This window comes from Mycobacterium sp. 852002-50816_SCH5313054-b (assembly GCF_001667185.1).
Taxonomy (GTDB): Bacteria; Actinomycetota; Actinomycetes; order Mycobacteriales; family Mycobacteriaceae; genus Mycobacterium.
On the sequence record NZ_LZIC01000112.1, the window covers coordinates 1 to 57,039 of the forward strand.

Genomic DNA, 57,039 nt, shown 5'->3' on the forward strand with positions numbered 1-57,039 from the left:
CCGCCGTGGCCACCGTCGCCACCGCTACCAGCGGAACTGAAGTGCACGCCTGCCGCGCCGCCCGCACTGCCGCCGTCGCCGCCGGTGCCGCCGGTGCCGCCGGTCCCCGCGGCGCCCGCGCTAGCGCCGGGGCCGCCCGCGCTGCCACCCGCGCCGGCGGCCCCACCGTTGCCACCGTTGCCGCCGTGGCCGCCACCGGAGCCGTTCGTGTCGGCGCCCCCGGTGCCGCCGTGGCCACCCTGGCCGCCCTGGCCGCCCTGGCCGCCGTCGCCGGCATGGCCGAATAGGGCCGAGCCCGCCCCGCCGGCGCCACCGGCCCCGCCATTCCCGGCTAGGCCGCCCTGGGTGCCGTGGGCACCGCCGCCGATGGTGGTCGGGGTGACACCGGCCCCGCCGGTCCCGCCGGTCCCCCCGGCACCGCCGGCACCGCCGTTGCCGTAGAGCAGCCCGCCGTTGCCGCCGGCCCCCCCGTTCCCGCCTGCGCCACCGGGGCCGCCGTTGGTGCCGCCGCCGGACACCGAGCCCGCGGTGCCGGTGATGCCGGCGCCGCCGGCTCCGCCGTGGCCGCCGTTGCCGAAGAACCAGGCGTTGCCGCCCTTGCCGCCCGCCTGGCTGGAGGCGCCGGACCCTCCGTCGCCGCCGGGACCCCACAACAGCCCGCCGGGCCCGCCGTTTTGCCCGGTTCCCGGCGCCCCGTTGCTGCCCTTGCCGATCAGCGGGGTCCCCAGCAACAAGTTGGTGGGCGCATTGATCACCGCGCGCACGTCTTGCCACAGCGGCCAGAGGGCATCCAACGGCGAGGCGTTGGCCGCTTCGGTCAGCGAATACGCGCCGCCCGCGCCGCTTAACGCGTGCACAAACTGGTCGTGAAATGCCGCCGCCTGCGCACTCACCGATTGATAGGCCTGGGCGTGGCCCGAAAACAGCGAGGCGATCGCCACCGAAACCTCATCGTCGGCGGCGGTCACCACCGCGGTGGTCTGGGCCGCCGCTGCCGCGTTCGCGGCCCCCACGGCTGAGCCGATGCCCGCCAGGTCTGAGGCCGCCGAGGCCACGAACTCTGGAACTGCCACTACATACGACATCGCTACCCCTGCCGCGTCGCCGACGTATCGCTGCATCGGATGGATATGAGAGATATGAAATTGGCGGAATCGTACGATTCCGATCCGCTGTCCGTGCGTTCCGGCAAACCTTTCACCGCTTGCGTCAAGTCGTAGGTTATTGCCGTGCGCTTGTGAAATCCTTGCGTCTGATCGGGACGGATCAAGCCGAGCGCTCGGTCACCCGCAATCCGAGCGAGAACACCAGCCGCACCTCGGGATCCGACAGCGACGTCGCCAATAGTTTTTCGATCCGGCGCACCCGGTAGCGAACGGTGTTGGGGTGCACTTGCAGCGCCCGGGCGGCGGTTGCGATGTCGCCGAAGCTGTCCAGGTAGGCCCGCAGCGTCGCAGCCAGCACCGGGTCTTGGGCGCGCAGGTCGCGTATGCGCGGATCGACCAGCCGCTGGTCGGCGCCCATCAGGGTGACGATTTCGTCGAGCAGGACGGTCGTGCGCGCTTCGGCCAGCGTGGTCACCTGTCCGATCGAAACCGGATGTCGCTCAGCGCTATCGAGCACGCGGTCGACCTCCGCGCGCGCAGCGGCGAGCTCGGTCGGACCGGCCACCGACGCGGCGATGGCGGCCCGCAGCTCGATGCCGAGTTCGGCGCGCAGGGAGCCGATCGTGCCGCGCACCCATGAGGTGACCGACCGGGTCTGTGTCCGTGGCAGCAGCACGTAGACCCGCGATTCGTGAGACGCGACCTGGGCGTCTCGCCGAAAAGCGCTGGCGCTCAACGCCAACACGTCCGCGATCCGCGGGTGGGGAGCACGCACGGTGTCCCAGCCGACCAGCGCGGCGGGGCCGTCGGCGGAGAGGCCGAGTTCGTGGGCGACGGCGGCCGCGTCGGCGGGTTCGTCGGTGAGCCCGAGTAGCTGCTGCACCCGTCGCGCATGGGTTGACGGACGGGCCGCCAGCCGCAACATGATTCGCGCGGCGAGGACCGCGGCCCCGCGCAGCATGTCCTCGGCGTCGTCGGCCAGGGGCTGCGAGCCCAGCTGCACCCAGATGGCGCCGGCGAACAGCGGCGGTCGGCGGGGGCCGGTCGGTGGCTGGTGGATGCCGATCGCCAGCCGGGGGCGCAGGCCGAGCTCGGGGCGCTCGGCAACCCGGACCACCTCGCCGCTGGATCGCAGCGCATCGAAGATGCCCCACTGGCCGATCCACTCCAGGTGCTCGGGGGGCCCGGCGCGGCCCAGGATGGACAGGCGGCGCAGTTCGTCGGCCTCGTCGTTGGAGGCCGAATACGCGAGCACGTGCGACTGGGCGTTCTCGATGCTGACCATGCCGTGGATGCGGTCGGCCAGCGACTGCGCCAGGCCGAACAGGTCGGTGCCCGAGTCATCGACGGGGTCGCCGCGATCGCCGTGATGTTCCAAAACGTGATTGACCAACTGGTAGAGCCGCTCCCACCGGGCCCTCGGCTCCACGGCCACCACCGCCGCGCCGGCCACGACCGCCGCCGCGACGAGGTCGTCCGAAGGCTCCTTGGCGAAGATCGCCACCGGGACTCGCTCGCGCGCCTGCTTGTCCACCCACCGCCGAGCCTCGGCGTCGGCGACTCCCAGCAGGAAGAAGACGTCGGCCGAGCCCGCCGCCTCCGCCAGGCCAAGCCGCACATCGTCGGAATCGATCAGCGCCGCCGACCCCACGGGGAGATCCAGGCCCCGGGGGGCGTCCACCAGGCTGACCAGCGTCGCGTCCAGCGCGAGCAACAACTGGCCCAGCCCGACGCCCACCACCTGCATATTGTCGGATCTTACTAGCAATAGCGCTAAGACTTGTCCAATCGGCCAACAAGATCGGGCGCCGCGCCGGGGATCCTGAGCAGCATGGACGCGATCACCCAGGTACCAGTCCCGGCCAACGAGCCGGTCCACGACTATGCGCCGAAATCCCCGGAACGAACCCGCCTGCTCGCCGAATTGAGCGCCCTCGCCGATCGGCCGATCGAGCTCCCGCACGTCATCGGCGGCGACCGCCGGATGGGGGAGGGCGAGCGGATCGATGTCGTCCAGCCGCACCGGCACGCCGCGACGCTGGGCACCCTGACCAACGCCGTGCACGCCGACGCGACGGCGGCCATCGAGGCCGCGATGGCCGCGAAGAAGGCCTGGGCGGCAACTCCTTTCGACGAGCGTGCCGCGGTGTTCCTGCGCGCCGCCGACCTGTTGGCCGGACCGTGGCGCGAAAAGATCGCGGCCGCAACGATGCTCGGCCAATCCAAGTCCGTCTATCAGGCCGAGATCGACTCGCCGTGCGAGCAGGTCGACTTCTGGCGGTTCAACGTGGCGTTCGCCCGCCAGATCCTGGCGCAGCAACCGATCAGCGGGCCCGGCGAGTGGAACCGCAGCGACTACCGCCCCCTGGACGGCTTCGTCTACGCCGTCACGCCGTTCAACTTCACCTCGATCGCCGGCAACCTGCCGACCGCACCCGCGCTGATGGGCAACACCGTGGTGTGGAAGCCGTCGATCACACAAACCCTGTCGGCCTATCTGACCATGCAGCTGCTCGAGGCGGCGGGCCTGCCGCCCGGCGTGATCAACCTGCTCACCGGCGACGGCTTCGCGGTGTCCGACGTGGCGCTGGACGATCCCCGGCTGGCGGGCATCCACTTCACCGGGTCGACGGCCACCTTCCAGCACCTGTGGCAGCGGGCGGGCGCCAATATCGGCCGCTACCAGAGCTATCCGCGGCTGGTCGGCGAGACCGGCGGCAAGGACTTCGTCGTCGCGCACGCGTCGGCGCGTCCGGAAGTGCTGACCACGGCGCTGATTCGCGGGGCGTTCGACTACCAGGGGCAGAAGTGCTCGGCCGCGTCGCGGGCGTTCGTCGCGCACTCGGTGTGGCAGCGCATGGGCGATGACTTCCTGGGCGAGACCGCCGCGCTGCGCTACGGCGACATCACCGACCTGACCAACTACGGCGGCGCGCTGATCGACCGGCGGGCCTTCCTCAAGAACGTCGACGCCATCGAGCGGGCGAAAGGCGCGCCCGGCGTCACGATCGCGGTCGGGGGCGAATACGACGACAGCGTCGGCTATTTCGTGCGGCCCACCGTGCTGCTGTCCGACGACCCCACCGACGAGTCCTTCGCGACGGAATACTTCGGCCCGCTGCTGTCGGTGCACGTCTACCCCGACGACCAGTACGAACGAATCCTCGACGTCGTCGACACCGGTTCCCGCTACGCGCTGACCGGCGCCGTCATCGCCGACGACCGGGCGGCCGTGCTGACCGCCCAGGACCGGCTGCGGTTCGCCGCCGGGAATTTCTACGTCAACGACAAGCCGACCGGTGCGGTGGTCGGTCGCCAGCCGTTCGGGGGTTCGCGCGGGTCCGGCACCAATGACAAGGCCGGTTCGGCGCTGAACCTGCTGCGCTGGACGTCGGCCCGCACGATCAAGGAGACGTTCGTGCCGGCCACCGAGCACACCTATCCACACATGGCGGCCGACTGATGGCCGGCATGTTCGCCCACACGGTGCGCCCGGCGATCACGGCGGTCAGTCGCTGGGAGGCGTTGCGCCGCACGGCCGAACGCATGCCGGTCACGCGCAAGGTGGTGGGCCGGTTCGTGCCCGGCGAAACGATCGACAGCGTGCTGGACAGCGTTGGCGCGCTGCGCGATTCGGGCCGCCTGGTCAGTGTCGACTACCTGGGCGAGGACGTCGCCGACGTCGACGACGCCGACTCGGCGGTGCGGGTGTATCTCGATCTGATCGACAGGCTGGGCCGGTTTGGTGCGGTGGGTGGTGGCGCCCGGCCGCTGGAGGTGTCGCTGAAGCTGTCCGCGTTGGGTGAGGCCCTGGATCGCGACGGCGAGAAGATCGCCCGCGAAAACGCCTGGTCGATCTGCGACGCCGCGCGGCGGGCCGGTGTGTGGGTGACGGTCGACGCCGAGGACCACACCACGACCGATTCGACCCTGTCGATCGTGCGCGACCTGCGGGCCGACTTCCCCTGGCTTGGTGCGGTTCTGCAGGCTTACCTGCGCCGCACGCGCGGGGATTGCGAGGAATTCGCGACGTCCGGTGCACGGATCCGGCTGTGCAAGGGCGCCTACGACGAACCCGCGTCGGTGGCTTACCGAGACGGCTGCGACGTCACCGATTCGTACCTGCGCTGCCTGCGGGTGCTGATGGCGGGCAGCGGATATCCGATGGTGGCGTCGCACGATCCGGCGGTGATCGAAGCGGTTCCCGGCCTGGTGCGTGAATCAGGCCGGGGTGTCAAAGATTTCGAATATCAGATGCTGTACGGCATCCGCGACGGCGAACAGCGGCGGCTCGCCGACACCGGTAAGCAGGTCCGGGTGTATGTGCCGTTCGGCACCCAGTGGTATGGCTACTTCATGCGGCGCCTTGCCGAAAGACCGGCCAACCTGGCCTTCTTCGTGCGTGCGCTGACGCACTGAGTGTCTCTGCGATCGTTGCGGGCGGCGAGCGCTCTAACGAATCGCGTCGCTTAGGTTGGTCAGGCTCGCCCAGCTCAAGCGGTCAAACGAGAACATGTAGCCATCCGAACCCAACGTGACAGCATGGAGTGCGTACCCTAACCTTTGAACGCAGAGACCGATCACCGTATTAACGACAACGTTTCAAGTCGCGTTATTTATAAGGTGGGAACTCGATGAGTTTGCAAGAGCAAATCAGCAGCCGGTCGAAGGAGATCCATACTGACGGGTATGGAATGTCCATCGGCGAAGTTATGTCCATGTACAGAGACGGGGATCTGGATATCCACCCGGAGTTCCAACGGATATTCCGCTGGGACATGGGGCAGAAATCGAGGCTGATCGAGTCGATTCTATTGGGTATTCCCGTTCCTCCGATCTTTGTATCCCAACGGGATGATGGCGTTTGGGATGTTATTGACGGTGTGCAAAGGCTCTCGACCGTCTTACAGTTCGTCGGTGTCTATCGGGATCACACGAATAAACTAGTGCCTGCTGAACCTTTATTGGCAACAGAGTATCTGCCGGACCTCGAGGGTTATCGGTGGCAAAACGAGGCCGAAGGAGACAGGGCGTTCACGGCCGCTATGCAACGCGACTTCAAACGGTCCAAAATTGAGTTCCGAATTATCAGAAAAGAATCTGATAAGAACGCAAAATATGACCTATTTCAACGTCTGAATTCAGGTTCTCAGCTCTCGCCTCAAGAGGCGCGTAATTGCTTACTTGTAATGTTAAACCCTGAGTTATATTCGACGCTCGATGAGTTGTCCAAATATGGCGCCTTCCTGAACACTGTGCCGCTATCGGAGCAAAAAGAAAGCCAAGCGTATCGGCAAGAGCTTGTACTGAGATTCTTCTCGCAGGGGGCGTATGCGGGAGGGGAAGCCGAGCTGCGTTCCGAATACGGAGAGTACCTAACCGATTGGCTCCGCCGGACGGCCTCAGGCGATGGACCCGACGAGATAAAACCCGCCGCCTTCCGTGAGTGCTTTGATGTCATCGATCGAGCTTTGGGTGAAGATGCATTCCGTCGGTATGACAGGGGTAGGCATCTCGGCCCGTTCTCAATTTCAGGATACGAATTCATAACCTCCGGAGTCGCTGCCAATATCGACAGATGGAAAGACCGCCCCGAATCTCTAGCAGATAAGATACGGTCAATATGGGGTGCTCCTGACTTCCGCGAGAACTCCGGGACAGGGGTCAGCCCTCGACGGCGCGTGCCACGGTTAATTGTGCGGGCTCGCTCGTATTTCGCCGAAGACTAGTTGTATGCCAGCGCGTACGGTCGATGAGCTGCAAGATCGCCTTGACGAGGCACTCGCCTGGCGGCGCATCGAGTTGAGCGCCCTGAAAGGGCTCATCGAAAGTAATGAATCGATGCCCAATAACCCACCTGTTAGTCGCAGCCTTCGCCGGGCTGGAGTAGCGATGTTGTATGCGCACTGGGAAGGTTTTGGGAAAGAATGCCTCCAATCGTATGTGGATTTTATTAGTCGGCGGCGCCTTAAGCTGCAGGAATTCAACGACGAATTACTGCGGGTTTGCCTGATGCATACGGTGCGTCGTGCAGATTCTGGAGATCTCTCGGCGAAAGGAGAGCTTGTTGAATTGGTCAGACGGCGGGGTGAGCTTCGTTTGCCGTTTCCGAAATCTCAAATGGTCGATACGCAGGGCAACCTACGCTCGCATGTTCTTACTAATATGCTGAAAGATTTCGGATTGCAATCAATTGACTTTGAACTTCGGGAAAACCTAATCGATAGAAGGTTATGCGATACGCGGAACTCAGTTGCGCATGGTCGAGAAACCTGCCCGGAAGTAGGAGAATTTTCTGAACTCCACGCCGAAGTTCTTGAGATGATGGAATACCTCCGGGACCTTGTTCTCGGGGCGGCGCGAGCTGGTACATATCGAAGCGCGGCCGCCGCGTCTGCTGACGAGCTCACGTCTGTGCATGATCAAAATAGTTCTTGAAGCCATTGGATTGCGCCGTCGCGAGGCAGACCCCAATTCGCATGCTAAGTCAAATACCCGCCCCAGCTTGATTGCACGGTAGCCGGGCGTAGCCTCTGCGCTATGAGCCTGGTCATCGACGAGATGCCCCACCTCGGCATCACCCGGCTGTCGCGGTGGATCTTCAACTGCTACGTGCTGCGAAGCGGCGACGGCGCGGTGGTGGTCGACGCCGGGCTACCGCGGGTCGCGGCCGATCTCGCGGCCGTCCTGAGTCGCGGCGGAACCCTGCACGCCGTGGTGGCGACCCACGGCCACAGCGATCACGTCGCCGGCGCGGCGGAGCTCGCCACGCGCCACCGCGTCCCAATCTGGCTGCCCGAGAACACACTTACCTACCTCGACGGGGTGAAGCCGCGCACCCCGACCCCGGCCCGGGCCGCGAGCATCTGGCCGACCATGATCGACCAGCCGCTGGATCGACGGGGCCTGGCCGGGCTCCTCAGCGGTGCCCGGGTGGCGGGATATGGCACGCCGGCCGGCATGCGTTGGACGGGTCCGCCCCCCGGTGGCGGCCTCGCCGACGGCCAGTCGGTGCCCGGGGCGCCGGATTGGACCGTGGTCGCGGCGAACGGTCACACCGATGACAGCATCGCGCTCTGGAATCCGGCGACCCGCATGCTGCTGTCCGGTGACGCCGTGCTCACCGTCCGCGGCCAGGCCTGGCACACACCGGAAATCGTCGACACCGCGAGTGCGGCCGACACCCGCAGGCGCCTCGAAGAACTACCCGTCGCGCATCTATTGCCGGGCCACGGCCGGCCGGTTCACGCCGCCGAGACCGTCTGGGCCCAGCAGCGCCGCTGATCCCTAACCGCGCCGGGGCCGCGGGCGGTCGCTGGCGAATCCCCGGACCACGTGCGCGCGCACGAACTCGGCCGCCACCTCGGGGTCGTCCATGTCCAGCGTGGACGACGGCGTGCTGAACAGCGAAAAGAGTATGCGCGCGAACCATTCCCCGGCGGCCTCGACGTCGAGGTCTTTGCGGACCTCGCCGGTGAGCCTGGCGGCGGAAAGGTAGGGCGCGAAGAAGTCGACGCATTCGCGCAGCAGCACCGCGGCGTCTTTGGTGAGCAGCAGGCTGATCGCGTCCTCATCAAAGTACTTCTCGGAGGCGATGACCCGCCGCGCCTGGGTCACGAACACCGCCGCACGGCTCAGCTTGTCCTCCAGTGAGCTGCCCTGGTCCATCGCCTTGGACATCTCGCAGTAAAACCGCTCGGAGGCGTGTTCGGCGCACGCTTCGACGATCGCGCCCTTGTCGCTGAAGTACTCGTAAATGGTGCTGCGTGAAACGCCCGCTTGCTTGGCGATGTCGACGATGGTCGCCTTGTCCAATCCCTGTCTGCCGAAACAAACGAACGCGGACTCGACGATGAGTTCGCGCGTATCGGTGGTCTGCGCCGCCTGAGTCATGGCACCAACGCCCCGCGCGGCACCAGTCCGGCATCGGCCGAGGCGAAGGCTTCGTTGACGTCGGCGAGATGGTACGGCTTGGGCATCAGCCGGTCGAACGGAAAGTCGGTGTGCTGCAGGAAGGACAGCCCGGTCGCCAGCGTGACGGGGTCGTAGAGCATCACGCCGCGCACGGCCTTGTTGCCGTAGACCAGCGAGCTCGGGTCGAGCTCGAACGTGCGCCCCATCCCGACGTTGCCGACCTCGAGCAGCGTGCCGCCGTTGTTCAGAAAGCCGACCCCGTCGGGGATGACACCCGGCACCCCGACCACCTCGAGCACCCAGTCGGCGCCGATGCCGTCGGTGTGGGCACGGACCCGCTCCGTCACCTCGAAGATCGAGATTCCGCTCGCGTCGATGCACAAGGTGGCGCCGAAATCGGCCGCGACGTCCAGCCGTTCGGGGATCTTGTCGATGACGATGACGGCGGCCGCGCCGGCGGTGCGGGCCACGGTCGCGGCGTTGATGCCCAGCCCGCCCGCGCCCTGGATGACGACGGTGTCGCCCAGCCGCACCTCGCGCAGCGCGAACAACACCTGGGCCAGGGCGCAATTCAGCGGCGCGACGGCCTCGTCGGCGAGATCCTCCGGCACCTTGTACAGCGGCTGCCGCCGGCTGGTGTAGTAGTACTCACCGTGCGCGGCAACGAAATGCGGCTCCTGGTCGTGGGTGCGGTACTCGCCGGCCATCAGGTTCTGGCACGCGTGAGGCCGGCCCCGTGCGCACGCGTGACACTGCCCGCAGGTCCAAAAGTACGGTGTGACGATCCGATCGCCGACGGCCAGCGGCTTGCCGGTCGCATCGGTGGTCAGCCCCGCACCGAGTTCGGCTATCTCGCCGACCATTTCGTGGCCCAGGGCGAAGGGGCATGGCAAGGGCAGCTCGCCGCGGAAGATGTGCAGGTCGGAGCCGCAGATGCCGGCCATCCGAAGCTTGAGCGCGGCGGTCCCCGGGGCGGGCGCGGTGAGCGGGAATTCGGCCAGCTCGATCGGCCCCCCGGGTGCGGTCAATACCGCGAGCTTGGGCATGAGCTTCCCCCTTAATCGGCAGGCGCGAGGATCAGTCCGCTGGTGGGCACGCCGGTTCCCGACGTGACGAGCACGTGCTCGACGTTGTCGACCTGGTTGTGCGAGGTGCCACGGACCTGGCGCACGCCCTCGGTGATGCCGTTCATGCCGTGGATGTAGGCCTCGCCGAGCAGACCGCCGTTGGTGTTGATCGGAAATTCCCCGCCCAGAGACAGCCGCTCGACGGTGGCGAAGTCCTTGGCCTCGCCGCGCCCGCAGAAGCCGAGCTCCTCGAGCTGCGTGAACACGAACGGCGTGAAATGGTCGTAGATGAAGGCGGTTTGGATGTCCTGGGGCTTGAGGCCCGAATCGCGCCACAGCCGGTCGCCCACCACCCCCATCTCCGGAAGCCCCGTGATGTCCTCGCGGTAGTAACTGGTCATCATCTCGCCGTTGGCGGCCGCGCCCTGGGCGGCCGCGGTGATCACCGCCGGCGGCTGGCGAAGGTCCCGGGCGCGTTCGGCACTGGTCACGACCAGGGCGACCCCGCCGTCGCTCTCCTGGCAGCAATCCAGCAGCCGCAGCACGGGTTCGACGATCCAGCGCGAATTCTGGTGGTCTTCCAGCGTGATCGGGCGCTGGTAGAACCAGGCGTCGGGGTTGCGGGCCGCATGGGCGCGGTCGACGACGGCGATGCGGCCGAAGTCCTCGTTGGTCACCCCGTACGTCGACATGTAGCGCTGGGCGTGCATCGCGACCCAGGCCGCCGGCGTGAGCAATCCGAACGGCGCGTAATGCGCCATGAACAGCGGGGTCTCGGCGCTGGTGCGGCCGCTGCCGCCGAAGCGGAAGCCGGAACGTTCGTTGAACGCGCGCCAGCACACCACCACGTCGGCGACGCCGGTCGCGACGGCCATCGCCGCATGTACCACGGTCCCGGCCGCCGCACCGCCGCCGTGGTGCACGCGGGAGAAGAAGCTCAGGTCGCCGATTCCGACGTTGCGAGCGATGTCGATCTCGTCGCTGGAGTCCATGGTGAAGGTGACCATGCCGTCGACGTCGGCGGGCGTCAGGCCGGCGTCGTCGAGCGCGGCACTGACCGCCTCACAGGCCAATTGGAGCTCGCTGCGCCCGGACTCCTTGGAGAACTCGGTCTGGCCGATCCCGACAATGGCACAGCTGCCCGGCAGCGAGCTGCTCATGCGCCGTCCCCGTCGAGCAGGCTGAGCACCGCGGTGCCCGAGACGTGATCGCCCAGGCTGTTGGAACCCTTGAAGGTCACCTCGACGAAGTTCTCGCCGTCCGAACCCTCAGTCTTGGACGTCACGGTGCCGGTGAAGCGCAGCGGATCGTCGGGAAAACACGGCACGCCGAGGCGGATCGACAGGTTCTTCACCATCGCCTCGGGACCCGCCCAGTCGGTGAGGAAGCGCACGCAGTAACCGTTGGTCGTCAGGATGTTCATGAACAGGTTCGGCGAGCCCTGCTTCTTGGCGAAGTCGCGGTCGTGGTGTACCGGCATGAAATCCCGCGACGCGATCGCGCCGGCGACGATCATCGTTGTGGTGATCGGGATTTCGAGCGCGCTCGCCTCGTCGCCGACGTTGATGTCGGCCCACCTGAGCGTCGAGCGGGGCTTGGCTGCTGTCATGGGGGTCATCGGATTCCTTCCGGATAGGTACTGCCGATGCTGGCGAGCTGGGCAGGCGCGGGACCGAGGGCCAGCTCGTTGTGTTTGGCCCACAGGAAATAACGGTGCAGCGGATAGGTGACGTCGATCCCGATGCCGCCGTGGACCTGCTGGGCGGAGGCGGCGACGCGGGAGCCGGCCTCGGCGGCCCAGAACTTGGCGATGCGGGCCGCCCGGTCGGCCTCGTCCGAGGGTCGTCCCCGCGCGATCAGCCAGGCCGCATGCCAGGTGGTCCAGCGGATCGCTTCGACGTCGATGAAGGCGTCGGCCAGCCGCTGCTGCACCGCCTGAAAGCTGCCGATGGGCCGCCCGAATTGCTCACGCCCGCTGGTGTACTCGGCCGCGATGCGCAGGGCGCGCTCGCAGACACCGAGCTGAATCGCGCACAGGCCGACCAGGGCCCTGGTGTACAGCGACCCAACCGGTCCGTCGAGCCGGTCGTGCGCGGAAACGGTTGCGCCGTCCAGGAATACATCCGCGTGCGGTTCGCGGTTGGTGGTTGCGACCGGGCGGATCTCGACGCCGCGGGCGTCGGTGGGCAGCAGGAACAGGCCCACATCGCCGTCGTCCACGGCGGCCGGAATCAGGATGGTGTCGGCGAGCTGGGCGGCCGGCACCAGCTCCTTGGCGCCGTCCAGTCGCCAGGACTGGCCGTCGCGACGGGCCGCGGTGGACGGGCTGATCGGATCGGATCGGCCGGGCTCCTGCAGCGCCGCGCTCAGGATTCGGGCTCCCGTGACGACGCCGGGCAGGAACCGTCGCTGTTGTTCCGGAGTTCCGTGCCGGGCGATCGGGTCGGCGCCCAGCACCAGCGTCGCGTAGGCGGGCACCGGGGCCACGCTCCAGCCCACCTCGGCGAGCAGCACGCCCAGCTCCAGGAACCCACCGCCGTTCCCCCCGGACTGCTCCGGCAGCGCCGTGCCCAACAGGTCGGCGGCGGCGAGCTCGCTCCACAGCGCGGCGTCATAACGGCTCTCGCCGGCCTCCAGTTCGGTCAGCCGGTCGGGGGCGGCTCGGCGCTCGAAGAGCTCGCGGGCGAGCTTGGCGATGGTCTCTTGCTCTTCGGTGAACGTGAAATCCATTGCGTCACCTACCGGACAGGCCGGAACTGGTGCAGCACCAGGTCGTTGTCGAAATTCTGGTAGCAGACCTCGACCGGCATCCCGACCGTGACGTCGGCGGGGTCGATGCCACACAGGTTCGACACCAGCCGCACCCCCTCGTCGAGCTGCACCAGCACCACGATGTAGGGATACTCGAAGAACGGGAATTTGGGCTCGTGCGGCATCACGTAGCTGTAAACCGTGCCGCGGCCGGAGGATTCGACGGCTTCCCAGTCCAGGGAACGGCAGTGGGGGCACATGGGCCGCGGCGGGTTACGCAGCGTTCCGCATCCCTTGCAGCGCTGGATCAGCAGCTTGTGCTCACGCAACCCGTTCCAGAAGAACTCCGTGTCCGGGCTGATCGCCGGTGCCAATCGCGTGGTCATCAGTTCTCCGGCCTGAAGCGCAGCACCCGGAACCGCTGGCGCCCGAGCACCTCACCGTGCTGATCGGTGTAGGTGATGAGCCAGGTCAGAAAGAACCCGGTGCCCAGCGCCGTCTTCTTCTCGTCGGAAACGTCCTCGAACACCGACGTCGAGCTGATGACGTCGCCCAGCCGGGGATAGCGCTCGATCTCGAACTCGGAGTTGGTCGCCACCGTGCTGCTGTAGCCCGCGTCGTCGAGGAACGCCGTTGGGTTGCTGAGGATCTCGACGGGTGCGCCGCCTCGCTCCCGGATGCCTTCCAGCTTCGGGGACGGCATCGTCCAGGTTTGCAGCATGACCGGCGGCGACACGATGCCGCCGAACCGCGACGACGCCGCGAACTCCGGATCGAGGTAGACGGGGTTCATGTCGTAGAGCGCATGGGCCCAGTGCCGGATCATCGGCTGGTTGACCGGATCCGGCGCCACCGTGGGCAGTCCGGTACCGCCGGTGGGTTGGCCGACGAGTGCCCGCAGCTTCGCGAGCACCTCGGAATCTTGGTCGGTCATGATCCTCCTGTTGTCGGCTGGGCGCGAAGGTCGCGGGGCGCCCTCGGCATCCCCAACCCGGCCATGGCGATGATGTCACGCTGAATCTCGTTGGCGCCACCGCCGAACGTGTTGATAACCGCGAAGCGGTAGGCGGATTCGAGGGCCCCGCGCAGCGGTGCGTCGGCGCCGGAGCGTATCCCGTTGCCGTCGAGCACCTCCAGCAGCTGGCGGGCGACCTGCTGGGTGAGCTCGGTGCCGAAGACCTTGGCGGCCGACGCCTCGCCCATGCTGAGCGCGCCCTGAGACATGGCCGCGTTGACCCGCGCGTTGACGAGTTTGTAGGCGGCGACCTGCGCCTCGACCCGGGCCAGCGCGAGCTGCACCCACGGCTGGTCGATGACGCGGCCACCGTCGAGCTCGGTGGTGGCGGCCCACTCCAGGGTCTTCTCGAACAGGGGCTCGAGCGCGCCCAGGTTGCCCAGCGCGGCGCGTTCGAAGTTCAACTGCGTGGTGATCAGCTGCCAGCCCTGGTTTTCGCCGGCCACGATTGCACTGGCCGGTACGCGCACGTCGTCGTAGAACGTGTAGAAGGTGGAGACACCGGGCATGGTGTGCAGCGGCTGCCAGGAGAACCCCGGCGACGAGGTGGGCACGATGAAGATGGAAATACCCTTGTGCTTCTTGACGTTCGGATCGGTGCGCGCGGCCAGCCAGATGTAATCGGCGTAGGCGGCGCCGCTGGTGAACATCTTCTGGCCGTTGATCACCCAGTCCGCTCCGTCGCGCACCGCGGTGGTGCGCAGCGACGCCAAATCGCTGCCCGCCCCCGGTTCGGAGTAGCCGATCGCGAACTCCACACTGCCGTCCAGGATCGCCGGCAGAAACGTCCGCTTCTGTTCGTCGGTGCCGTACTGCATCAGCGTCGGCCCGACGGTGTTGAGGGTCACCAGCGGGATCGGGGCGCCGACCCGCTGCGCCTCCTCGGAGAAAATGAACTGCTCGATCGCCGAGAAGCCCCGCCCGCCATACTCTTTGGGCCAACCCACGCCGAGCAGGTCGGCGGCACCCAGGGCGCGGACGCATTCGCGGACGACCGGGCCGCCCTCGACGCCCTCGCCCACCGCCGCGCTGCGCTGCGGCGTCATCACCTGTTCCAGCGCGGCGCGGATCTCGGCGCGCAGCCGCTGCTGCTCGGGCGTGTAGTCGAGCTCCATCACTCGCCCGTCCCGAGCCGCACCGGCATCCGCTTCACGCCGGGCACCATCGTGGCGCGCATCCGGTCCACCTCGCCGACCAGCTCCAGCCTGGGGAAGCGCCGCAGCAGCTCCTCGAACATCACCGCGGCCTCCAACCGGGCCAATTGCGCACCGACGCAAGAGTGTTCACCGCAGCCGAACGCGATGTGCGGATTCGGGTGACGGGTCACCTTGAACTCTTCGGAGTCGGGACCGAAGACGTCCTCGTCACGGTTGGCCGACCCGTACAGCATCACCACAATGTCGCCCTCGGCGATGCGCTGCCCGCGGATCTCGACGTCGGCCGTCGCGGTGCGCGCCATGTGCACCACCGGGCTGTTCCAGCGCAGCATCTCTTCGACGGCACCCGGGATCAGCGATCGATCCTCGACCAGCAGGCGACGCTGGTCGGGATGGGCGATCAACGCCAACGTTCCCAGAGCGATCAGATTGCGGGTGGTTTCGTTGCCGGCGACCAACAGCAGGAACGCGAAGTTGAGCAGGTCTTCGTCGGTGAGCCGGACCCCGTCGATCTCCGCGCCGGCCAACACCGACAGCAGGTCCTCGCGCGGGCTGCTGCGCCGGGCGGCGATCAGCTTCTGGAAGTACTCGTAGAGCTGGCCCAATGCCACCACGGAGTCGAGTTCGATCTCCGGGTCGGCCGTTCCGGTGGCCGCGTCAGACCACTCCCGGAACTGCTCCCAGTCGTCGGGCGGGGCGCCGATGAGCTCGGCGATCATCCGGGTGGGCAGCGGCGCGGCGATCTCCTCGGCGAACTCGAGGACCGAATCCGGTTCGATGCCGTCGAGGATGCCCCGGACGATCTCACGGATCTTCGGCTCGAGCACGGCCACCCGCCGGCGGGTGAACCCCGAGTTGATCAGCTTGCGCAGCTGCCGGTGCCGCGGCGGATCGGTGAAGATCAGGTTGCCCTCCTGCACCGGGTTGGGCTGCTGGGGGTCGGGGATGCTGATGCCCTTGGTCGACGTGAAGAGGGACGGGTTGCTCGACACGAAGCGGATGTCCTCGTATTTCAGCAGCGCCCAGAAGTTGGTCACGTCGTTCCAGCACACCGGCATGGTGGCCCGCAGCTCCCGGTACGCCGGGTAGGGATCGCCCGCGTAGAAGTCGGGGGAGTGCAGCGGATAAGTGGTCTGCACGGCAGGCCTCCTTCGCCAGGCGCATCCGACACATCATGACAATGTGTCTTGCGACGTTCTGTCTACTCTGTGCCGATCGTCCCTGTCAATACGTCCGCAATGGGCTGAAATAGTGGAAAATTCGCGAAATTGGTGATTGACGCCGGGGTGCCGGCGGTGAACACTGGCTGTCTAGATGACCGACGTTCGGGTGAGGAAGCGCGCATGACCGAGCTACAAACTCCGCGATCTCTTGTCGACACCTACCGGCTCTACATCGACGGCCGCTGGGTCGAGGCGGAGGACGGTCGCTACGACGACATCAATCCGGCCACCGAACGATCGATCGGCACCGCGCCCGACGCCAGCGTCGCCCAGGTCGGTGCGGCGATCGACGCCGCGCGCCGGGCCTTCGACAGCGGGCCGTGGGGCCGCACGGGTCCGGAGGAACGGGCCGGCTGCCTCAATCAGCTCGCCACGGCGCTGCTGAAGCACGCCGACGACTTCTTCGCGCTGTCGCAGTCGGAGTGGGGCTGCGTTTCGAACGAGCGGATGATGCAGATCGACGGGGCCGGATACATGTCGATGCACGCGGCCCAGCTCGCCGCCCAGCTGGGCGAGGAAGCGGTGACCGGAATGAGCGCCGGCACCACGTTGCTGAGTCACCAACCGCTGGGCATCGTATCTGTCCTGACTCCTTGGAACTTCCCGCATTGCCTCAACGTGATGAAGCTCAACCACGCGCTGGCCGCGGGCAATACCGTCGTGCTCAAGCCCTCGCCGCTGACCCCGCTCGCGGGGCTCGCTCTCGCGCGGATCATCGACGAGGAGACCGACATCCCGCCCGGCGTGGTCAACGTCGTCACGCCCTCCGGCGTCGAGGCCGCCCGGCTGCTCACCACCGACCCGCGCATCGACATGGTGAGCTTCACCGGCAGTTCGGTGGTCGGGCGCCAAGTCATGTCCGCCGCCGGCGACACCATGAAGCGGATCCTGCTGGAACTGGGCGGCAAGTCGGCCAGCATCGTCCTGGACGACACCGAGGTCACCGACGAGATGTTGCGGCAGATGCTGTTCGACTCGTGCTCGCTGCACGCCGGGCAGGCCTGCATCCTGCACAGCCGGATGCTGCTTCCCGATTCGCTGCACGACGACGTGGTCGACCGGCTCGTGGCGCTGGCCCGCGACGTCAAGGTCGGCGATCCCACCGATCCCGACGTGCAGATGGGGCCGCTGATCAGCGCGGCGCAGCGGGACCGGGTCCAGGCGCACGTCGACGCAGCGGTCAACGACGGAGCTCGGCTGGCGACCGGTGGCGGCCGCCCCGCCGGCCTGGACATCGGATTCTATTTCGAGCCGACGATTCTCACCGGTGTCGATCCGGATTCGACCATCGCCCAGGAGGAAGTGTTCGGGCCGGTGTTGACGGTGCTGCGCTACCGCGACGACGACGACGCGGTCGCCATCGCGAACAACTCTCAGTACGGACTTTCCGGAGCGGTGTGGGGCGGGGATGTGGACCGTGCCGTCGGCGTCGCGCGACGCATCCGCACCGGGCAGGTCGCGGTCAACGGGTGCGGTCCCGGCGGCGCGCCGTTCGGCGGGTTCAAGCTGAGCGGATTGGGGCGGGAGGGCGGCGGCATCGCCGGGCTGCACCAGTACATGGAGTCAATGGCGATCGGGGTTCCCGCGTGAGCGGACCCCTCACGGGGTTGTCCGTCGTCGAAGTCACCAAGGAGATCTCCGGCCCTTATGCGGCAAAGCTTTTCGTCGACCTCGGTGCGGAGGTCACCAAGATTGAGCCGCCGGGCGGAGATCCGCTGCGCGACTGGGGTCCGTTTCCCGGTGGGGTTCCGGATCCCGATCGTAGCGGATTATTTCAATACCTGAACGCCGGCAAGCGGATTGGGGCGTTTCAAGATGCTCGCGAGCTGATCGCGGGTGCGCACCTGCTCATCGAGAACTTCCCGCCCGGAACGCTGGAAGGCTGGGGATTCGACCGCGACAGCTTGCGCGGGCTCAACCCAAACCTGGTGCTGCTCCGCATGTCTGCATTCGGCCAGTCCGGGCCGTGGCGGGACCGGCCGGCCACGTCGCTGACACTGCAGGCGGCGTCGGGCTGGGTCAGCGCCCGCGATCCGGACCGTCCGCCGGTGCAGGTCGGCGCGCGGATCGCCGAGTACGTCGCGGGTGCCTACGGCGCGCTGGGCGCGTTGACCGCACTGCGGTGCGCATCCGATGAGGTTGTCCAGGTTGATGTTTCGGAATTCGAATCGTTGCTATCGACGCTGCCGTATCCCATGCTGATGGCGCAGAAGATGCTCAGCCTTGGCTTGCCCGCCGACGCTCGGGGGGCTCCCATGTTGGGGGTGGTCCGCGCCGCCGACGGCTGGGTGGGAATCAACTGTCTGACGGGCCAGCATTGGCTGGATGTGTGCGCGATGCTGGGCCTGCCCGAGTTCGGCGAACAGCAGATTCCGATTATGTTGGGCGGCCCCGAACGCGCCGAATTCTATGCTCGCGCAGAGCCATTGCTCGCTGAGCAAACCGTCGCCGAGATCGTCGACCTGAGCCAGGCGTTGCGGATTCCGGCCGCCCCCGTCAACGACGGCGCCACCGTGCTGGAATGTCCGCAATACGCCAAGCGCGAGTTCTTCATCGATGGTCAGGGATTCCAGCGCGCCGGCGCGCCGTTCCGGCTGACTAAAGGCCCTGTGGTGCAGCATCATCCGGCGTCGGTTCGGGCGTCGGGGGCCCTCCCGTTCGCGGAGCTGAAGGTGCTCGACCTGAGCACCTTCTGGGCGGGCGCGTATCTGACCTGCTACCTGGGCGCGTTCGGCGCCGACATCGTCAAGGTCGAGTCGATCCAGCGCCCCGACGGTTTCCGCTACTCCGGCGCGTTTCCCTTCGAGGGTGACGACTGGTACGAGCGTAGCGGCCTCTGGCAGGCCACCAACCTCAACAAGAAAGACCTCACGCTGGACCTGACCTCGCGGCGCGGCCGGGAAATTGTCCGGCGACTGGCCGCGCAGGCCGACGTTGTCGTGGAGAACTTCTCGCCGCGAGTGGTGGAGCAGTTCGGTCTGGACTACGAGTCGCTGGCAGCGCTGAAGCCCGACGTGATCATGATCCGGATGCCCGGTTTCGGGCTGCAGGGCCCCTGGCGCGATTACGTCGGGTGGGCGCTGAACTTCGAGCAGACCGGGGGGATGTCGGCGGTCACCGGGTATGCGGACGGGCCGCCGTGCAACCCGCAGGGGCCCGCCGATCCCGTCGTCGGCGTGCATGCCGGGGTGGCGCTGCTGGCCGCGCTCGAGCACCGGAGCCGCACCGGCGAGGGACAGCTGATCGAAGTCGCCCAGATCGAGGTCGCCGCCGCCGTGACCGCCGAACCGGTGATCGAGTACTCGATGAACGGCGTGGTCCAAGCGCGGGAAGGCAACCGTCGGCGCGGCTACCTGCAGGGCGTATACCCGACGAACGGGGACGGCGCGTGGGTGGCGCTGTCGCTACCCGGGGATCCGGAAGTCGACCATGACGCGTTCGACGAAATGGTCGCCGCGTGGACCCGCACGCAGGCTCCCGAGGCGGTCGTCGGAACCCTCGCGGCGCAGGGGATTCCGGCCGAACGCGTGATCACCGGCGACCGGATGTATGACATCGCCCAGCTCGACGCGCGCGGGTTCTACGAGGAGTTCGTGCATCCCGTCACCGGATCGCACCGCTATCCCGGCTGGCCGTTTCGGATCGCCCCCGGGCCGGCACGCCACCACCGCAGCGCCCCGCCGACGTTGGGTCAGCACAACGACGAGATCCTGCGCGGGCTCGGCCTTTCCGCGGACGAGCTGGCCGCGTTACGGGCCGAACGGGTCATCGGGGAGCGGCCGCTCAACGCGTAGGTCGTGAGCCTTTGGTAAACGGCTCGTCACATGCAAAGCTGCTGGACATGGTCATGGAGATCGCACGCCCCAAGCTCGAGGGCAACATCGCGGTGGGGCGGGACCGCCAAATCGGCTTCGCCGAGTTCGGCGCCCCCTGGGGTCGCGCGGTCTTCTGGCTGCACGGCACTCCCGGCGCCCGCCGCCAGATCCCGATCGAGGCAAGGGTCTACGCCGAACAGCACAACATCCGCCTGATCGGCATCGACCGGCCGGGCATCGGATCGTCGACGCCGCACCGGTACGAGAACATCCGTGCGTTCGGTGACGACCTGCGGACGATCGCGGACACGCTGGGCATCGACAAGATGGCGGTCATCGGGCTGTCCGGCGGCGGCCCGTACGCGCTGGCGTCCGCCGCGGTGCTGCCCGATCGCGTGGTGGCGGCCGGCGTGCTGGGCGGCGTCGCGCCGTTCCTCGGCGAGGAGGGGATCACCAGCGGTCTGATGAACCTGGGCAAGCGGTTGGCGCCGCTGCTGCGGCTGGGTGGTGACCCGCTGCGGATCGGCGCGAGCCTGGTGGTCCGGATGATCCGTCCGGTCGCGAATCCCGCGCTCTATCTGTATGCCGCCATATCGCCGGAAGCCGATCGGCGCCTGCTGACGCGGCCCGAGTTCGGAGCCATGTTCCTCGACGACCTGCTCAACGGCAGCCGCAAGCAACTGGCGGCCCCCTTCAACGACATCATCCTGTTCACCCGGGACTGGGGCTTCCGGCTCGACGAGGTCAAAGTCCCCGTCCGCTGGTGGCACGGCGACAGCGACCACATCGTCCCGTTCGCCCACGGCGAACACGTCGTGTCCTTGCTGCCCGACGCCGAGCTGTTGGTGTTGCCCGGCGAAAGCCACCTCGCCGGGCTGGGTCGCGGCGAAGAGATCCTGTCCACCCTGATCAAGATCTGGGACGAGCAGGCCTGACGCTGCCGGGTAACCTGCAGGCGTGCTGCTCGCGTCGCTGAATCCCTCGACCGTTACCACCACGACCGACCTCGCCGACGCGGTGCGGATCGACGGCGCCACGCTCAGCCGCAGCGATTTGATCGGTGCCGCAACGTCGGTGGCCGAGCGGGTCGCGGGCGCGAACCGGGTCGCGGTCCTGGCCACGCCGAGCGCGTCCACCGTGCTCGCGGTCACCGGCTGCCTGCTCGCCGGCGTGCCCTTCGTGCCGGTGCCCTCCGACGTCGGCGTGGCCGAACGCCGGCACATGATCACCGACTCCGGGGCGGAGGCCTGGCTGGGCCCCGAGCCGGAAGACCGCGACGGGCTGCCGCACATCCCGGTGCGAGCGCACGCCCGGTCCTGGCACCGCTACCCCGAGCCGTCGCCGGACGCGACCGCGATGATCATCTACACGTCGGGCACCACCGGGCTGCCCAAGGGCGTGCAGCTGAGCCGCCGAGCGGTCGCCGCCGACCTCGACGCCCTCGCCGAGGCGTGGCAGTGGACGGCCGACGACGTCCTGGTGCACGGCCTGCCGCTGTTCCACGTGCACGGGCTGGTGCTGGGCCTGCTCGGGTCGCTGCGGATCGGAAACCGCTTCGTGCACACGGGAAAACCGACGCCGGCCGGGTACGCGCAGGCGTGCTCGGAATGGGGCGGATCGCTGTTCTTCGCGGTTCCCACCGTGTGGTCGCGGGTGGTGGCCGACGGCTCGGCGGCCGAGGCGCTGCGCCCGGCACGGCTGCTGGTGTCCGGCAGCGCGCCGCTGCCGGTGCCGGTGTTCGACCGGCTTGCCGAGCTCACCGGGCACCGCCCCGTCGAGCGGTACGGCGCCTCGGAATCGCTGATCACCATCTCGACGCGGGTCGACGGCGAGCGCCGCCCGGGCTGGGTCGGCCTGCCCCTCGCCGGCGTGGAAACCAGGCTGCTCGACGACAACGACCACCCGGTGCCGCACGACGGGGAAACCGTTGGGCGGCTGCAGGTTCGCGGGCCGATGATGTTCGACGGCTACCTGAACCGGCCCGAGGCCACCGCGGAGGCGTTCGCCCCCGACGGCTTCTACCGCACCGGCGACGTCGCGGTGATCGACGGCGGCGGCATGCACCGCATCGTCGGGCGCGAGTCCGTCGACCTGATCAAGTCCGGCGGATACCGGGTCGGCGCGGGCGAGATCGAGACGTCGCTGCTGGGGCACCCCGGCGTGCAGGAGGCGGCCGTCGTCGGGCTGCCCGACGAGGACCTGGGCCAGCGCATCGTCGCCTACGTCGTCGGCACGTCCGACCTGCGGGCCGACGACCTGATCAACCACGTCGCCCAGGAGCTCTCGATACACAAGCGGCCGCGGGAGGTCCGCCTGGTGGCGGCGCTGCCGCGCAACGCGATGGGCAAGGTCCTCAAGAAGCAGCTGCTCGCCGAGGGCTGAACGCCCGACTTGGGCCGCGAGCGCGCGCAGATGTACACGCTTTACGGCGTGTCGCCGTACAAACACGCGCGCTCGCGGTCCTGCGAGACGGCGAACCTTCACCTACCGTCGTAGGCGTGACGGAACTGCCGACGGTTGCGGCCGGACCCGCGTCGACGCCGATGAGGCGGGTGGCGGCGGCGTGTCTGGTCGGCTCGGCGATCGAGTACTACGACTTCCTCATCTACGGCACCGCGGCGGCGTTGGTGTTCCCGACGGTGTTCTTCCCGCGACTCGGTTCGACGCTGGGCATCGTCGCCTCGATGGCGACGTTCGCGACGGCGTTCCTGTCCCGGCCGCTGGGCGCGGCCGTCTTCGGGTACTTCGGCGACCGGCTGGGCCGCAAGAAGACGCTGATCGCCACGCTGCTGATCATGGCCGTGTCGACCGTCAGCGTCGGGCTGGTGCCCAGCACGGCCGCCATCGGTGCGGCCGCCCCCCTGATCCTGGTCGTGTTGCGGCTCATGCAGGGGTTCGCCGTCGGCGGCGAATGGGCGGGGTCGGCGCTGCTGAGCGCCGAGTACGCGCCCCCCGGCAAGCGGGGCCGCTACGGCATGTTCACCCTGCTCGGCGCCGGCACCGCGGCCGTGCTGGCCAGCGTGACCTTTTTGGGCGTCAACTTCAGCATCGGTGAAAAGAGCGCCGCGTTCATGCAGTGGGGATGGCGGCTGCCCTTCCTGTTCAGCGCGGGGCTGATCGGCATTGCGCTCTACGTGCGGCTCAACATCGACGAGACCCCGGTGTTCGCCGAGGAGAGGGCCCGCGACCTGGTCCCGAAGGCCCCGCTCAAAGAGCTGTGGCACCTGCAGCGCCGCGAGATCCTGCTGGCCGGCGGCAGCCTGCTGGGCGGATTCGGTTTCGGCTACCTCGGCCACACCTACCTGCTGATCTACGCGAATTCGCATCTCGGGTACACGCGCGGCTTCATCTGGTCGGTGGGCGCGTTGACCGGCCTCGTCAGCATCGCAACGGTCGCGGCCTCGGCCACCCTGTCCGACCGGGTCGGGCGCCGCCGCCTGATGCTGCTGGGCTGGTCCCTGCTGCTGCCGTGGGCGTTCGTGGTGATGCCGTTGCTGAACACCCGCAACCCGGCGCTGTACGTGGTGGCCGTCGTCGGGATGGCCGTCGGTGGTGCGATCGGCGCCGGGCCCACCGCCGCCTTCATTCCGGAGCTGTTCGCCACGCGGTACCGCTACAGCGGATCGGCGCTGGCGCTCAACCTCGCCGGAGTCATCGGCGGGGCCCTGCCGCCGCTGCTCGCCGGGACGCTCCTCGCGACTTACGGCAGCTGGGCGATTGGCGCCATGCTGGCCGCGCTGACGTCGATCGGCCTGGTCTGCACCTACCTGCTGCCGGAAACCAACGGCACGACGCTCGGGTCCCGCTTCGAAGAGATGCCCCGCTGACTCAGTTGGCGTGCAGGTCCTCGTTGAGGGCGATGCCCTGACCGTCGCGGGCCACCACCTCGACCGCCCCGGTGACCGAGTTGCGCCGGAACAACAGGTTGTTGGCGCCGGACAGTTCGCGGGCCTTGACCGCGTTGCCGTCGGGCATGGTGACCTTGGTGCCCGCCGTGACGTACAGGCCGGCCTCGACGACGCAGTCGTCGCCCAGTGAGATGCCCAGGCCCGCGTTGGCGCCGAGCAGACACCGCTTGCCGAGCGAAATGACTTGCGTACCACCGCCGGACAGCGTGCCCATGATGGACGCCCCGCCGCCGATGTCCGACCCGTCGCCGACCACCACGCCGGCCGAGATGCGCCCCTCGACCATCGACGCGCCCAGGGTGCCGGCGTTGTAGTTGACGAAGCCCTCGTGCATCACCGTCGTGCCCGGCGCCAGGTGGGCGCCCAGCCGCACCCGGTCGGCGTCGGCGATGCGCACCCCGGTCGGCAGGACGTAGTCGACCATCCGCGGGAACTTGTCCACGCCGTAGACGGTCACCGGACCGTGGCGGCGCAGCCGCGCCCGGACCGCCTCGAAGCCCTCGATCGCGCACGGCCCGCGATTAGTCCACACCACGTTGGTCAATACCCCGAACAGGCCGCCGGCGTTCAGCCCGTGCGGCGCCACCAACCGGTGCGACAGCAGATGCAGCCGCAGGTAGGCGTCGTAGGCGTCGGCGGCCACCTCGTCGAGCGAGCCGATGACCGTGCGCACGGCGATGGTCTCGGTGCCGCGCTCGTCGTCGCGGCCGACCAGCGCAACGAGCTCCGGCGGAACGTCCGACAACGCGAGCCGCGACGTGCCGCCGGTCCCCGGTTCCGTCAGTTCCGGTGCGGGAAACCACGTGTCGAGCACCGACCCGTCGTTGGCCAGCGTCGCTAGCCCTACACCTACCGCCCCTTGCGCTCCAGTCACGGCGGTCAGGTTACTTTCCTCACCGGGCAGACCACAAAAGGCCCCGATTCCCGTGAGGAATGAGCCCGACCGCCGTCGGCGTTGACGGTCGTGATGATCAAGGTATTCGGATATTTGAAGCGCAAGCCCGGTCTGTCGGCGCAGGAGTTCGCCGACTACTACGAGAGCAATCACGTGCCACTGGTATTGAGCAAGGCGTTCACGCCGACGGTTTACAAGCGCAACTACCTCCAGCGCGGGGACGCCTTCAACGTCGAAGGCGACGAAATCGGCTTCGACTGCATGACGGAGCTCGTCTTCGCCGATCGAGACGAGCTGCTCGCCTGGCTGTCCAGCCTCGGCGGGGATGAAATCGCCCGCGACGAAGAGAACTTCATCGATCGTGCCGCGACCCGGGCGTACGTGGTGGACGAGCGCACCACCGCGGGATAAGCGCTCCCTACGCCGGCCGCTGCTCAACGGCGCCGATAGGCGGCGTTTCGTCGTACCCGAATGTCCGCTGAGCGCTTCTTCGGGCTGCCGGTATCGGCGGTCACGCAGACCCCGAGCGTTCGGCCGGTGTCGGCGTCGACGAACGACAAGGGAGCCGCTCCGTCGTGCAGGTACGTGTCACCCCACTGCACCAGCGACATGAAGATCGGAAGCAGGTCCTCCCCGGCCTCGGTCAGCCGGTACTCGTGTCGCGCACGGCGTCCCGGTACCTGATAGGGAATGCGGGCAACGATCCGCGCCGACTCAAGCTGTTTGAGCGCGCGGGAGACCGCCGGCGCCGATGTTCCGATCCGCTCCACAAAATCCTCGAACCGCGTTGTCCCGAAGAATAATTCACGGATCACCTGGAAAGCTGTCTTGGTGCTGAGCAGCTCGAGCACGTTCGACATCGAGCAGGCGTCGCCGATCGACCACTGCTGCCGGTCTCGCAGCTGCTCCTCGAACTCCATGCGGGTCCCTTCTAACTAATGCTTGCGTTACTCAGCAATCGATGGTTACATCTTACTAACGACACCGTTAGTCAGCAAGAACCCCCGGAGGGAAAGACATGTCATCCGATCGGCTGTTCCTCATCACCGGCGCCACCGGCAACACCGGCGCGCCCACCGTGCGTCTCCTGCGCGAAGCCGGCCACCGAGTGCGAGCATTCGTGCACCGCGCTGACCGGCGCTCCGAGGCGCTGGCCGCGGTCGGCGCGGAGGTCGTCGAAGGCGACCTGCTGGATTTCCGCGCGGTGAGCTCGGCGATCTCCGGTGTCAGCGCCGCCTACTTCTGCTACCCCATTGCCCCGGGCGGCCTGCTGCCCGCCACCGCCATCTTCGCCCAGGCCGCCAGCGAGGCCGGCGTCGATACGGTGGTCAACATGTCTCAGATCTCGGCGCGGCGTGAGGCGAAAAGCCATGCCGCCCAGCAGCATTGGCTCGCCGAGCGGCTACTCGACCGCTCCGCGTTCGGCACCACCCACCTGCGCCCGACCTTCTTCGCGGAGTGGTTGACATGGCAATGGCTTCGCAACGCCAACGAAGGGGTGCTGCCGCTGCCGTTCGGCAACGGTCGCCACGCTCCCATCGCCGGATACGACCAGGCCCGGGTGATCGCCGCGATCCTGCAAAACCCCGCCCCGCACGACCGCCAGGTCTACCCGCTGGTCGGCGCCGAAGAGCTCGACCACTATGCCATCGCCGATCAAATGGCGGACACGCTCGGCATCCCGGTTCGCTACGAGCCGGTCGACATCCCCGCGTTCGCGGCGGCCCTGACCGCCCACGGTATGACGCCCTTTTTGGTGCAACACCTCAGCAGCGTCGCCCAGGACTACCGGGACGGCATTTTCGCCGGCGAGAACAATCTCGTCGAGGTCGTCGGCGGATACAAACCCATGACCGTGGCCGAGTTCGTCACCGCCAACCGCGCCGCCTTCGAACGCGACGGCCGCGTCGCGCTGCGCGAGTTGCTCTCGGCGGCCTGAGGCCTGACCAAACCCATTGCTGTGCTGAGCCGTTAGGAGAACACAACATGAGCGATCTGCTCGACGACGCCGTCGCCGCGCACGGCGGCATGAAGCGGTGGCGTGAGGTCCGCACCGTGTCCACCAGTCTGCGATCCTGGGGGCGGACCTGGTCGCTTAAAGGCCAACCGACCCTGCTTGCCGCCGGGCGCGCCGAGGCCGAGACCGCCAGGCAGGCGCTGCAATTCCATCCGTTCACCGGCGAGGACGCGCGCGGCTTCTACACCGCCGACCGGGTCTGGATCGAGGCCGCGGACGGGACGATCCTGGAGGATCGCCGGAATCCGCGCGACGCCTTCGCCGGGCACGCTCTGCAAACACCGTGGGATCACTTGCACGGCTTGTACTTCGCCGGCTACGCACTGTGGAATTACTTCAACCTGCCGTTTGTGGCAACCAGACCCGATGTCGACGCGCAGGAGATCGATCCCTGGCACGAGGGACCCGGACAGGACTGGCGGCGGCTGCGGCTGACGTTCCCGTCCCAGATCGCCACCCACTGTCCCGTGCAGGTTCTCTACATCAACGATGACGGGCTCATCGCCCGGCATGACTACGCACCCGAGGTCCTCGGCTCCAACCCCGCCGCCCACTACCTGTACGACTACGCCGACTACGACGGAATCATGTTCCCCGGGAAGCGAAAAGTGTTGCCGCGTCCCGCCGATAACCGTCCGGCGTCGCCGGCCGATCCCGAATCCTTGCTGATCGGCATCGAATTCGCGGGGGACTACGCCCTGGCCTGACCGCCCTAAGGGCTAGGCTGGTTTCGTGCTGGACTTGCGCGGGGATCCGATCGAGTTGACCGCTGCGCTGGTCGACATCCCCAGTGAATCGCGCGACGAGGCGCGCCTGGCCGACGAGGTGGAGGCCGCCCTGCGCGCCCAGACGTCGGGCTTCGAGATCGTCCGCAACGGCAATGCGGTGCTGGCGCGCACGCGGGGGCAGCGGCGCACGCGCGTGCTGCTGGCCGGGCACCTCGACACCGTCCCGGTGGCCGGCAACCTGCCCAGCCGCCGCGAGGGCGGGGACCTGTACGGCTGCGGCACCGCGGACATGAAGGCCGGCGACGCCGTCTTTCTGCACCTGGCCGCGACCGTGGCCGAACCGGCGCACGACCTGACGCTGGTGTTCTACGACTGCGAGGAAATCGACGCCGCCGCAAACGGTTTGGGCCGCATCGAGCGCGAGCTGCCGGACTGGCTGGCCGCCGACGTCGCCATCCTGGGCGAGCCCACCGGCGGCTACATCGAGGCGGGCTGCCAGGGCACCCTGCGCGTGCTGATCAGCGCGACCGGGACGCGCGCGCATTCGGCGCGAGCCTGGTTGGGCGACAACGCCATTCACAAGCTTGGCGCCGTGCTGGACCGGCTGGCCTCCTACAGCGCGCGTCGCGTCGACATCGACGGTTGCGAATATCGGGAGGGCCTGTCGGCGGTGCGCATCGACGGCGGCGTGGCCGGCAACGTGATACCCGACGCCGCCTCGCTGACGGTCAACTTCCGCTTCGCCCCGGACCGGTCGGTGGCCGCGGCGCTGCAACACGTGCGGGAGGTGTTCGACGGGCTGGACGTGCACATCGAGCAGACCGACGCCGCCGCGGGCGCGCTGCCCGGCCTGTCCCAGCCCGCCGCCAAGGCGCTGGTCGAGGCCGCCGGCGGGCGGGTCCGGGCGAAATACGGCTGGACGGACGTGGCGCGGTTCGCCGCGTTGGGCATCCCCGCGGTCAATTTCGGCCCGGGCGACCCCAACCTGGCGCACACCCGCGACGAACGGGTGCCGGTCGCCAACATCACCGCCGCCGTGGAGATGCTGCGGCGCTACCTGAGCGCGTAGCGGCGCAGATTTACGCCGGCGCCACGACCACGTCGACCCGGCCGGCGCCCGCGGTCGCCACCACGGCCAGCACGGGAGCGTTGGGCGGCGAAACCACTTGTCCGCCTGTGACACTCACCTGGTAGCCGCTCGGATACTCGACGGGCGGCACCGAGATGAGCGTCCGCGCGCCGGGCGCGAAGCCGCCCGCGCGGTCGGCCCGCTCGGTCGTGTAGCACAGCCGGAATACGCCCGACCGAAACGACCAGTCCCGCGGCGTGCCGGCGACCACCTGGGGGTAGGGGGAGGCGAGCACCCCGAGCTTCGGGAGGTTGACGTTGGCGCCCGTCGGCGGCTGGGCGGGGTTGAACACCAGCGCCTGGTCGGTCGGCGACGAGCTCGTCTTGTCGTTGCCGGTATAGGCCCACTCCAACCAGCCCATCCGCTGGTGATCGGTGTGGCGCATCACCTCGGCGAGGTTGTTGAGGTCGTTGGTGGCGCCGAACTCCGTCAGCAGCGGCGGGATGTGGTGGAAGTCCCCGTAGAGGTTGGCGTTGGTGATCGTGAGGCCGTCCTGGAAGCGGCAGGTGATGTTCTTGTGCAACGCCGACTCGATGGCGCAGTAGTCGTGGAAGGAGAACCCGGTGCTCGGGTCGGCCACGCCGCCGATGTCGGTGTGGACGCCCTCGTCGGACAGCGTGTTCGGCTCGAAGAACACCATGGTGGTGGGGTCGGCCGTGCGAATGACCGGCACGACCTTGCGGTAAAACACGGTCAGCTTGTGGTCCTGGATCGGGCAGCCCAGCACGAAGTTGAAGCAGCCCTCCCAGATGAAGCCGGGCCACGGCTCGTTCAAAATCTCGTAGCCGAAGACGCCCGGGTTGCCGTGGAAGAAGCCGGCGACGTGCGCCCACGCGCGCGCGTAGTGGTCCTGCAGCCCGATCCCGTCGGGCGCCGGGGCGTCCCGCCAGAAGGCGTTCCAGGCGAACTCCTCGGCGGGGTTGAGGAAGTAGTTGCCGGGGAAGCCCAGCTGCGGGTTGGGCAGCCCATCCGTCTTGACCGCCCAGGCCGGCGCCCCCTCGCCCTGGAACGCCTCGTTGTAGAGGTCCTGATGGAAGTCGAGCAGGCTGACGATGCCGTGCGACGCCAGCGTCGCCACGGTCTGCGCGATCGAGTTGAGATAGTTGTCGTCGTAGCTGAGCGGCTGCGGCTCCACGGCGGCCCAGATGACCCCCAGCCGCATCGCGTTGAACCCGTTGGCCTGCAGGAAGGCCGCGTCGTCGTCGCCGAACCCGCCGGCCGACGGCTCGTAGGGCGGCAGCTTGTAGACCTGGTTGAGCCCGTGCAGGATGACGACGCGCCCGTCGGCGTCGGTCATCCAGCGCCCGGCGTGGCCGAGCGGCAGCGTGGGCCCGGCCAGCGCGGCCTGGGCGGTGGGCGGGGCAACGACCGAGGACGCGTCAGTCGTCAGCGCGGCGATCAGCAAACCGGCCGCAAGCAGTCTGGCCGCGCGCGAAGGGCGGATACGCATCCAGCCTCCCACCGCCGAGCGATATCACTTTCGGAAACAGTGAGGCGTAATAGTCACTGCGGTAACACGGCGGCGTCACGGTTCGCGCACGATGCGGCCAGGGTGTTTGCGCCCCTAACCGCCGAGGCGGTCCGCCTGCGCGGCGGCATCGGCGGCCGCCGCCCGCATCCCGACCGCCGCGAGCTGCTCCGCGGCGGCCCGCAGCGCCGCGCCGTCACCGGCCGCCAAGGCCCGCGCGTGGGCTAACGCGAGCCCGCCCACCGCGCAGTCGACCTCGCCGCACAACCGGGCCAGGGGATCCGCCGCGCGGGTGTCCCCAAGGCGGACGGCCTCGTGCCAGGCGCGCAGCGCCACGGCCGACTGCCCGCCGCGTTCGGCCATCCGGGCGGCGTCGCGGGCGGCGGCCACCGCGCCGTGCGCGTCGCGCATCGTGGCCAGCCGCCACGCCCGCGCCACGCCGAGCTCGGGGCCGAACAGCGCCGACTTGGTGCCGTGCCGGGACTCGGCCCTGCTCAAGGCCTTTGCCGTCGCGGCGGTGTCGCCCTGCTGGGCCAGCGCGAAAGCCAGCAGCGTCAGCGACAGCGGCCCCCACGAGTAGCCGGTGCGTTCCAGGGTGGCGGCCGCCGGGCCGAGCAGCGCCGCGGCCTGGCCGAATTCGCCGTCGGCGATCAGCACGTGCGCCAGCAGGACCTCGCCGATCGCGCGGCCGGGCTGCTGCAGCTCGGCGAAGTCGGTGAACTGCTGGGCCAACGCGCGCGCGTCGGACAGCCGGCCCGCCATCAACAGCGCGGTGGTCTGGCCCAGCCCGATCGTGAAGCGCAGCAGCCCGGGATGCTCGGCGGCCAGGGCGCGCTGGGACAGCGGTTCGACGTCGCCGAACCGGCCCTGCCGCGCCGCGCACAGCACGGACGCGCTGGCGGCCCAGGCCACCGCCTGGTCGTCGGCCGCCGGCGAGTCCAGCACCTCGCCGGCGACCTTGACGGCGTAGCCGACGTTGCCCGCGTTCATCGCGAAGGTGGCGCTCAGCGCGTCGAGCGTGGTGCGCGGGCCCGCTTCCGAAAGCTTGCCGCGGATGGTCCGCAGGAAGGCGGTGGCCCGTTCGGGCTCGCTGAGCATCCAGAACTGGTTGGCCGCCCGCAGCAGCGCCCAGTCCATGAGCGCCGGCTCGGCCAGCGCACCCGCGTCGACGGCGGCCAGCAGGGCGTCGGCCTCGCGGCCACGGCCCTGCCAGGCCAGCGCGTGGGCCAGCGCCAGCCGCGCCGTCAGGCCCCCGGAGCTGTCCAGCGCCGAGCGGGCCAGTCGTTCGCCGAGCGCGAGGTCACCCAGCCGCAGCGCCTGCTGCGCGGCGGCGGCGACGTCGGGGGCGCGCTGGGGCACGTCGCTGTCGAGCGCCAGCGACGCCAGCCGCAGCCGGTCGCTGAGGTGCTCCGACGGGCGCTGCGACAGCATCCCGACCACCTCGGTGCGCCGTCGTCGCGCGTCCTCGGCGCCGAGCGTGGCCAGCGCGCGCTCGGCGAACAGCGGGTGCGCGGTGTACACCACCGGGTCGTCGGAACGCCCGCCGCGCGACCGGGTCTCCGCCGCGCCGAGCTCCTCGGCCGCGCCGACCGCGCCCGCGCCCGCGAGGGCGGTCAGGTCGGCGAGCGACAGCGGCTCCGCGACGGCGAGGTAGTCCAGCACGGCCCGGGCCGGGGCGGGCAACTCGGCGAGGAAGGCGTCGACGTCGGCGCGGCTGGTCTGCCCGCCGGGCGCCTCGATGTCGATCCGGTCCAGCAGGCCGTCGGTCCACAGGGCGGTGATGGCCTCGGGTGCCTTGTCGGAGCGGGCGGTGACGATCATCCGGGCCGTCCCGGCCAGCGCCAACTGGTACACCAGCGTGGCCGACAGCACGTCGAGTTCATGGGCGTCGTCGACGACGAGCAGCAGGTTGTCGCCGCCCAGGGAGGTCCGCGCCGCGCGCAACAGCGCCGCCGGCTTGCCGATCTCGGAAATCGCCACCAGGTGGCCGAACGCCCCGAAGGGGACCGCGCGCTCGGTCGGGGTGCCGGTGACCCAGCGGGTGAGTGTGCCCGGGTGCGCGGCGGCGTAGCCCTCGGCGGCCAACCGGGCCAGGGTCGACTTGCCGCAGCCGTCGGGCCCGAGCGCGACGGCCCCGCGGCCGGCCAACAGGGCGCCGTTCAGCCGCTCCAGCGCCTCCTCGTGCTGGGGGACCTTCCATCGCATCGGCACCCGCCGGATTTTATTGCGCGCGGTGTGCGTGCCGCATCGGGCTTGGTCTACGTTTCGTTGTATGCCCCCCGAACGCGACCCGTCAGCCGCCCGGGCGGTGTGCGTGTACTGCGCGTCCGGCCCCGAGCACGCCGAATTGCTCGCGCTCGCTTCGGAACTCGGCGAGGCGATCGCCGAGCGGGGTTGGACCCTGGTGTGGGGCGGCGGCCGGGTGTCTGCGATGGGTGCGCTGGCGAGCGCGGCGCGCGCCCGCGGCGGGCGCACGGTCGGCGTCATCCCGCAGCACCTGATGCGCCTCGAGGTCGCCGACATGCAGGCCGACGAGCTGATCGTCAGCGACACCATGCATGAGCGCAAGCAGATCATGGAGGACCGCGCCGACGCGTTCGTCGTGCTGCCCGGCGGGGTGGGCACCCTGGACGAGCTGTTCGACGCGTGGACCACCGGTTTTCTCGGGGTGCACGACAAACCCGTCGTGCTGCTGGACCCCTTCGGGCACTACGAGGGCCTGTGGCTGTGGCTGTGTGGATTGGCCGACCGCGGCTACATCACGCAAGCGGCGATGGACCGGTTGGTGCTGGTCGATAAGGTGGGTGCCGCAGTGGAGGCGTGCGCACCCGCGTGAGATCCGGGCTCAGCTCAGCGGAAGGGCGCCGAGGGGACTTACAGGAATAGAGGAAAACGTGTCCGACCACGACGGGGGAGCGCGCACAGCGGTCAGGCTGACCGACATCGCTGCGCGGGTGCCGGGAGTGCTGGCCGACATCCCGGTGATCATGCGCGGGGCGCTGACCGGGCTGCTGGCGCAGCCGGGCTCCAAGAAATCGATCGGCACGGTGTTCCAGGAGCGGGCCGCCCGCTACGGCGACCGGGTCTTTCTGCGGTTCGGCGATGAGCAGCTGACCTACCGCGACGCCAACGCGGCCGCCAACCGCTACGCCGCGGTGCTGGCCGCGCACGGCGTCGGCAGCGGCGACGTCGTCGCGATCATGCTGCGCAACTCGCCCCGGGCGGTGCTGGCAATGCTGGCCGCGGTCAAGTGCGGCGCCGTCGCCGGGATGATCAACTACCACCAGCGCGGCGAGGTGCTGTCGCACAGCCTGGGACTGCTGGACGCCAAGGTGCTCATCGCCGAGACCGATCTGGTGAGCGCCGTGGCCGACTGCGGCGGCGCGGGCGCCGCCGAGACGATGACCGTCGATGACCTGGAGCGATTCGCCGTCAGCGCCCCGGCCACCAACCCGCCGTCGGTGTCGGCCGTGCAGGCCCGCGACACCGCGTTCTACATCTTCACCTCGGGCACAACGGGTTTCCCGAAGGCCAGCGTGATGACGCACCTGCGCTGGCTGAAGGCGCTGGCCGCGTTCGGCGGCATCGGGCTGCGGCTGAAGAGCTCCGACACGCTGTACAGCTGCCTGCCGCTGTACCACAACAACGCGCTGACGGTGGCGCTGTCGTCGGTGATCAACTCCGGCGCGACGCTGGCCCTCGGCAAGTCGTTTTCGGCGTCGAAGTTCTGGGACGAGGTGATCGCCAGCGAGGCCACCGCGTTCATCTACATCGGTGAGATCTGCCGGTATCTGCTCAATCAGCCGGCCAAGCCGACCGACCGGCGGCACAAGGTGCGGGTGATCGCCGGCAACGGGCTGCGCCCGGAGATCTGGGACGAGTTCACCAACCGATTCGGGATCGCGCGCGTCTGCGAGTTCTACGCGTCCAGCGAGGGCAACACCGCGTTCATCAACGTCTTCAACGTGCCGAGGAGCACCGGCCTCTTTCCGATGCCGCTGGCCTACGTGGAATACGACCCCGACACCGGTGAGCCGCTGCGCGACGAGAACGGGCGGGTGCGCCGGGTGCCGCCCGGAGAGCCCGGCCTGCTGCTGAGCCGGGTCAACCGGCTGCAGCCCTTCGACGGCTACACCGATAAGGAGTCGAGCGAAAAGAAGTTGGTGCGCAACGCTTTTCGCGAGGACGACTGCTGGTTCAATTCGGGTGACGTGATGAGCCCGCAGGGGATGGGGCACGCCGCGTTCGTCGACCGGCTCGGCGACACGTTCCGGTGGAAGGGCGAGAACGTCGCGACCACACAGGTGGAGGCGGCGCTGGCCTCCGACAAGTCCGTCGAGGAATGCACGGTCTTCGGCGTCGAGATTCCGCGCACCGGCGGCCGCGCCGGGATGGCCGCCGTGCAGCTGCGTGACGGCGCCGAGTTCGACGGCAAGTCCTTGGCCCGCGCCGTGTACGGCGAGCTGCCGCCCTACGCGCTGCCGCTGTTCGTGCGGGTGGTCAAGACGCTGGAGCACACCACGACGTTCAAGAGCCGCAAGGTGGAGCTGCGGGAGCAGGCCTACGGCTCCGACGTCGACGACCCGCTGTACGTGCTGGCCGGCCGCGACGAGGGCTACGTGCCGTACTACGACGAGTACCCCGACGAAGTGGCCGACGGCAAGCGACCCAAGGGCTGAGAGCGCGCCGAGCGTGCGGCTGGCCGCACGTTGGGCGTCCAACGTGCGGCTGGCCGCACACTCGCGGTTGGATTGCGTCCCCGTCGGTGCTAGGAGCCGTGGCCGCCGGCGCCGCCGGCGAGGGTGCCGCCGAAGTCACCCGCTGCGGCGGTCGCCCCACCTCCGCCACCGCCACCACCGTTGCTGCCGGCTGCACCGCCGGGGCCACCGCTTTGCCCGCTGCCGCCTGCGGTGCCGGCGGCACCGCCGGCACCGCCGCCGTTGAACTCGCCGATACCACCACCGTTGGCGCCGGCGCCGCCCCCGGCACCGCCGGTGCCTCCGGTGCCGCCGTTGATAGCGCCTCCTCCGCCGCCGCCCCCGCCGGCGGAGTCGATGGAGCCGGTGTCGGAACCACCGGCGGCGAAGCCGCCGAAGCCGCCTTGGGCGTTGCCGACGGAGCCGCCCTGGCCGCCGGTGATCCCTGACCCGGTGGCACCGACGCTGGCCGCACCGCCACCGCCGCCGGCGCCACCGGAACCCCCGAGACCGAAGGTGCCGGCGCCACCATGGCCGCCAGCTCCGCCGCCACCGGTGGCGGTGAAGCCCTCGATTTGGGCCGTTCCGCCGGCACCACCGTTGCCACCGGTGCCACCGGGGCCACCGCCAACGCTGGTACCGCCGTTGCCGCCGGCACCACCACCTCCGCCGCCCATCGCGCCGGCGGTAGTCGCGGTGAGGATGGCGGATCCGCCGTCGCCGCCCTTGCCGCCGTCGCCGCCGGTGTAGCCGTTGCCGCCGTTGCCGCCATGGCCGCCGTTGCTGCCGCTGAGGATGACGTTGCCGCTGGTGTTGATGCCGCCGCCAGCGCCGCCGTCGCCGCCGTTGCCGCCGTTGCCCGCGGTGCCCGCCATCGCGCCCGCTCCGCCAGCGCTGCCACCAACGCCGGCTTCCCCGCCATTGCCGCCGTTGCCGCCGTTGCCGAGCAAAATAGGCGAACCACCTTGGCCACCTGGGCCGCCGTTGCCGCCGTCGCCGCCATTGCCGTTGGCCCCGGCATGGCCGAACAAGCCCTCGGCTTGGCCGCCCACCCCACCTGTACCGCCGTCGCCGCCATGACCGCCGTTAGTGCCGTTGCCGGCAAGGAGACCGGAGCCGCCCGCGCCGCCGGCGCCGCCGAGCCCGCCCACACCGCCTGTACCGCCGGTGCCGCCGTTGCCGAGGATTAGCCCACCGTTGCCACCGGCGCCGCCGACCCCGCCGACACCGCCGGTGCCGCCGCTCACGCTGGCGGTGCCCGCGGTTCCGGTGATGCCCGTTCCCCCGGCCCCTCCCCGGCCGCCGTGGCCGAAGAACCAGGCGTTGCCGCCGCGGCCGCCGGGTTGGCCGGGCGCGCCGGACCCGCCGTCACCGCCGGGGCCGAACAGCAGTCCGCCCGGCCCGCCGGGCGCCCCGGTGCCCGGCGCCCCGTTGATGCCTTTGCCGATCAGCGGGGTGCCCAACAACAGCTCGGTGGGCGTATTGATCACCGCGCGAATTGGTTGCCAGAGGGCGTCCAGTGGCGAGGCGTTGGCCGCCTCGGCGGCCGCGTAGGCGCCCCCGCCGGCGTTCAAGGCCGCCACGAACTGGGCATGAAACGCCGCCGCCTGAGCGTTGAGCGCCTGAAAGGCCTGACCCTGTGAGGAGAACACCGATGCCACCGCCGCTGACACCTCATCGCCGGCGGCGGCCAGCACCGCGGTGGTCCGGTCCGCGGCCGCCGCGTTCGCGGCGCTCACCGCCGAGCCGATGTTGGACAAGTCCGTCGCCGCCGCCGCCATGAATTCCGGCGCCGCAATCACAAAAGACATCCGAGCCTCCCATCGCTACCGCGAAGTGTGCGCGCGGAGGCTGCGGCGGTTGATGGGGAATTTTCCCCATTTATTTGTGCGCCCGGTGTGCGCCGGGTGTGCGGCTGGCCGCACGTTGGGCGCCGAGTGTGCGGCTGCCGCACGTTCGCGAGCGCGACCAGGCACCATGGACGGGTGCATTCGACTCTGTGCGGGCGGCCGGTCGCGGGGGATCGCCCGCTGATCATGGCGATCGTCAACCGCACTCCGGATTCGTTCTACGACCGGGGTGCGACGTTCGGCGACGAGGCCGCCCGCGACGCCGCCCACCGGGCCATCGCCGACGGCGCGGACCTCATCGACGTCGGCGGGGTGAAGGCCGGCCCGGGCCAGAGCGTCGACGAGGACACCGAGATCGCCCGGCTGGTGCCGTTCATCGAATGGCTGCGCGGCGCCTACCCCGACCAGCTGATCAGCGTCGACACCTGGCGCTCGGGGGTGGCCAGGGTGGCGTGCGCCGCGGGTGCCGACTTGATCAACGACACCTGGGGCGGCATCGATCCCGCCCTGCCCGAGGTGGCCGCCGAGTTCGGGGCGGGCCTGGTGTGTTCGCACACCGGCGGGGCGCTGCCGCGCACCCGCCCCTTCCGGGTGAGCTACGGAACCAGCACCCGCGGGGTAGTGGACGACGTCATCCGCCGGGTGACCGCGGCGGCGGACAGGGCGGTGGCGGCCGGGGTGTCCCGCGACCGGGTGCTGATCGACCCGGCCCACGATTTCGGCAAGAACACCTTTCATGGCCTGGTTTTGTTGCGCCACGTGGGCGATTTGGTTAACACGGGATGGCCCGTCCTGCTCGCTTTGAGCAACAAGGACTTCGTCGGGGAGACTTTGGGTGTGGCACTGACCGAACGGCTCGAGGGAACGCTGGCGGCCACCGCGCTCGCGGCGGCGGCCGGCGTCCGGATGTTTCGGGTGCACCAGGTCGCGGCCACCCGGCGGGTGCTCGAGATGGTGTCGTCGATCCAGGGGACCCGACCGCCGGCGCGCACGGTGCGGGGGCTCGCATGACGGAGCTGGTAGACCTCGCCAGCGAGGCGGTGCTCGCCTCGCGGCCCGGCGACGTCTGGCTGTCCGACCGCAATTGGAACCGGCCCGGCTGGACGGTCGGCGAACTGGAACGCGCGAAGGCCGGGCGGACCATCTCGGTGGTGCTGCCCGCCCTCAACGAGGAAGCCACCGTCGAGTCGGTGATTGAAAGCATCTCGCCGCTGGTGGACGGCCTGGTCGACGAGTTGATCGTGCTGGACTCCGGCTCCACCGACGACACCGAGATCCGCGCGATCGCCGCGGGCGCCCGCGTCGTCAGCCGCGAGCAGGCGCTGCCCGAGGTGCCCGTCCGGCCCGGCAAGGGCGAGGTGCTGTGGCGCTCGCTCGGGGCCACCAGCGGCGACATCGTGGTGTTCGTCGACTCCGACCTGATCGATCCGCACCCGATGTTCGTGCCGTGGCTGGTGGCACCATTGCTCGCCGGCGACGGGATTCACCTGGTGAAGAGCTTCTACCGGCGGCCGCTGGGCGGTGCCGACGCGGGTGGTGGGCGGGTCACCGAGCTGGTGGCGCGGCCGTTGCTGGCGGCGCTGCGCCCGGAGCTGGGGTGCATCCTGCAGCCGCTCGGCGGCGAGTACGCGGCCAGCCGGGAACTGCTGATGTCGCTGCCGTTCGCGCCGGGCTACGGCGTGGAGATCGGCGTGCTGGTCGACACCTTCGATCGGCTGGGGCTGGACGCGATCGCCCAGGTGAACCTGGGCGTGCGGGCGCACCGCAACCGGCCGCTGCCCGAGCTGGGCGTGATGAGCCGCCAGGTCATCGCGACCCTGCTGTCGCGCTGCGGGATCCCCGACTCCGGGGTGGGCTTGACCCAGTTCTTCGCCGACGGCGCCGACGGTTACGGCTACACCGCGCACACCGCACCGGTGTCGCTTCAGGACCGGCCGCCGATCCAGGGACTGCGGCCGCGCTAGTCGCCGGGATGTCGGCGGCCTGTCGGTTTCGTAGGGCAATATCGAACGCGTGGCGTTGGTGTTGCTGTACCTGGTGGTGCTGGTCCTGGTGGCGATCGTGCTGTTCGGCGCGGCCAGCTTGCTGTTCGGGCGCGGTGAGCAGCTGCCGCCCCTGCCGCGGGGGACGACGGCCACCGTGCTGCCCGCCTACGGGGTCACCGGATCCGACGTCGACGCCGTCAAGTTCACCCAGGCGCTGCGCGGATACAAGACCAGCGAGGTGGACTGGGTGCTGGACCGGCTCGCCCGCGAGCTCGAGGCGCTGCGCGGCCAGCTGGCGGCGGCGCACGCCCCGCCGGCCGCCGCTGACGAGCCCGAGGCTGAGCCCGATTCCGTGGAACCCGCGAACGCCGAGGATCGTCAGGACTCAATGTGAGCGATGACGGGCTGGTGCGGTGCGGCTGGGCGGCCATTCGGCCCGGGCCGGACTTCGAGATGTACCGCGACTACCACGACCAGGAATGGGGTCGCGCGCTGCACGACGGGGTGGCGCTGTTCGAGCGGATGAGCCTCGAGGCCTTCCAGAGCGGACTGTCGTGGCTGATCATCCTGCGCAAACGGGAGAACTTCCGGCGCGCCTTCGATGGCTTCGACATCGAGACCGTCGCCGGCTACACCGACGCCGACGTGCAGCGGCTGATGGCCGACACGGGGATCGTCCGCAACCGGGCCAAGATCGAAGCGACCATCGCCAACGCCCGCGTCGCCGCCGAGCTGGGTTCGGCCGAAGGCCTCTCCAAGCTGCTGTGGTCGTTCGCGCCGTCACCGCGCCCCCGCCCCGCCGACGGCTCCGAAATCCCGTCGGCCAGCGCCGAATCGAAGGCGATGGCCGCCGAGCTGAAGCGGCGTGGGTTCCGCTTCGTCGGGCCGACCACCGCCTACGCGCTGATGCAGGCGACCGGCATGGTTGACGACCACGTTCGCGGTTGCTGGGTACCGACAAACGCACGTTGAAGGGCCCGATGAGGTGTCAGAAGCGGGTCTTGGTGTAACTGCCGCCCCGGATAGGGAACAATGGGGGGGGTGATTTGGCAGTTCAATGTCGGGTATGGCTGGAATTCCACTGGCGGGGCATGCTCGGCGCCGACCAGGTCCGCGACGCCGGGCCAGCTCGAATCTGGAGGGAGCACTCGATGGCGGCGATGAAGCCCCGTACCGGAGACGGTCCTTTGGAAGCGACGAAGGAGGGGCGCGGCATCGTTATGCGAGTACCGCTCGAAGGAGGCGGTCGGCTGGTCGTTGAGCTGACGCCCGACGAGGCCGCCGCCCTGGGTGACGAGCTCAAGGGCGTTACCAGCTAGTCCGGCTTACGCCGACACCTTCCGGTAGATCTCCAGCGTCTGCTCGGCCGCGTGGGCCCAGGAGAAGTCCTCGATGCAGCGCTGGCGTCCGGCCTCGCCATAGCGCTTAGCCTTGTCGGGGTCGGCGATCAGTTCGTTGACCGCTTCGGCCAATCCGGCCTGGAAGCCGGCCGCATCGTCGGCGTCGTAATGCACCAGTGACCCGGTGCGCCCGTCCCGTACCACCTCGGGTATCCCGCCGACGTCGGAGGCCACCACCGCTGTGGCGCACGCCATCGCCTCGAGGTTGACGATCCCCAACGGCTCATACACCGACGGACATACGAAAACCGTTGCCGCCGAAAGTATTTCCCGAAGCTCCCCGATGGGCAGCATCTCTCTGATCCAGAACACCCCGTCCCGGTGGCGGGCCAACTCGGCCACCGCGGCCGCAATCTCCTCGGCCAGCTCCGGGGTGTCGGGAGCGCCGGCGCACAGCACCACCTGCACCCCGGGGGCGAACCGGTGCGCGGCCGCGACCAGGTGGGCGACGCCCTTCTGCCGGGTGATGCGCCCGACGAAGGCCACCATGGGACGGCCCGGGTCCACGCCGAGTTCGGCCAGCACGGAACCGGTTTGTGTAGGGCCGGCGGGGTGCCACACGTTGGTGTCGACGCCGTTGCGGATGACGTGCACCAGGCTCGGATCCAGCGTGGGGTAGACGCGCAGGATGTCTTCGCGCATCGCCGCGCTGACCGCGATGACGGCGTCGGCGGCCAGCACCGCGGTCCGCTCCACCCACGTCGACACCCGGTAGCCGCCGCCGAGCTGTTCGGCCTTCCACGGCCGCAGCGGTTCGAGCGAGTGCGCAGTCAGCACGTGCGGGATGTCGTAGAGCAACGCCGTCAGGTGCCCGGCCAGGCCGGTGTACCAGGTGTGCGAATGCACGACCGTGGCCGCCGACGCGGCGTCGGCCATCATCAGGTCCGCGGACAGGGTGGCCAGCGCGGGGTTGGCGTCGTGGATGCGCGGGTCGGGTTGTTGCGCGATGGCATCCGGGCGGGGCGCGCCGATGCAGTGCACGTCGACCGAACACAGCCGGCGCAGCTGCGCGACGAGTTCGGTGACGTGTACCCCGGCCCCGCCGTAGACCTCCGGTGGGTACTCCCGAGTCATCATCGCCACCCGCATACTCCGCACGGTAGTTCGGCGAGGACGCCGCCCGCGAGTCGGGCGGCGCAGAAATTCGGAGAATCCGGTTTTCGTTCCGGTGGCGATGGGGCCCGCGAGTGGGACTGCGCAATAATGGACGGTATCGGGTTGTGAAACGTGGCGAGAACTAAGCCAAATACCTTGACAGGCAGTCCGTCAGAACGGCGGCCACCGGGATTCCCCCTGGCAGCGGTTGGCGGCGGCCGATAGTTTGGGAGTCATGAGGGAAGCGCCACACGTGCTGGGCATTGTCCTGGCCGGGGGTGAGGGCAAGCGGCTGTATCCGCTGACCGCAGACCGGGCCAAACCCGCGGTTCCCTTCGGTGGCGCCTATCGGCTGATCGACTTCGTGCTGTCCAACCTGGTCAACGCCCGCTATCTGAGGATCTGCGTTCTCACCCAATACAAGTCGCATTCGCTCGACCGTCACATTTCGCAGAACTGGCGCCTGTCCGGCCTGGCCGGCGAGTACATCACGCCGGTGCCCGCGCAGCAGCGCCTCGGCCCGCGCTGGTACACCGGCTCCGCCGACGCGATCTATCAGTCGCTCAATCTGATCTACGACGAAGACCCCGACTACATAGTCGTTTTCGGCGCCGACCACGTGTACCGGATGGACCCCGAGCAGATGGTCGGGTTCCACATCGACAGCGGGGCCGGCGCGACGGTGGCCGGCATCAGGGTGCCCCGCAGCGACGCGTCCGCCTTCGGCTGCATCGACGCCGACGACTCCGGCCGCATCCGCGCCTTCGTGGAAAAGCCGCTGGATCCGCCGGGAACTCCCGATGACCCCTCGTCGACGTACGCGTCGATGGGCAACTACATCTTCACCACCAAGGTGCTCATCGACGCGATCCGCGCCGACGCCGACGACGACCACTCCGATCACGACATGGGCGGTGACATCATCCCGCGGTTGGTGGAGGACGGGATGGCCGCGGTGTATGACTTCTCCGACAACGAGGTGCCCGGCGCCACCGACCGCGACCGCGGCTACTGGCGCGACGTCGGGACGCTGGACGCGTTCTACGACGCGCACATGGATCTGGTCTCGGTGCACCCGGTGTTCAACCTGTACAACAAGCGCTGGCCCATTCGTGGCGAGTCGGAGAACCTGGCGCCGGCCAAGTTCGTCAACGGCGGCTCGGCGCAGGAGTCGGTGGTGGGCGCCGGCAGCATCATCTCGGCGGCCTCGGTCCGCAACTCCGTGCTGTCGTCGAACGTCGTGGTCGACGACGGCGCGATCGTGGAGGGCAGCGTGATCATGCCGGGTGCCCGCGTCGGCCGCGGCGCGGTGGTGCGCCACGCGATCCTGGACAAGAACGTCGTCGTGGGTCCCGGGGAGATGGTCGGGGTCGATCTGGAGAAGGACCGCGAGCGCTTCGCGATCAGCGCCGGCGGCGTGGTCGCGGTCGGCAAGGGCGTCTGGATCTAGCTCGTCTTAGCTTGCCGAGCAGACGCAGAATCGCACGATTTCATGATGAAATGTGCGATTCTGCGTCTGCTCGCGCTGTTAGGGGACCTCGGGTACCAGCAGGTGCGCGTCATGGCGCGGACCCCAATGCAGGGTGACGCGGCCGCGGGGTGAGTTCGCATAGGCCGCGGGCATCTGACCGACCAGCGGATTCCTCGGGCACAGCCACCGCGCGGCGACCACCAGCCGCAGCTGCTCGCCGGCGCGGAACAGTGTCGCCGACGGGCCCAGGGCGACATCGACCGCGACCACCTCGCCGGCGGAAACGGGCTGCGGCTCCGTGCAGGCCGCGACGGGCTCCCACGGCCGCGATAGCTCGGGATCCAGCGCCCGCAGCGAGACCCGCTGCCACCCGGTGGTAACCCGGTCGCGGCCGTAGCCGTAGGACCCCTCGAACGCGATGAACCGGCCGGCGCGCCACTTCTCCACGCCGACGAACAGGTTGGCGTCGTCGCAGCCGTCCAGCGAGACCCACAACCGGGCGGCCATCGGCCCGGTCAGCTCGATGTCCGCCGGCACCGTCCAGCTGAATGCCGCTGCGGCCGAACGCGTTTCGAATGCGGCGCTGCCCGTCTCGGTCGGCCGGTCGGGCGCGAGCGTCGCGGCGCTGCCCAGATAGAAAGGCCGCCAACGGGTTCGGGGCAGCGGCCAGTCCGCCTCCTCGCGCACCGCGGCGACGGTGTCGCGGTCCTCGCGCACCTCGAGGCGGACGCTGCGGGAAGCGTCCGCGCCGTCGAGCACGCCCCGGAAGAAGCCGAGCTGCTCAGCCCGCGCCGCTTCGGAGTAGAAGGTCGCCCATTTGCCGCCCCGGTGCGTGTAGAGGCGGGCGTGGGCGGAGCCTGCGCGCGTGAACGCCCGGATCGAGCCGCGGCTGTGCAGGTTGTTGTCGGAGAAGCTGCCGCAGACCAGCATGGGCACCGTGATCGCGGACAGGTCGGGCACCACGGAGCGCCAGAAGTCGTCGCGCAGCGGGTGGGAGTCCTGCATGTCCCCCAGGTCGTAGGCCTGTCGCGTGTCGCGGCGCAGGTTGCGCGACCACAACCGGGTGAAGCCCGATTCGCGCACGCCGCCCGGGAAGCACAGGTCGCGGTACGCGTCGGTGAAGCCCTCCCACGGGCAGATCGCCCGCAGTGCCGGCGGCTGCAGGGCTGCCGCGGCGTACTGGCTGATCGCCAGGTAGGAGACCCCGAGCATGACGACGCGGCCATCGCACCACGGCTGGTCGGCGATCCACTGCACGAGGTCGTAGGTGTCCTCGGCCTCCTTGCGCGACAGCAGGTTTCCGGTGCCGTCGGAGTGGCCGCAGCCGCGCGAGTCGGCGTTGACCACGGTGAAGCCCCGCGCGGTCCACCACGCCGGGTCCGGTGCCTCCCAACCGGTCAGCGCCGAGAAGCTCACCGGTCGCGGCTGGCGCAACACCCGGTACTGCACCGAGAAGGTCCACCTGTTGCCCCGGCGCCTCGGCAGGTTGTCCTTGCTGTACGGGTGGATGCTCAGGATGACCGGCCGCGGGCCGTCGTCGGGCTTGCGGTGGGCGTTGATGCGCAACGCCGTCCCGTCGCGGGTCCGGACGGCGACGTCACGGTCGACGAGGAGGTCGGGCGGCGGATCGGTGACGGTGATGGGGGGTCTGGCGATGCCGCGCAGCCGTGCCAGCGCATACCGGAAGGCGCCGGGGCGCCGCCACGGACGGTCGAGCGCGGGTGCCGGATTTCGCGCCACGCCAATACCTTAGGCGCATCTTCCCGGCCGCTACCACACGTTGGGCAGCAGCCGGTAGCGCACGCGCCGCGCATACTCCCGGTACCCGGGCAAGTCCTGGGTGAGCAGCTTCTCCTCGTCGAGGATGCGGAAGACGAGCACCGCGATACCGGGGATCACGAAGAGCAGACCCCAGTAGGAGGCGAGCGCCAGCGGCATGCCGACCATCATGATCACGTTTCCGACGTACATCGGATGCCTGGCGAACTTGTAGACGCCGCCGGAGGCCACCTGCTGGCCCGTCTCCACCGTGACGGTGGCCGCGGCGTAGCTGTTCTGGATGATCACCAGCATCGCCAGGCCCAGCCCGGTCGCCACCAGGACGTCGCCCAGCACGGATACCCACGGCGGCACCATCGACCAGCCCATCCCATGGTCGAGGGCGCTGAACGCCATCATCGCGAAGAGAATCACGAATGAGCTTGTGATGATGACCTTTTGGGCGGCCCTCGGTTCGGCTCGTGGCCCGGCGTGCATGCGGCGCTGCAGGGCCGCCGGGTTGTGCCGCGCCAGGTAGATGGTGGGGCCGAGCGACGCCGCGGTGAACACGGCGATGAACGCCCATGCCTGCCAATAGTGCAGCGTGCCGGCCGATCCGAAGAGGATGAGGCCAACCGCGAAGGTTCCGAAGACCGAGGATGCCGTCAGTCGAACAGCGGTTTTCATGATCGTGCCCTCCCTAGCAACGTAGATCGCGACGCCGAAAAGCCATGGCGCCCACGAGGATCAGCGCCGCGTCGATGGCGAGCAGCCACAGCAGCGGCACAGCGGTGAAATCGGCCCCGACCCGCGGGGTGTGCGCGAACGGTTCCAGGTCGAGCAACCACTGCGGGAACCGGGCCAACTCGCCGATCAGGTACACGGCGACGAACCCGACCAGCACGCCCCACGCCACGGGCGTGAACCGCGGTGCCAGACCGAAAACCGCGACGGTGACCGCGGCGAGCAGCCAGACGGCGGGCAGCTGCGCTGCCGCGGTGCCGACGACAATGGCCAGCTTGCCGCCGACGTCGCCGGCCGCGATGCCGTAGACGAGGCCGCCGGCCGCGCCGCTCACCAGCATCGCAACCGCGGACCCGGCCAGTGCGGCAGCCAAATGGCTTGCCAGCCAATGAGTTCGGGAGACCGCGCCGGCCAGCGCCGGCTCGGCGCGCTGGCCGGACTCCTCTTGATGCAAGCGCAGGGTGAGCGAGATGGCGAAGGTGGCGGCAACCATGCCCATCATGGCGTAGGCCACGGCGACGAAGGCCTCCTCCAGGGCGGAGGTGCCGCCCATCCGCGCGACGATGTCGCGCACGACGGTGCTGCCGCCCAGCTCGTCGCCGATTCCGTGTACGACGCTGCCCATCAGCAGGCCATACAGGAGCAGGCCCACCGTCCACAGCAGCAGCGCGCCGCGGTCGAGCCGCCACGTCAGGCCGTCGATGCCGCGCAGGCGGGTCCCGGCAGTGCCGGGGCCGGCGCGTTCGGCGATGAGTCCGGCGCCCACGTCGCGGCCGGCGAGCAGCCGATAGGCCACCAGGGTGAGCGCCGCCGTGGTCACCAGGTGCAGCAGCAGAACCCACCAGCGATCCCCGGCGTAGGGCCGGACCTGAAGCGACCATCCCAGCGGCGACAGCCACGACAGCGTGCCGCCGCCCGCGTCACCGACGGCCCGCAGCGTGAACGCGGCCCCCAGCGCGGCGAAGGCGGTACCGCGGGCGAACCGGGCGCTCGGCGAGAGTTGGGCGGTCACCGCGGCCACCGCGGTGAAGACCAGCCCGGAGCAGGCCAGCGCCGCCCCGAACGCCAGCGACCCGCCCGCCGGGATGTCGGTCGTCAGCAATCCGGCCGCCCCGATCGCGCCGGTGGCGATGGACGCCCCGAACGACAACAGCAGCGCCGCGCTCAGGCTGGCGTAGCGGCCGATCGCGGTCGAGTCCACCAGCTCGGTGCGGCCGGTCTCCTCGTCGGCGCGGGTGTGGCGGATCACGGTGAGGATGACGGCCACCGCGATCAGCAGATGGAACATGCCGGCCTTCCAAATGCCCACGGCCCCAAGGCTGTCGTTGTAAACCTGGCCGTAGAGCGCGCGCTGGGCCGGACTGGCCATGATGGAGGCCGCGAACCCGGCGCGGGCGGCCTGGGTGGGGTAGATCTTCAGGATGCTGCCGACGTACACCGAGGCCAGCGGCACCGACAACAGCAGCACCCACAGCGGCAACGAAACCCGGTCGCGGCGCAGGTAGAGCCGCAGCATGCCCAGCGTGCCGGAGAAGTTGGAACCGGCGCGCGGCGCCGGCCGCGCCGGGCGCGGCCGATCCAGCGTCGCGGTGCTCATGCGGAGACCTTGTCCGTGGTGTTGTAGTGGCGCAGGAAGAGTTCCTCGAGGGTCGGGGGCTGGCTGACCAGGCTGCGCACCCCGGCGTCCCCGAGCGCCCGGATGAGTTCGCCCAGGCTTGCGCTGTCCACCTGGGCGCGCAGCGTGTTGCCGTCGATGCTGACGTCCTCGACGCCCCTGATGCGGGTGATATCGCCCGGGTCACCGATCATTTCGGCCTTGATCGAGGTGCGGCTGAGGTGCCGCATGGACTCCAGCGTGCCGCTCTCGACGGTCCTGCCGGCGCGGATGATGGTCACTCTTTCGCACAGCGCTTCCGTCTCGGCCAGGATGTGGCTGGACAGCAGGACCGTCGTGCCGCGGTCGCGCGCCTCGCCGACGCACTGCTGAAAGATGTTCTCCATCAACGGGTCCAGGCCGCTGCTCGGCTCGTCCAAGAGCAGCAGCCGGGCGTGCGAGCTGAACGCGGAAATCAGGGACACCTTTTGCCGGTTGCCCTTCGAGTACGTGCGCGCCTTCTTATGCGGGTCGAGGTCGAAGCGCTCGATCAGCTCGGCGCGACGCCCTTCGTCGATGCCCCCGCGCATGCGGGCCAGCAGGTCGATGGTCTCGCCGCCGGTCAGCGACGGCCACAGGGTCACATCGCCCGGCACGTAGGCGATGTGGCGGTGCAGGGCGACCGCGTCGGTCCACGGATCGCCGCCCAGCAGCCGAACGGTTCCGCCGTCGGCCTTCACCAGGCCCAGCAGCACGCGGATGGTCGTCGACTTGCCGGCCCCGTTCGGCCCGAGGAACCCGTGCACCTCACCCTCGCGCACCGTCAGATCGAGGCCGTCCAGGGCGCGTACCGCGCCGAAATTCTTCGTCAGGCCGCGGATTTCGATGGGGGCGGCTGTGTCAGCTGGCATGGGATCCTCCTTGATCGTCGGCGGCCAGGAATGCGTCGTACATGGTGCGGTCCACCATCAGGCCTTCGGTGTAGATTTCCAGGGCGGGCAGGATCATGTCGCGCGAATAGTCACGGAGCACGGCGCGCAGATCGGTTGGGGTGTCGTGCATTTGCAGGTAGAGCAGGAGCCCGCCGCCTCCTGTGATGCCCAGGTACTTGGCCCTGGCTCGCGGGTCGCGGCTGGGCTTGATGGTCCCGGCCCGCACGCCGTCTTCCAGGTATTCCTCGGCGTTGTCAATCATTCTCTGCCACAACATCTTCGCCAGGTCGCCGCCGGTCTGCATGCTGCGTAACAGGTAGGCGGTCATCGGGGCGAATTCTTCGATTTCGGCCAGTTGCGCGAACCAAACGGCCGGGTCGTTGGATTGCAGCGCCTCCGCCTTGGTCTCGCGGATCTGTTCGGCGACGTAGTCGTCGCAAGCCTTGCGCAGGCCCTCCTTGGAGCCGAAGTGGTGGATGACCAGCGCGGCGCTCACGCCCGCCGCCTCGGCAATGGCGCGCAGGCCCACGTCGAATCCGCGCTCGCCGAACTGCTCGATGGCCGCGTCGCGGATTCGGGCGGCGGCGGTCAGGTCGGCTGAACGCATGTTCAGTACACTAAACACTCGTTCAGTCGGCGGTCAAGGGGGCGGGCCGTCAGGAATCCGTAAATAACTGGCGCGAACAGACATAAAAGCCCCGACACGCCCTGCGCGCAGGGGCCTTTTGCGTTCCCCCGCAAGCCGGGTGGGGGTCCCCCGCTGGGGGAGCGCCCCGGCTCGCGGGAGCTAGTCGCGGACCGCGGCCAGCAGCCCGTCGCCGAGGGGCACCAGCGCGGGGGTGAGCCGCTCGTCCTCAGCGATGAGCCGGGCCGCCTCGCGCACCGCGGTCACCTCGGCGTCGCGGGCCGCGGGATCGCCCGCCCGGCCGCCCAGCGCCGCGCGGTGCACCACGATGACGCCCCCGGATCGCAGCAGACGCACGCCCTCGACGACGTAGTCGGGCTGGTCGATCGGGTCGGCGTCGATGAACACCAGGTCATAGGACTCGTCGGCGAGCCGGGTGAGCACCTCCTGGGCGCGCCCGCTGATCAGCCGGGTGCGCGAGGGTCCGATGCCCGCGTCGGTGAAGGACTGCTTGGCGAGCCGCAGGTATTCGGGCTCGATATCGATCGTGGTCAGGACGCCGTCGTCGCTCATGCCCGACAACAACCAGAGCCCGCTGACCCCGGCGCCGGTGCCCACCTCGGCGACGGCCTTGCCGCCGCTGAGCTTGGCCAGCAGGCTCAACAGCGCCCCGACCGCCGGCGTCACCGCGCCGGCGCCGATCTCCACGGCGCGCTCGCGGGCCGCTGCCAGCAGCGCGTCCTCCGAGATCGACCCCTCGGCGTGCGCGCACAGTGACTCGGCTCGACTGGTGGCCGTCTGGCCGGGGGCTGCTGCGTCGGTGCCGTCCATGCCCCGCAGCGTATTCCACATCGCCGCGCGGCCGGGCAGGCGCGCCTGATTCGGTCCGCGTCGACACGCCCGGCCGCCGCGGGGGGACGCAACTCACTCGCCCGGCGGTTCGCCCTGTTCAACGTAGGTAACGATCTGGTTTCTCAGCCAAAGCTCAGATTGCTCCTATGTCGTGCATACGCCGATGCGCGACGGTATCTCTATGGAACGGGGTGTGCGGGGGACCGGGAATAGTTCTCGCCGGATTGGGAATACACGGTGGCAGCTTCGCGTTGACGCGGGCGACGAGCTGTCAGGCTTCTCTGGCAGGGAAAATCCGGAGGATCCAATCATCACAGCGCTTTTGAGCCCGACCACCATGTCTCACGCCCAGGATTGCCGGGACGACGAATGGGTGGAGACGACGGAGGCTCTGCAGGGCACCGCGGTGTTCGACGCGACCGGGGACAAGGCGACGATGCCGTCGTGGGACGAGCTGGTGCGCCAGCACGCCGACCGGGTGTACCGGCTGGCCTACCGCCTCTCCGGCAACCAGCAGGACGCCGAGGATCTGACGCAGGAAACCTTCATCCGCGTCTTCCGCTCGGTCCAGAACTACCAGCCCGGGACCTTCGAAGGCTGGCTGCACCGGATCACCACCAACCTGTTCCTCGACATGGTGCGCCGGCGCGCCCGCATCCGCATGGAGGCGCTGCCCGAGGATTACGACCGGGTGCCCGCCGACGAGCCCAACCCCGAGCAGATCTACCACGATGCACGGCTGGGGCCCGACCTGCAGGCCGCGCTGGACTCGCTGCCGCCGGAGTTTCGCGCCGCGGTCGTCCTGTGTGACATCGAGGGGCTGTCCTACGAGGAGATCGGCGCCACCCTGGGCGTCAAGCTGGGCACCGTGCGCAGCCGCATTCACCGCGGACGCCAGGCGCTGCGCGACTACCTAGCCACGCACTCGCAGCACGGCGAGCAGCTCAAGTCGGCCTAGCGGCCAACCTCAACGCCGGACGTTCCGCCGACGTCTTCGGGCGGCCGGGCCGTTGATGCGGATTGGCCGATCAATGAAGGAGCGCGGCGGAATTCAATTTCTCTGTTGCGGTGGCCGACGATTCACGCTGCGTAATCGCCGTGGTCTTGCCGACCCCGGCATTCCGTCGTGACAAATCGACGCTCTCTCCAGCAAGCGAAACTGGCCGCTCCGAAAAGGGTGGGCCAGCGTGACGCCGTAACTATTCACAGCGCGCGGCCCAGGCGTACTCGATCCAGGCGCCGGCCCGCGGGCCAGGCGCAAAAAAATGGGGAGAATTCCCCATCAAGCGCCCGCTCGGCAGGCCCACACTATAGGCAGCGAGCGCCCAGGGACGCGCCCCGCGGCTACAGCGACAGCATCCGGACATGATGCGGCAGTCGCTGTAAACCCCGACCTTTCCTGAGCGGTCGGAATCGACGGGCAACCCTCATTGGGAGGTCGTGATGCGTTGGTCCGCCATCGTCGCTTGCGTTGTGCTGCTGCTGATATCGATAGGCGGCATCGCCGTAGCAGGGTTCTATGATTCCCTGTTCAGCAACCATCACGGCGACAACAACGACGAAAGTGATAGCGCCTACCGGGCCTACGGCGAGCTGCCGATCCCGGGATCACAGACATTGCACCTACCCGCCGGGCAGGTCGCTATCACCTTCCACGCCCAGACCGCCAGCGGTTCGGATGGCCCCTTGTCGATCCCGGACCTACAGCTGAACATCGTCCCTCCCGCTGGAGTCGCCGAACCGAAGGTCACCGAAAGCCCCGGAGGGACAACGAGTATCGATAACGACTCGCGGCGGCAAGTGTGGGTCGCCCAGATCCCGCAGGATGGGCACTACGAAATAACCGCCGACGGGCAGGTCGGGGCGTTCATCAGCGCCCGGTTGGCGTTCGGGCACGTCGCCGTCGGTTCGAGCTCGTCCCGAATCCCGGGCTGGGTCCGACCCGGAGCGGGGGTGTTCGCGGCGCTGGCGGTTTGCGCGTTCGTCCTGGTCGTCAACCGCGAGCGCGAACACAAACTGGCGTGGGGCAATATGCCCCCTCCGCTGCCAGCACAGCAACCGGTGCAGCCGTTCCTTGCTCGTGGGCGGCCCTACCCGCCGAGCACCGAGCGCGCGGGCATCGAGATGCCCAAGACGCGGCGTGACCGGCTCGAGGACATGATGCGCCTCAGGGTGGAAGCCGGGGTCAGCCTCGGCAGGGCACGAGCTGAAGTGGTTCTGGGGCAAGCGCTCAGGGCGATCCTCGCCGCCGGGATCGTCGTACTGGCTCTCGGACTCGTTGGAGCAGGTGTCGCACCCTCCGGCGGCCTCGGGCGGTTGGTCTCGATCGGCCTCGCGCTATCCGGCGTCGCCGCCGTCCTGTTGGTAGTGCGGGGGTTGTATTCGCTGCACGTCGTTAGGAAGGTCCGATGGCAGGACGGCACTGTCACGATCCGCAGGGTTCAACCCGGCCAGGTAGGCGAAAACGGCCAGCACGTCGTCTGTGATGTAGAGCTGAAGCCAAACATGCCCGCCGTCTACCAGGCAGGGCCGAACCCAACGGCCCAGATCATCCGAGTGGCGACGACAGTCGGACCTCTGGACAGCCAGTGGCTCGTCGTCGGTGCGACGATGCGCTGCCGAATCGACCGCGCCGAGTTCGAATACCTGTTGCGCGCGTTCCCCTATGCCGCGCCCAATGCCTCCATTCCGTCCGGCCGGAACTTGACTTTCAAGAGGGCGTAGCAGAAGGCGCTCGGTGCAATTCCGCAACGTGCCATCGTGCTCGCCGAGGACGCTGGCCTCACGAAGGCCTACGCATCGCGTGGACACCCTTCACCCGGGTACCGGCCGACGGGAATCGCGACACACTCCCAGCCGGCATCTGGAACAAGGCGTGGGATCAGGATTCGATCGTTCGCGGTTGCCGGGCCGCCGCGGCGGCCTGGGTGCGGTTGTCCACGCCGAGTTTGGCCAGAATCGATTCCACGTGGTGGCCAACGGTTTTGCGGCTGATCGAGAGTTTGGTGGCGATGTCGGAATCGCTGTGGCCGGCGACGATCAGCGTGAGCACCTCCCGTTCGCGGCGGGACAGTCCGTCGGGGTCGGCGCTGATGTCGGCGCGGCGGGAGCGGGGGGTGCGGCCGCGCAGTTCGGCGAGGCGTTGTCGGGCGCGGCGCGCGGCCGCCTTGGCGCCGAGGCGGCGGAACGTGGCCAGCGACGCTTCCACCGCGGCGCCGTCGCCGCCGAGTTGGGCGATGGCCGCGTCGTAGGGACAGCCCCGGCGTGTCCATTCGGCGGCGGCGCCCCGCCAGTCACCGCCGGCCTCGAGCTCGAAGGGGATGCTTAGCTTTCGGTCGCCCTCGGGCTCACCGCCGGCCAAACGCACCCAGCGACAAAGGGACCCGACCAGCCAGGGATTCGCGTGGGCGGGAGCCGTCGCCAGCCCCGCCTGCGCCTCGGCGCGGGCGGTCTCGTGATCACCGGCCAGCCAGGCCGCCTCGGCACGGGCGGGCCACACCGGTCCCAGGCGAAAAAAGTCGTTGCGTTCGGCGGCGGCCAGGGCCTCATCGAGTAGCGCCGACACGGGTCGCTGGCCGCTCCGGGCGTAGATCAAACCCAGGGTGGTCAACGGCAAATACCGATGCAGCGGGGTCATCGCGGGTCGGGAGAGCACATCCTCGGCGCAGCTGGCGGCGCGCGCCCAATCCCCCCGGTGCAACGCAACAAGCGCTGCCGGCCCCGCCGCGAGCGGCTCGAACGTGGCCAAATCATGATCGGCGCAAAACGCCGTCATTTCGGCGATGTAGCCCTCGGCGCGGTCAAGCTCGTAGTGCAGCGCCGACTGCCAGCACAAGCCCATCCCCATTAGCCCAGCGAGTTCGGCAAGCTCCTGGCCGTCCATCGCCCGCCGCCACGCCGCTTCGAGCTCGTCCCACCCAACACCCGTGCGCAGGACCCTGAACAGGCCCGCATAGTAATTGGCCTTGAGCACGACGCCCGGCAAGTCCAGTTGGTTGCCCAGAGTGATCGCGCGGTCCGCGTACTCGGCGCAGGCCGGGTCGTCGGCCATCAAGGAAAGCTCGGCCATGTGAGCCAGCGACGAGGCCAGCTGCGCGGTGGGCCCGCATTCTTCCAGCAGTCGCAACGACTCCTTGCCCGCTCTCCTGGCTGCGGAGACGCGGCTCAACACGTGCGAGAGCCGGCGCAAGTCATCGCCTTCGCCTAGGCGGTCCCCCAGCTCCCGGCGCAGCGCAATCGCGTTCCGGTACGAATGCACACAGGCCTGGACGAATCCGCCCAGGTAGCTGGTTAATGCGTGTCGCTCGAGCCAACTGACCCGCTGCTCGGCGGGGGCGGTGTCGCCGTGGCGCAGCACCAGCGCGTACAGCTTTGCCGCCTGGCGGTGTGCGCCCAATCCTGCGGCGCGCTCCGCGGCGGCGACCCCGTAGCGCACGGCCGCCTCGTGATCGCCGGCCTGGTCGGCGTGAAAAGCCAACGCCGCCAACGCGTTCGGGTCGACCGACGTTTCAGCCAGCGCGGCCAGCGCGCGGGCGTGCAGCGCCTTGCGCTGGTAGTCGTCGATGCGGTCAAGCGTGGCTCTTCGGGCCAGCTCGTGACGGAACGCGATCGCGCCCCCCTCGGTGACCAGCATGCCCGCATCGAGGCATTCGGCCAGCCCCGCGTCGGCGGCCGGACACAGGCGGTGCATCAGCGACGGGTCGGCGTGGGGTCCGCACACCGCCACCGCCTGCGCAGTTTGGCGCGCGGGTTCCGACAGCCGCGCCAGGCGGCCCCACACGGCCTCAGAAACACTGCGCGGCAACGCATTCCGATCCGGAGCGGCGGAGCCGGCGGCCAACACCTCGGTCACGAAAAACGGGTTTCCGCCGGTGAGCCGATGCAACTGGTCGGCGTTGAGGCCGCTGCCGCCGGCCAGTACGGCCACCGCGTCACGGCTCAGCGGTTCCAAGCCGATGCGGCGCACCGCCGCACAGCTGGCGACGTCCCCGAGCGCCACTAACAGGGGGTGCTGGGCATCGAGCTCGTCGTCGCGATACGTCACCACCAGCAGCAGCGGCAGAGACCCGATGCGGCGGGCCAGAAAGCGCATCAGGTCCAGGCTGGCCCCATCGGCCCAATGGCCGTCCTCGATCACCCACACCCAGTGGCTGCCGTCGCGCAGCAGTGCGAGCAGCCGCCGGTACAGCGTCCCGGTGTCACCGGCGTCGATGGCCGCGCCCAGAGCGCCGGCCGCCGCGGGGCCCACTCCGGACAACGCGTCGAGCAGCGGACCCAAAGGCCTTGGCGCGGTTAGCGGATCACATCCACCCCGCAGCACCCGCATCCCCGCATCGATCGTGGCGGTAAACGCGGTGATCACCGCGGTCTTGCCGACCCCGGCGTCTCCCCGCAACAGCACCACCTGGCCCGCCCCGCCGCGCACTCCGCGCGCCAGGGCACCGAGCTCGGCCAGCACCGCCTCGCGCTCCAATAAGTGCTGCGTCCGAACCTCACGTCGTTGTGGTGCCGTCATTTTGGGTGCTCCAAAAAATGGGGAGAATTCCCCATCAATCGCGCCCACCCACCGGCGCACGCTAGGGAGCGAGCGCCTCGGGAGGCCCGGGAGAATTCAGAGGCCACAGCAACCGCACATCCGGACATGATGCGGATTCACTGTAGCTCCGGCGCCGGCCGGCGCGCCCCGCTCAGCGACGGCAACTCGATTACGAAAAGTCGCGGCCGGGATCAACCGGGCCGCGAATCCTGGGGTTTTACGAGCCGTAGTTGGGGTATCGGCGGCCCCGCCGCGCTACATTCGAATTATGCGCGGCTTAGAGTTCTTAGAGATCTCTGAAGGGATCCAGTAATGGCCGACCGCGGAGAGGTCTTTCGCCGCGCGTTCTCTTGGCTTCCCGCACAGTTCGCCTCCCAGAGCGACGAGCCCGTCGGCGCGCCGCGCCGGTTCGGCTCCACCGAGCATCTGTCCATCGAGGCGATCGCGGCGTTCGTCGACGGTGAGCTGCGGATGAACGCGCACCTGCGGGCCGCGCACCACCTCTCGTTGTGCCCGGAATGCGCGGCCGAGGTCGAGGACCAGGGCCGGGCGCGTGCCGCCCTGCGCGACTCCCACCCCATCCGCATCCCCAGCAACCTGCTGGGCCTGCTGTCCGAGATCCCGCACCACCCGACGGACGACGACGCATCCGAGCGCGATACGCGCGACCAGCGTAAGCGCCGATAATCGCCGCACCCGTGGATACTAGGGTGGACAAGCACAACGCCGCCGCGGCGCAAAGCGCCCGGTAAGCGGCTGTCTCGAACGCTCAAGAAGAGGATCCAAAGGGAACGTGACCTCCGACGGCAACAACAGGGGCAACGACAGCGGCAACGCCGGCGACAACGGCGGAGACCGACTGGCGCCGCGCCCCATCACCCGGCCACCGGTCGACCCCGCATCGCGGCAGGCATTCGGCCGTCCCACCGGGCTGCGCGGCTCCTTCGTGGCCGAGCGGGTGCGCCCCCCGAAATTCCGCGACCAGTCCGACTTCACGCCGCACGACCCGCCCGCGGATCCCGTCCTCGAGGAGGCGTTCAGCCGGCCGGTCGGGACCGCGGACACGCTGCAGCGCCACCCGATAGACGCGGGCGCGCTGGCCGCCGAGCAGGACGGCGCCGAGCCCGAGGGGGCGGACGACCCCTGGCGCGACCCCGGCGCCGCCGCGGCCCTGGGGACCCCGGCCGTCGCGCCGGCGGGACCGCAGGCCGTGCCGGGCTACGGAGGCAAGCTCGGGGTGCGCGACGTGCTGTTCGGGCGCAAGGTGTCCTACCTGGCGCTGGCCGTGCTGCTTCTGATCGCGCTGGTGATCGGCCTGATCGGCGGTGTGATCGGCCGCAAGACGGCCGAGGTCGTCGAGGCGTTCACCACCTCGAAGGTCACGCTGTCGACGCCCGGCAACTCCGAGCAGCCGGCGGGCCGGTTCGCCAAGGTGGCGGCCGCGACGGCCAACGCCGTGGTCACCATCGAGTCGAAGAGCGACCAGGAGGGCATGCAGGGCTCCGGGGTGGTCATCGACGGCCGCGGCTACATCGTCACCAACAACCACGTCATTTCCGAGGCCGCCAACAACCCCAGCCAGTTCAAGACGACCGTCGTGTTCAACGACGGCAAGGAGGTGCCGGCCAACCTGGTGGGCCGCGACCCCAAGACCGACCTGGCCGTGCTCAAGGTCGACAACGTGGACAACCTGAGCGTGGCCCAGCTGGGCGACTCCGACAAGGTGCGCGTGGGCGACGAGGTCCTGGCCGCCGGCGCGCCGCTGGGCCTGCGCAGCACGGTGACCCACGGCATCATCAGCGCGCTGCACCGCCCCGTCCCGCTGTCGGGCGAGGGCTCCGACACCGACACCGTCATCGACGCCCTCCAGACCGACGCGTCGATCAACCACGGCAACTCCGGCGGCCCGCTGATCAGCATGGACTCCCAGGTGATCGGCATCGACACGGCCGGTAAGTCGTTGTCCGACAGCGCAAGTGGGCTCGGCTTCGCGATCCCGATCAACGAGGTCAAGGCGGTGGCCCAGGCCCTGATCAAGGACGGGAAGATCGTGCACCCGACGCTGGGCGTCAGCACCCGGTCGGTGAGCAACGCGATCGCCTCCGGCGCCCAGGTGGCCAACGTCAAAGCGGGCAGCCCGGCCCAAAAGGGCGGGATCCTGGAGAACGACGTGATCGTCAAGGTGGGCAACCGCAAGGTGGCCGACGCCGACGAGTTCGTCGTCGCCGTGCGACAGCTGACCATCGGCCAGGACTCCCCGGTGGAGGTGGTCCGCGACGGCCGGCACGTCACGCTGACGGTGAAACC

50 protein-coding genes (1 of these 50 only partly in view) are annotated in these 57,039 nt (G+C 69.2%); 26 read left to right on the forward strand and 24 right to left on the reverse strand.

The window, feature by feature from the left end; translation table 11 throughout:
* Both A5787_RS20510 and A5787_RS20515 read right to left on the reverse strand, forming a co-directional pair.
* Positions 1-1,085: PE family protein (locus A5787_RS20510; RefSeq protein WP_156764052.1), on the reverse strand; the 1,085-nt coding region annotated here is incomplete at its 3' end.
* A 181-nt stretch (positions 1,086-1,266) separates the two neighbouring features.
* Positions 1,267-2,853: a CdaR family transcriptional regulator gene (locus tag A5787_RS20515; protein WP_156764053.1), complete on the reverse strand. Its 1,587-nt coding sequence runs from the start codon at positions 2,851-2,853 to the stop codon at positions 1,267-1,269.
* A gap of 84 nt (positions 2,854-2,937) precedes the next feature.
* On the opposite strand from A5787_RS20515, the gene pruA reads away from it, so the two are divergent.
* From pruA to A5787_RS20530, 5 genes are all read left to right on the forward strand, one after another.
* Positions 2,938-4,569 carry an L-glutamate gamma-semialdehyde dehydrogenase gene (gene pruA, locus A5787_RS20520; RefSeq protein ID WP_066970400.1) on the forward strand — a complete coding sequence of 544 codons (1,632 nt, stop codon included), beginning with the start codon at positions 2,938-2,940 and terminating at the stop codon, positions 4,567-4,569.
* On the forward strand, positions 4,569-5,525 hold the full coding sequence (locus A5787_RS20525) for a proline dehydrogenase family protein (RefSeq protein WP_066970403.1): 957 nt from the start codon (positions 4,569-4,571) through the stop codon (positions 5,523-5,525). The genes pruA and A5787_RS20525 overlap by 1 nt, the downstream gene beginning before the upstream one ends.
* Before the next feature lie 215 nt (positions 5,526-5,740).
* Positions 5,741-6,835 carry a DUF262 domain-containing protein gene (locus tag A5787_RS26980; RefSeq protein ID WP_082977348.1) on the forward strand — a complete coding sequence of 365 codons (1,095 nt, stop codon included), beginning with the start codon at positions 5,741-5,743 and terminating at the stop codon, positions 6,833-6,835.
* 4 nt (positions 6,836-6,839) lie between these two features.
* A complete protein-coding gene (locus tag A5787_RS27460; protein WP_156764054.1) occupies positions 6,840-7,544 on the forward strand; it encodes an MAE_28990/MAE_18760 family HEPN-like nuclease in 705 nt (234 codons plus the stop codon).
* Between the two features lie 102 nt (positions 7,545-7,646).
* Positions 7,647-8,390, forward strand: a complete 744-nt coding sequence (locus A5787_RS20530; RefSeq protein ID WP_066970406.1) for an MBL fold metallo-hydrolase — start codon at positions 7,647-7,649, stop codon at positions 8,388-8,390.
* A 3-nt stretch (positions 8,391-8,393) separates the two neighbouring features.
* Here A5787_RS20530 and A5787_RS20535 read toward each other — a convergent pair whose 3' ends face one another.
* The 9 genes from A5787_RS20535 to A5787_RS20575 are packed head-to-tail and all read right to left on the reverse strand — an operon-like array spanning position 8,394 to position 16,149.
* Positions 8,394-8,999 carry a TetR/AcrR family transcriptional regulator gene (locus tag A5787_RS20535; RefSeq protein WP_066970410.1) on the reverse strand — a complete coding sequence of 202 codons (606 nt, stop codon included), beginning with the start codon at positions 8,997-8,999 and terminating at the stop codon, positions 8,394-8,396.
* Positions 8,996-10,066 (reverse strand): zinc-binding dehydrogenase, encoded by a 1,071-nt coding sequence (locus A5787_RS20540; protein ID WP_066970413.1) that lies wholly within the window; start codon positions 10,064-10,066, stop codon positions 8,996-8,998. The genes A5787_RS20535 and A5787_RS20540 overlap by 4 nt, the downstream gene beginning before the upstream one ends.
* An 11-nt stretch (positions 10,067-10,077) precedes the next feature.
* Positions 10,078-11,247: a lipid-transfer protein gene (locus A5787_RS20545; protein ID WP_066970416.1), complete on the reverse strand. Its 1,170-nt coding sequence runs from the start codon at positions 11,245-11,247 to the stop codon at positions 10,078-10,080.
* Positions 11,244-11,696: a MaoC family dehydratase gene (locus tag A5787_RS20550; protein WP_066970419.1), complete on the reverse strand. Its 453-nt coding sequence runs from the start codon at positions 11,694-11,696 to the stop codon at positions 11,244-11,246. The genes A5787_RS20545 and A5787_RS20550 overlap by 4 nt, the downstream gene beginning before the upstream one ends.
* A gap of 5 nt (positions 11,697-11,701) precedes the next feature.
* Positions 11,702-12,817, reverse strand: coding sequence for an acyl-CoA dehydrogenase family protein (locus A5787_RS20555; protein WP_066970422.1), 1,116 nt, complete (start codon positions 12,815-12,817; stop codon positions 11,702-11,704).
* Between the two features lie 8 nt (positions 12,818-12,825).
* The gene (locus A5787_RS20560) at positions 12,826-13,224 is read right to left on the reverse strand and encodes a Zn-ribbon domain-containing OB-fold protein (protein WP_066970425.1); all 399 of its coding nucleotides are present in this window, start codon (positions 13,222-13,224) and stop codon (positions 12,826-12,828) included.
* On the reverse strand, positions 13,224-13,772 hold the full coding sequence (locus A5787_RS20565; RefSeq protein WP_066970426.1) for a MaoC family dehydratase N-terminal domain-containing protein: 549 nt from the start codon (positions 13,770-13,772) through the stop codon (positions 13,224-13,226). The genes A5787_RS20560 and A5787_RS20565 overlap by 1 nt, the downstream gene beginning before the upstream one ends.
* On the reverse strand, positions 13,769-14,968 hold the full coding sequence (locus A5787_RS20570; protein ID WP_066970428.1) for an acyl-CoA dehydrogenase family protein: 1,200 nt from the start codon (positions 14,966-14,968) through the stop codon (positions 13,769-13,771). Before A5787_RS20570 ends, A5787_RS20565 begins: the two co-directional genes overlap by 4 nt.
* Positions 14,968-16,149 (reverse strand): cytochrome P450, encoded by a 1,182-nt coding sequence (locus tag A5787_RS20575; protein ID WP_066970429.1) that lies wholly within the window; start codon positions 16,147-16,149, stop codon positions 14,968-14,970. The genes A5787_RS20570 and A5787_RS20575 overlap by 1 nt, the downstream gene beginning before the upstream one ends.
* A 204-nt stretch (positions 16,150-16,353) precedes the next feature.
* Here A5787_RS20575 and A5787_RS20580 point away from each other — a divergent pair, with 204 nt between their 5' ends.
* From A5787_RS20580 to A5787_RS20600, 5 genes are all read left to right on the forward strand, one after another.
* On the forward strand, positions 16,354-17,823 hold the full coding sequence (locus tag A5787_RS20580) for an aldehyde dehydrogenase family protein (RefSeq protein ID WP_066970430.1): 1,470 nt from the start codon (positions 16,354-16,356) through the stop codon (positions 17,821-17,823).
* Positions 17,820-20,027: a CaiB/BaiF CoA-transferase family protein gene (locus tag A5787_RS20585; protein ID WP_066970431.1), complete on the forward strand. Its 2,208-nt coding sequence runs from the start codon at positions 17,820-17,822 to the stop codon at positions 20,025-20,027. Before A5787_RS20580 ends, A5787_RS20585 begins: the two co-directional genes overlap by 4 nt.
* Before the next feature lie 47 nt (positions 20,028-20,074).
* Positions 20,075-20,983 (forward strand): alpha/beta fold hydrolase, encoded by a 909-nt coding sequence (locus A5787_RS20590; protein ID WP_066970432.1) that lies wholly within the window; start codon positions 20,075-20,077, stop codon positions 20,981-20,983.
* A 22-nt stretch (positions 20,984-21,005) separates the two neighbouring features.
* Positions 21,006-22,430, forward strand: a complete 1,425-nt coding sequence (locus tag A5787_RS20595; RefSeq protein ID WP_066970433.1) for an acyl-CoA synthetase — start codon at positions 21,006-21,008, stop codon at positions 22,428-22,430.
* A gap of 161 nt (positions 22,431-22,591) precedes the next feature.
* Complete coding sequence (locus A5787_RS20600) at positions 22,592-23,875, forward strand: MFS transporter (protein ID WP_066970493.1); 1,284 nt, start codon at positions 22,592-22,594, stop codon at positions 23,873-23,875.
* 1 nt (position 23,876) lies between these two features.
* Here A5787_RS20600 and dapD read toward each other — a convergent pair whose 3' ends face one another.
* Positions 23,877-24,830, reverse strand: a complete 954-nt coding sequence (dapD, locus tag A5787_RS20605) for a 2,3,4,5-tetrahydropyridine-2,6-dicarboxylate N-succinyltransferase (protein ID WP_066970435.1) — start codon at positions 24,828-24,830, stop codon at positions 23,877-23,879.
* 93 nt (positions 24,831-24,923) lie between these two features.
* Between dapD and A5787_RS20610 the strand changes: the two genes are divergently transcribed.
* Positions 24,924-25,262: an EthD domain-containing protein gene (locus A5787_RS20610; RefSeq protein WP_066970437.1), complete on the forward strand. Its 339-nt coding sequence runs from the start codon at positions 24,924-24,926 to the stop codon at positions 25,260-25,262.
* Positions 25,263-25,285: 23 nt separating this feature from the next.
* Here A5787_RS20610 and A5787_RS20615 read toward each other — a convergent pair whose 3' ends face one another.
* The gene (locus A5787_RS20615) at positions 25,286-25,771 is read right to left on the reverse strand and encodes a helix-turn-helix domain-containing protein (RefSeq protein WP_066970439.1); all 486 of its coding nucleotides are present in this window, start codon (positions 25,769-25,771) and stop codon (positions 25,286-25,288) included.
* 98 nt (positions 25,772-25,869) lie between these two features.
* Between A5787_RS20615 and A5787_RS20620 the strand changes: the two genes are divergently transcribed.
* From A5787_RS20620 to dapE, 3 genes are read left to right on the forward strand one after another with little or no spacing between them, the layout of a single operon-like run.
* Positions 25,870-26,790, forward strand: coding sequence for an NAD(P)H-binding protein (locus A5787_RS20620; RefSeq protein WP_066970440.1), 921 nt, complete (start codon positions 25,870-25,872; stop codon positions 26,788-26,790).
* A 47-nt stretch (positions 26,791-26,837) separates the two neighbouring features.
* Positions 26,838-27,575: a hypothetical protein gene (locus A5787_RS20625; RefSeq protein ID WP_066970443.1), complete on the forward strand. Its 738-nt coding sequence runs from the start codon at positions 26,838-26,840 to the stop codon at positions 27,573-27,575.
* A 25-nt stretch (positions 27,576-27,600) separates the two neighbouring features.
* Positions 27,601-28,665, forward strand: a complete 1,065-nt coding sequence (gene dapE, locus A5787_RS20630) for a succinyl-diaminopimelate desuccinylase (protein WP_066970445.1) — start codon at positions 27,601-27,603, stop codon at positions 28,663-28,665.
* A gap of 10 nt (positions 28,666-28,675) precedes the next feature.
* On the opposite strand, the gene A5787_RS20635 is transcribed toward dapE, so the two are convergent.
* Together A5787_RS20635 and A5787_RS20640 are read right to left on the reverse strand one after the other, a co-directional pair.
* A complete protein-coding gene (locus A5787_RS20635) occupies positions 28,676-30,175 on the reverse strand; it encodes a cellulase family glycosylhydrolase (RefSeq protein WP_066970447.1) in 1,500 nt (499 codons plus the stop codon).
* A gap of 114 nt (positions 30,176-30,289) precedes the next feature.
* Positions 30,290-32,404 carry an AAA family ATPase gene (locus A5787_RS20640; RefSeq protein WP_066970450.1) on the reverse strand — a complete coding sequence of 705 codons (2,115 nt, stop codon included), beginning with the start codon at positions 32,402-32,404 and terminating at the stop codon, positions 30,290-30,292.
* A gap of 61 nt (positions 32,405-32,465) precedes the next feature.
* Here A5787_RS20640 and A5787_RS20645 point away from each other — a divergent pair, with 61 nt between their 5' ends.
* Positions 32,466-33,029 carry a TIGR00730 family Rossman fold protein gene (locus A5787_RS20645; RefSeq protein ID WP_066970453.1) on the forward strand — a complete coding sequence of 188 codons (564 nt, stop codon included), beginning with the start codon at positions 32,466-32,468 and terminating at the stop codon, positions 33,027-33,029.
* A gap of 58 nt (positions 33,030-33,087) precedes the next feature.
* On the forward strand, positions 33,088-34,872 hold the full coding sequence (gene fadD6 / locus A5787_RS20650) for a long-chain-acyl-CoA synthetase FadD6 (protein WP_066970456.1): 1,785 nt from the start codon (positions 33,088-33,090) through the stop codon (positions 34,870-34,872).
* 89 nt (positions 34,873-34,961) lie between these two features.
* Here the strand turns inward: fadD6 and A5787_RS28540 are convergent, their stop codons facing one another.
* Entirely contained in the window at positions 34,962-36,701 is a 1,740-nt protein-coding gene (locus tag A5787_RS28540) for a PE family protein (protein ID WP_082977349.1), read from the reverse strand.
* Between the two features lie 225 nt (positions 36,702-36,926).
* Here A5787_RS28540 and folP point away from each other — a divergent pair, with 225 nt between their 5' ends.
* The 5 genes from folP (at position 36,927) to A5787_RS20680 (ending at position 40,044) form a co-directional block, all read left to right on the forward strand.
* Positions 36,927-37,751: a dihydropteroate synthase gene (gene folP, locus A5787_RS20660; RefSeq protein ID WP_156764057.1), complete on the forward strand. Its 825-nt coding sequence runs from the start codon at positions 36,927-36,929 to the stop codon at positions 37,749-37,751.
* A complete protein-coding gene (locus A5787_RS20665) occupies positions 37,748-38,704 on the forward strand; it encodes a glucosyl-3-phosphoglycerate synthase (protein ID WP_066970462.1) in 957 nt (318 codons plus the stop codon). The genes folP and A5787_RS20665 overlap by 4 nt, the downstream gene beginning before the upstream one ends.
* 49 nt (positions 38,705-38,753) lie before the next feature.
* Positions 38,754-39,119, forward strand: a complete 366-nt coding sequence (locus tag A5787_RS20670; protein ID WP_066970464.1) for a DivIVA domain-containing protein — start codon at positions 38,754-38,756, stop codon at positions 39,117-39,119.
* Positions 39,116-39,697 (forward strand): DNA-3-methyladenine glycosylase I, encoded by a 582-nt coding sequence (locus A5787_RS20675; protein ID WP_066970466.1) that lies wholly within the window; start codon positions 39,116-39,118, stop codon positions 39,695-39,697. Before A5787_RS20670 ends, A5787_RS20675 begins: the two co-directional genes overlap by 4 nt.
* 179 nt (positions 39,698-39,876) lie before the next feature.
* A complete protein-coding gene (locus A5787_RS20680; RefSeq protein WP_003406247.1) occupies positions 39,877-40,044 on the forward strand; it encodes a DUF3117 domain-containing protein in 168 nt (55 codons plus the stop codon).
* Between the two features lie 6 nt (positions 40,045-40,050).
* On the opposite strand, the gene glgA is transcribed toward A5787_RS20680, so the two are convergent.
* A complete protein-coding gene (gene glgA / locus A5787_RS20685) occupies positions 40,051-41,214 on the reverse strand; it encodes a glycogen synthase (RefSeq protein WP_066970468.1) in 1,164 nt (387 codons plus the stop codon).
* Between the two features lie 241 nt (positions 41,215-41,455).
* Here glgA and glgC point away from each other — a divergent pair, with 241 nt between their 5' ends.
* A complete protein-coding gene (glgC, locus tag A5787_RS20690) occupies positions 41,456-42,670 on the forward strand; it encodes a glucose-1-phosphate adenylyltransferase (protein ID WP_066970470.1) in 1,215 nt (404 codons plus the stop codon).
* A 78-nt stretch (positions 42,671-42,748) separates the two neighbouring features.
* On the opposite strand, the gene A5787_RS20695 is transcribed toward glgC, so the two are convergent.
* The 6 genes from A5787_RS20695 to A5787_RS20720 form a co-directional block, all read right to left on the reverse strand.
* The gene (locus A5787_RS20695; protein WP_066970472.1) at positions 42,749-44,431 is read right to left on the reverse strand and encodes a CocE/NonD family hydrolase; all 1,683 of its coding nucleotides are present in this window, start codon (positions 44,429-44,431) and stop codon (positions 42,749-42,751) included.
* Between the two features lie 30 nt (positions 44,432-44,461).
* On the reverse strand, positions 44,462-45,136 hold the full coding sequence (locus A5787_RS20700; RefSeq protein WP_066970474.1) for an isoprenylcysteine carboxylmethyltransferase family protein: 675 nt from the start codon (positions 45,134-45,136) through the stop codon (positions 44,462-44,464).
* 13 nt (positions 45,137-45,149) lie between these two features.
* Positions 45,150-46,790 (reverse strand): ABC transporter permease, encoded by a 1,641-nt coding sequence (locus A5787_RS20705; RefSeq protein WP_156764055.1) that lies wholly within the window; start codon positions 46,788-46,790, stop codon positions 45,150-45,152.
* Positions 46,787-47,698, reverse strand: coding sequence for an ABC transporter ATP-binding protein (locus tag A5787_RS20710; RefSeq protein WP_066970476.1), 912 nt, complete (start codon positions 47,696-47,698; stop codon positions 46,787-46,789). Before A5787_RS20710 ends, A5787_RS20705 begins: the two co-directional genes overlap by 4 nt.
* The gene (locus tag A5787_RS20715; RefSeq protein ID WP_066970478.1) at positions 47,688-48,326 is read right to left on the reverse strand and encodes a TetR/AcrR family transcriptional regulator; all 639 of its coding nucleotides are present in this window, start codon (positions 48,324-48,326) and stop codon (positions 47,688-47,690) included. Before A5787_RS20715 ends, A5787_RS20710 begins: the two co-directional genes overlap by 11 nt.
* A 180-nt stretch (positions 48,327-48,506) precedes the next feature.
* Positions 48,507-49,175 (reverse strand): O-methyltransferase, encoded by a 669-nt coding sequence (locus tag A5787_RS20720; RefSeq protein WP_066970497.1) that lies wholly within the window; start codon positions 49,173-49,175, stop codon positions 48,507-48,509.
* A gap of 202 nt (positions 49,176-49,377) precedes the next feature.
* On the opposite strand from A5787_RS20720, the gene sigE reads away from it, so the two are divergent.
* Positions 49,378-50,154: an RNA polymerase sigma factor SigE gene (gene sigE / locus A5787_RS20725; RefSeq protein ID WP_066970480.1), complete on the forward strand. Its 777-nt coding sequence runs from the start codon at positions 49,378-49,380 to the stop codon at positions 50,152-50,154.
* 485 nt (positions 50,155-50,639) lie between these two features.
* Complete coding sequence (locus A5787_RS20730) at positions 50,640-51,920, forward strand: hypothetical protein (RefSeq protein WP_066970482.1); 1,281 nt, start codon at positions 50,640-50,642, stop codon at positions 51,918-51,920.
* A 157-nt stretch (positions 51,921-52,077) separates the two neighbouring features.
* On the opposite strand, the gene A5787_RS20735 is transcribed toward A5787_RS20730, so the two are convergent.
* The gene (locus tag A5787_RS20735) at positions 52,078-54,711 is read right to left on the reverse strand and encodes a LuxR family transcriptional regulator (protein WP_082977350.1); all 2,634 of its coding nucleotides are present in this window, start codon (positions 54,709-54,711) and stop codon (positions 52,078-52,080) included.
* A 333-nt stretch (positions 54,712-55,044) separates the two neighbouring features.
* Here A5787_RS20735 and rseA point away from each other — a divergent pair, with 333 nt between their 5' ends.
* Complete coding sequence (gene rseA / locus A5787_RS20740) at positions 55,045-55,419, forward strand: anti-sigma E factor RseA (protein ID WP_066970485.1); 375 nt, start codon at positions 55,045-55,047, stop codon at positions 55,417-55,419.
* Positions 55,420-55,525: 106 nt separating this feature from the next.
* Positions 55,526-57,039: the 5' portion of a S1C family serine protease gene (locus A5787_RS20745; RefSeq protein WP_066970487.1), read on the forward strand. It continues 19 nt past the right edge of the window; only the first 1,514 of its 1,533 coding nucleotides appear in the window; the start codon lies at positions 55,526-55,528; the stop codon falls past the right edge of the window.

Coding starts and splice junctions, on each gene's coding strand:
- A5787_RS20645 (WP_066970453.1), top strand. CDS start 32,466: ATGCCCCCCGAACGCGACCCGTCAGCCGCCCGGGCGGTGTGCGTGTAC.
- sigE (WP_066970480.1), top strand. CDS start 49,378: ATGGAACGGGGTGTGCGGGGGACCGGGAATAGTTCTCGCCGGATTGGG.
- A5787_RS20580 (WP_066970430.1), top strand. CDS start 16,354: ATGACCGAGCTACAAACTCCGCGATCTCTTGTCGACACCTACCGGCTC.
- A5787_RS20620 (WP_066970440.1), top strand. CDS start 25,870: ATGTCATCCGATCGGCTGTTCCTCATCACCGGCGCCACCGGCAACACC.
- A5787_RS20540 (WP_066970413.1), bottom strand. CDS start 10,066: ATGCCCAAGCTCGCGGTATTGACCGCACCCGGGGGGCCGATCGAGCTG.
- A5787_RS20545 (WP_066970416.1), bottom strand. CDS start 11,247: ATGAGCAGCTCGCTGCCGGGCAGCTGTGCCATTGTCGGGATCGGCCAG.
- A5787_RS20720 (WP_066970497.1), bottom strand. CDS start 49,175: ATGGACGGCACCGACGCAGCAGCCCCCGGCCAGACGGCCACCAGTCGA.
- A5787_RS20560 (WP_066970425.1), bottom strand. CDS start 13,224: ATGACCACGCGATTGGCACCGGCGATCAGCCCGGACACGGAGTTCTTC.
- A5787_RS20515 (WP_156764053.1), bottom strand. CDS start 2,853: ATGCAGGTGGTGGGCGTCGGGCTGGGCCAGTTGTTGCTCGCGCTGGAC.
- A5787_RS28540 (WP_082977349.1), bottom strand. CDS start 36,701: ATGTCTTTTGTGATTGCGGCGCCGGAATTCATGGCGGCGGCGGCGACG.
- A5787_RS20590 (WP_066970432.1), top strand. CDS start 20,075: ATGGTCATGGAGATCGCACGCCCCAAGCTCGAGGGCAACATCGCGGTG.
- A5787_RS20715 (WP_066970478.1), bottom strand. CDS start 48,326: ATGCGTTCAGCCGACCTGACCGCCGCCGCCCGAATCCGCGACGCGGCC.
- A5787_RS20625 (WP_066970443.1), top strand. CDS start 26,838: ATGAGCGATCTGCTCGACGACGCCGTCGCCGCGCACGGCGGCATGAAG.
- A5787_RS20525 (WP_066970403.1), top strand. CDS start 4,569: ATGGCCGGCATGTTCGCCCACACGGTGCGCCCGGCGATCACGGCGGTC.
- A5787_RS20680 (WP_003406247.1), top strand. CDS start 39,877: ATGGCGGCGATGAAGCCCCGTACCGGAGACGGTCCTTTGGAAGCGACG.
- A5787_RS20665 (WP_066970462.1), top strand. CDS start 37,748: ATGACGGAGCTGGTAGACCTCGCCAGCGAGGCGGTGCTCGCCTCGCGG.
- rseA (WP_066970485.1), top strand. CDS start 55,045: ATGGCCGACCGCGGAGAGGTCTTTCGCCGCGCGTTCTCTTGGCTTCCC.
- A5787_RS20570 (WP_066970428.1), bottom strand. CDS start 14,968: ATGGAGCTCGACTACACGCCCGAGCAGCAGCGGCTGCGCGCCGAGATC.
- A5787_RS20730 (WP_066970482.1), top strand. CDS start 50,640: ATGCGTTGGTCCGCCATCGTCGCTTGCGTTGTGCTGCTGCTGATATCG.
- A5787_RS20735 (WP_082977350.1), bottom strand. CDS start 54,711: ATGACGGCACCACAACGACGTGAGGTTCGGACGCAGCACTTATTGGAG.
- A5787_RS20635 (WP_066970447.1), bottom strand. CDS start 30,175: ATGCGTATCCGCCCTTCGCGCGCGGCCAGACTGCTTGCGGCCGGTTTG.
- A5787_RS26980 (WP_082977348.1), top strand. CDS start 5,741: ATGAGTTTGCAAGAGCAAATCAGCAGCCGGTCGAAGGAGATCCATACT.
- glgC (WP_066970470.1), top strand. CDS start 41,456: ATGAGGGAAGCGCCACACGTGCTGGGCATTGTCCTGGCCGGGGGTGAG.
- A5787_RS20550 (WP_066970419.1), bottom strand. CDS start 11,696: ATGACAGCAGCCAAGCCCCGCTCGACGCTCAGGTGGGCCGACATCAAC.
- A5787_RS20705 (WP_156764055.1), bottom strand. CDS start 46,790: ATGAGCACCGCGACGCTGGATCGGCCGCGCCCGGCGCGGCCGGCGCCG.
- A5787_RS20530 (WP_066970406.1), top strand. CDS start 7,647: ATGAGCCTGGTCATCGACGAGATGCCCCACCTCGGCATCACCCGGCTG.
- folP (WP_156764057.1), top strand. CDS start 36,927: ATGGCGATCGTCAACCGCACTCCGGATTCGTTCTACGACCGGGGTGCG.
- A5787_RS20555 (WP_066970422.1), bottom strand. CDS start 12,817: ATGGATTTCACGTTCACCGAAGAGCAAGAGACCATCGCCAAGCTCGCC.
- glgA (WP_066970468.1), bottom strand. CDS start 41,214: ATGCGGGTGGCGATGATGACTCGGGAGTACCCACCGGAGGTCTACGGC.
- A5787_RS27460 (WP_156764054.1), top strand. CDS start 6,840: ATGCCAGCGCGTACGGTCGATGAGCTGCAAGATCGCCTTGACGAGGCA.
- A5787_RS20610 (WP_066970437.1), top strand. CDS start 24,924: ATGATCAAGGTATTCGGATATTTGAAGCGCAAGCCCGGTCTGTCGGCG.
- A5787_RS20565 (WP_066970426.1), bottom strand. CDS start 13,772: ATGACCGACCAAGATTCCGAGGTGCTCGCGAAGCTGCGGGCACTCGTC.
- A5787_RS20710 (WP_066970476.1), bottom strand. CDS start 47,698: ATGCCAGCTGACACAGCCGCCCCCATCGAAATCCGCGGCCTGACGAAG.
- A5787_RS20615 (WP_066970439.1), bottom strand. CDS start 25,771: ATGGAGTTCGAGGAGCAGCTGCGAGACCGGCAGCAGTGGTCGATCGGC.
- A5787_RS20600 (WP_066970493.1), top strand. CDS start 22,592: ATGAGGCGGGTGGCGGCGGCGTGTCTGGTCGGCTCGGCGATCGAGTAC.
- A5787_RS20700 (WP_066970474.1), bottom strand. CDS start 45,136: ATGAAAACCGCTGTTCGACTGACGGCATCCTCGGTCTTCGGAACCTTC.
- A5787_RS20535 (WP_066970410.1), bottom strand. CDS start 8,999: ATGACTCAGGCGGCGCAGACCACCGATACGCGCGAACTCATCGTCGAG.
- pruA (WP_066970400.1), top strand. CDS start 2,938: ATGGACGCGATCACCCAGGTACCAGTCCCGGCCAACGAGCCGGTCCAC.